This window comes from Nocardia mexicana NBRC 108244 (genome assembly GCF_001613165.1).
GTDB classification, from domain to species: domain Bacteria; phylum Actinomycetota; class Actinomycetes; order Mycobacteriales; family Mycobacteriaceae; genus Nocardia; species Nocardia mexicana.
In genome coordinates, this window is the sequence record NZ_BDBV01000052.1 from 55,521 (window position 1) to 111,423 (window position 55,903).

Sequence of the window (55,903 nt, forward strand, 5' to 3'; positions counted from 1 at the left end):
GTAGCGCTGCGACAGCGGCAGCCCGGGGCGCTCCGGCGCGATGGTGAAATGTCCGGCCTGCGGCCCGCCGAGCAGGTGGGCGAAGACGGCCGCCGAATCGGGTTCCGGGTGGCAGAACCAGGTGACGGTGCCGTCGGGGGTGACGAGTGCCTTGGAGCGGGGGCCGGCCAGCATGGTCAGCCGCTCGATTCGGGGGGCCGAGGCACCGGCCAGCCAGGTGCGCCGCTCTTCGAGCAGGAACGCCAGGGCCTTGGCCACCTCCTCGGTGCTGGCCACGCGATGTCCGGCGAGGCTCTCGCCGTCGCCCACCTTGATGCCGACGTCGGGGCCCGACAGGCGCGCGAACGCCTTCTCGTCGGTGACGTCGTCGCCGAAGAAGACCGCCGCCGAGGCGCCCTCCTGATGTCGGATGATGTCGAGGGCGGCGCCCTTGTCGGTCTGGATGACCGCCAGCTCGATGACCGCCTTGCCCTCGGTCACCTGCACGCCCACCCAGCTGGCGGGACCCTGCCGGGCCTGCTGCAGCGCGCGCCGGCCCACCTCGGGGGCGGCATTGCGCACGTGCAGGGCGACGCTGGCCGGTTTGATCTCGACCGTCGCGCCCGGATTGTCCGCGGCGACCCGGCTCAGCGCGCTCTGCACTTCCTGCAGCAGCTGTTTGGCGTCGTTGTCGATGGCATGGACGAAGCCGACGTCGAATTCCGAACCGTGACTTCCGATCAGCTGTACCTCGACCGGAAGCCGGGACAGCGCCGCGAGATCTCGCAGTGCCCGGCCGGAGATGACGGCCGCCGTGGTGGCGGTCAGACCGGCGAGCGCCCGCAGCGCGCTCACCGATTCCCTATGGGGGTAGGCCTTCGCCGGGTCGGACACGATGGGCGCGATGGTCCCGTCGTAGTCCGAGGCGACAAGCAGCCGTGGCATGCGGGCTACTGCCGACAACGCACGGCGAAGTTCCTGTGACAGATCCTGTGCGCTCACGCATCCAACCTATAGATCGGAGGAGATTTTTCAGGGCGCGGGAAACTCTACTGGGTAGGGTTTGCTCGCTCATTCGCGCAGTGATACGAGACGTTTACGTTTGCCTCCCCGTGCGCATCCCCGATTGTGCGGTCTCCTGCCGTAGGTTTGCTGGTTTGCCACGCGGAGCACGTGGCAATTTTAAGCCGATTCGGCCCCGAGTAGCAGGTCAACGGTGAGTTCGAGGCGCTCTGTGACGTCCGTCGCGGAGGCGCGCCGGGTCAGCCACGCGACCAGATTCGACAGCCACACGTCACTGATGACCCGCGCGATGGCGAGGTCGCGTTCCGAGGGTTCGTCATCGTTCATGGCGCGGGCGAAGAAGCGGTCCATCACCCGTCCGACCCGGTCGACCTCGGCGGCCGCGGAGGCGTCGGCGAACATGAACGCGCGGGTCATCGCCTCGGTCAGCAGCGGGTCGCGCTGCATGGCCCGGGTGACCTGGGTGAGCAGCAGATGCATGCGTTCCCTGGGGGATTGCCCCGCCAGCGGTTTGCGTTTGCTCTCGAACTGCTCGAATTCGCGTGCCAGCGCGGACACGAGCAGATGCACCTTGGACGGGAAGTACCGGTACAGGGTTCCCACGGCGACGTCGGCACGCTCGGCGACCGCGCGCATCTGCACCGCGTCGTAGCCGCCCTTGGAGGCCAGCGCGAGGGTCGCGTCGAGGATGCGCTTACGGCGTTCGCGCTGCGCGGCCGAGCTGAGCTCGTCCTCGCTGAGTGTATTCACCGGTGTGGCACGCGGGCGATTTCCGTTCCGCGCCCCCGAGTCGGCTGACTGCTCTCGGGAGGGACTGGCCATTGGTGAGAGTCCTTTCCTGCAAACGTTGTGTCGCGCCTGTTGCCGTCGTGCCGCTGTGACGGACCGTGTCTTGACTTCCGCCCGGCTCGAATATTAGAACATGTTCTAGGTGTGGGAGTCACGCCGGAAAGGCGGTATGGAGTGTGACCATCGCCACCACTGACGAGCATAAAGCCGTTCAGGAGTCGATGCGCGGATGGGCCGCGGCGGTACGCCCGATTGCAACCATGCGCAGCGGCGATCCGGGATACTGGCGCGAATTCTGGCCGAGTCTGGTCGGTCTCGGCGTGTTCCGCGTCGCCCTACCCGAAGCCGCAGGTGGCGCCGACGGATCCGTGAACGACCTGGCGGTTCTCATCGAGCAGGCGGCCCACGATCTGGTGGGTGGGCCGATCTCGGCGACCGCGCTCACCGGCCTCGTTACCGGCGGAGCATTGGACGAGGATACGCCCGGCGGCATCGCCCTGGGCGACCCGGTTGCGGTGCCGGACAACGGGACCGGCGACCTGGTGCTGACGGGCGTGTGGGAAACGGTACTGGGTGCGGCGGAGGGCACGGCCGTGCTGCTGCCGGTCGAACTCCCCTCGTCTTCCCGGCATGCAGAGTCGACCTCGCACTCCCGGCATGCTTTTGGCCGGGATCTCGCTGGGGATTCCGGCCAAAAGCACGCCGGAAATGCGGAGGTCCGGCAGGCGTGGTGCCTCGTTGAGCCAGGCGCCGAGGGCCTGCGGATCGAGGACCTGCCCCCGCTGGATCCGAGTACCCCGCTGGCCCGCGTGCACTGTTCCGGCGTGCGTGTCACGGCCGATCGGATCTTCGAACCCCCCTATGCCGTAGGGGATCTGACCGCGGCGCTGGTGGCCGCGGAGCTGGCCGGGATCGCGGGCTGGTGCCTCGAGACGGCGACCGACTACGCCAAGGTGCGCGAGCAGTTCGGGCGCAAGATCGGCGAATTCCAAGCGGTCAAGCACATCTGCGCGGGCATGCTGTGCCGCGCCGAGCTGATCCGCGCGGTCGCCGCCGATGCGGCCGCGGCCGTCGACAATCGCAGTGACGAACTGCCGCTGGCCGCCGCCATCGCGATGTCGGTATCCCTCGACGCGGCGGTGGAGACTGCCAAGGACTGCATACAGGTCCTCGGCGGCATCGGATTCACCTGGGAGCACGACGCGCACCTGTATCTGCGCCGGGCGGTCGCCCTGCGGCAACTGCTGGGCGGCGGGTCGGTCTGGCGTGCCCGCGTGACGGAACTCGTGCGAGCGGGCAAGCGCCGCACCGTCGGCCTGGATCTGGGGGCCGACCTCACCTCGCCTCCCCCGGAAGGCGAAGCCTCTTCGTCTTCCGGGCGTGCCGACGTCACGTCGTCTTCCCGGCGTGCCGACGACTCTTCGTCTTCCCGGCATGCTTTTGGCCGGGATTCCGGAGTGGCGCAGGGTGACGTGGCGGCCTGGGAGGCCGTGGGATTGAGCGCGGCCGACGCCGTCGAACTCGGCGCGGATATTGCCCGCATCGCCGCCCTCCCGGCCGAGCAGCAGCGCGATGCGCTGGTGGACACCGGACTGCTGGCCCCGCACTGGCCCGTGCCCTACGGCCGCGGGGCGGGCCCGATCCTGCGCTCGCTGATCGATGAGCAGGTGCGCGGCGCCGGAATCACGGTGCCGGACATCCAGATCGGCAACTGGGCGGTGCCCACGCTGCTGCAGTACGGCACGCCGGAGCAGGTCGAGCGCTTCGTGCAGCCGACGCTGCGGGGCGAGGTGGTCTGGTGCCAGCTGTTCAGCGAGCCCGAGGCCGGATCCGACCTGGCGGCGTTGCGCACCACGGCGACCCGCGTGGACGGCGGCTGGAAGCTGCGCGGCCAGAAGGTGTGGACGTCGCTGGCGAACGTGGCGAACTGGGGAATCTGCCTGGCTCGCACCGATGCCGAGGTGCCCAAGCACCGCGGCATCAGCTACTTCCTGGTCGATATGAACAGCCCGGGCATCGACATCCGGCCGCTGGTGCAGATCACCGGGGAGGCGCGTTTCTCCGAGGTCTTCCTCGACGAGGTATTCGTCCCCGACGACTGCCTGGTCGGCGAATTGGGCGGGGGCTGGAAAATCGCCCGCTCCACGCTGTCCTCGGAACGGGTCGCCATGGGCGGCAGCGGAATCGGGGAGGAATTGGAAACCCTGATCGCCACCGCTCCGGCCGACGGACCGGGTGCCGAATTGATTGCCGATCGTCTCGGCGATTTGGTTGCCCAATCGGTCGCTGGGTTATTGCTGGAAACCCGAGCAGCGCAGCGAATGCTCGCCGGAATTGACCCCGGACCGCAGAGCAGCGTGCGCAAACTGGTCGGTGTTCGCCATCGTCAGGCGGTCGCCGAGTTCGCCGTCGAACTCGCCGGTGTCGCGGGCGCTCAGGAATCGGATGTGGTGAAAGAATTCCTGTTAACACGCTGTTTGTCGATCGCGGGGGGAACCGAGCAGATCCTTTTGACCGTGGCCGGCGAACGGATTCTCGGGCTCCCGCGCGAATCGCACGGCTGACTCCACATCTGACACGGGAGCAATGAATTGGACTTCAATAGGGACGAGAGCCAGGACGCTGTCGCCGAGGTTGTCGTAAGTTTGCTGGAACGCAACAGCGCGCGCGATAACGAGCTCTGGCCGACACTCGTCGACAGCGGTTTGCTGGCGGTCGCGCTACCGGAACGCTTCGGTGGCGACGATATGGGACTGCTCGAGGTCTCGGCCATGCTGACCGAGCTGGCCACCGACGCCGTGCAGGTGCCCGCGCTGGCCACGCTCGGGTTCGGGGTGCTGCCGCTGGTGGGCCGGGTACCGGACGCGCTGGCGGAGAAGATCTTTCCGGCTGTGGCCAAGGGCGCGGTGCTGACCGCGGCGCTGCACGAGCCCGGCGCGCCGTTCGCGCTGAAGCCGGAGACGACCGCGGTGGCCGACGGCGACGTGGTGCGGATCAGCGGCCGCAAGATCGCGGTGCCGTACGCCGAGCAGGCGCAGTGGCTGCTGGTGCCGACGGACTCCGGAATCGCCGTGGTGGACGCCGATACGCCGGGCGTCACCCGGGTGGCGAGTCCGGCTTCCACGGGTGCCCCGGAGTTCTCCGTGCATCTCGAGGGCGCCGAGATCCCCGCGGAGCAGCTACTGCCGGACGGCATCGCCGACCTGCACCGGCTGGCATTGGCGTCGATCGGCGCGGTCGCCGACGGACTGCTGAAGGGTGTGCTGACACTGACCGCCGAGCACGTGCGGACCCGGCATCAGTTCGGCCGCCCGCTGGCGGAATTCCAGGCGGTGGCCCAGCAGATCGGCGACGTCTACGTCGTCTCGCGCACGCTGCACGCGGCCGCGCTGTCGGCGAACTGGGCTCTGGCGCAAGAGGATCAGAGCCCCGAACATCGCGAGCGGGTCGACAACGACCTGGACGTGCTCGCCTACTGCGTGGCCTCGGACCTACCCGCGGCCATGCAGAAGTGTCACCACCTACACGGCGGCATCGGTGTGGACGTGACCCATCCGCTGCATCGCTACTACTCACAGGCCAAGGACATCGCCCGCTGGCTAGGCGGCGCGTCGTTCCGGCTGGATCGTTTGGGAGCCAGATGTTCATCGACCTGACGGCCGAGCAGCGCCGGCTGCGTGACGAATTGCGTTCTTACTTCGCCGATCTCGTGACTCCCGAGGAGGAGGCCGAGATGTCGGTGAACCGGCACGGCGACGCCTACCGCGCGGTGGTGCGGCGCATGGGCCGCGACGGCCGCCTCGGGGTGGGCTGGCCGAAGGAGTACGGCGGGCAGGGATTCGGGCCGGTCGAACAGCAGATCTTCTACAACGAGGCCGCGCGGGCGGATGTGCCGCTGCCGCTGGTCACGCTCATGACGGTCGGCCCGACCCTGCAGCAGTTCGGCACCGAGGAGCAGAAGAGAAAGTTCCTGCCCGCAATCCTTTCCGGCGATGTACATTTCGCGATCGGCTACTCCGAGCCCGAGGCGGGCACCGACCTGGCGTCGCTGCGCACCAGCGCGGTGCGCGATGCGGACGGCGACTGGATCGTCAACGGGCAGAAGATCTTCACCACCGGTGCGCACGAGGCCGACTACGTGTGGCTGGCCTGCCGCACCGGCACGGCCGAGTCTCGGCACCGCGGCATCACGATCCTGATCGTGGACACCAAGGATCCGGGCTACTCGTGGACGCCGATCATCACCTGCGACGGCGCGCACCACACCAACGCCACCTACTTCGACAACGTGCGGGTGTCGGCGAATATGCTTGTCGGCGAGGAGAACCGGGGCTGGAAGCTGATCACCACCCAGCTCAATCACGAGCGGGTGAGCCTGGGGCCGTCCGGCAAGATCGAGCAGCTCTACGACCGCGCGCGGGACTTCGCGCGGCGGCAGGGGGTGCTGGGCGAGGCCGACGTGCGGCGCTCGCTGGGTCGCATGCACGCCATGGTCCGGCTCAACGAGCTGCTGAACTGGCAGGTGGCCGCCGATGCGGGGAATGCCGAGAGCGATCCGTCCGGCGTGATCGCGGATGCCTCCGCGACCAAGGTCTTTTCGACCGAATCGCTGCAGGAGGCGGGGCGGCTGGCCGAGGAGATCGTCGGGCGGTACGGCGATCCGGCGGATCCGCCGACCGCTGAACTGCTGCACTGGCTGGACCGGCGCACCAAGCAGAACCTGGTGGTGACCTTCGGCGGCGGCGTCAACGAGATCATGCGTGAACTCATCGCCACCGCCGGGCTGCAGCTGCCGCGCGTACCGAGATAGGAGTTTCCAATGCCGGAAACCATGACAGCGGAACAGATCTCCGCGGCCGGGGAACGGATCAGGGACAAGGGGGAGTGCGCACCGCGCGTGGCGCGCGATCCGGTCAACCAGCCCATGATCAACAACTGGGTCGAGGCCATCGGCGACGCCAACCCGATCTACGTCGACGAGCAGGCCGCCCGGGACGCCGGGCATCCGGGCATCGTCGCCCCGCCCGCAATGGCGCAGGTGTGGTCGATGCCGGGGCTGCACGGGGCGCGCCCGGCCGACGACCCGATGAACGCGGTCAACGACCTGCTCGACGCCGCGGGCTACACGTCGGTGGTGGCGACCAACTGCGAGCAGACCTATCACCGGTATCTGGAGCTGGGTGAGCGGGTCGAGGCACGCACCCGGCTGCAGGATCTGGTGGGGCCCAAGCGAACCGGACTCGGCGAGGGCTGGTTCGCGACCTACATCCTGACCTGGTATGTGGGCGACGAGGCGGTCACCGAGATGTCGTTCCGGATGCTGAAGTTCGCGCCCGGTACGGCGAAACCGGCTGCCGCGCAGGAGGATCTGAGCAAGCGGGCCCGTCCGACCGTCTCGAAGGACACCGAATTCTTCTGGGAGGGAACGAAGGCCGGGGAGCTGCGCATTCAGCGACTGCCCGACGGTACGCTGCGGCACCCGCCGGTGCCCGCGCTGTGGGAGGACAAGACCAAGCCGACCGACTACGTGGTGGCCTCCGGTCGTGGCACGGTGTTCAGCTACGTCGTGCACCACGCGCCGAAGGTGCCCGGACGGCAGGTGCCCTACGTGGTGGCGCTGGTCGAGTTGGAGGAGGGCGTGCGGGTGCTCGGCGAGCTGCGCGGCGTCGAACCCGATGCAGTGCGCATTGGGCAGTCGGTCGAGGTGGCCTTCGAGAAGCTCGACGACGACAACACGCTGCCGTACTGGAAGGTGAGCGAATGACAGCCACGTTGGAACCCGGTGCGGTGCAGGTCGGTACGACGCTGCCCGAGCTGGTCATCCACGCCGATCCGACGTTCGTGGTCAGCACCGCGCTGGCCACCCGGGACTTCCAGGACGTGCACCACGACCGGGACAAGGCCGTCGAGCGCGGCTCGAAGGACATCTTCGTCAACATCCTCACCGACACCGGGCTGGTGCAGCGGTTCGTCACCGACTGGGCCGGGCCGGGCGCGCGCGTGAAGTCGCTGAAGCTGCGGCTGGGGGTGCCGCTGTACGCGGGCGACACCCTGACGTTGAGCGGCACCGTGACCGCGGTCGAGGGCGGCGAGATCCATATCGACGTGGTCGGCCGCGACAGCCTCGGCGATCACATCACGGCGAAAGCCGTTATCGCACTGCAGGAGACGGCGTGAGTAGTTCATTGAGCGGTAAGTCCGCCATCGTCGGCATCGGCGCCACCGACTTCTCCAAGGATTCCGGGCGCAGCGAACTGCGGCTGGCCGCCGAGGCGGTCACGGCCGCGCTGCACGATGCGGGTCTGAAGCCCGCGGATGTGGACGGCCTGACGACCTTCACGATGGACACCAACACCCAGGCCGCCGTGGCCCGGGCGGCCGGTATCCCGAATCTGAAGTTCTTCAGCAACATTCCGTTCGGCGGCGGGGCTGCGTGCGCGACCGTGCAGCAGGCGGCGATGGCGGTCGCGACCGGCGTCGCCGATGTGGTGGTCGCCTACCGTGCGTTCAACGAGCGCTCGGGGCACCGATTCGGCCAGTTCGCAACGCATTTGGCGACCGCGGCCACCTCCTCCGGCGTCGATGCGGCGTGGGCGTACCCGCAGGGGCTGGGGACACCGGCGGCCCAGGTCGCCATGGTCGCTCGGCGGTACATGCACGTATACGGCGCCACCAATGCGGATTTCGGGCGGATCGCGGTCGCCGATCGCAAGCATGCGGCGGTGAACCCGGCGGCGCACTTCTACGGCAAGCCGATCACGCTGGAGGAGCATCAGGCTTCCCGCTGGATCGCCGAGCCGCTGCACCTGCTGGACTGCTGCCAGGAGACCGACGGCGGCGTGGCGATCGTGGTCACCAGTGTCGAACGGGCCCGGGATCTTCCGCAGAAGTCGGCCGTGATCGTCGCTGCCGCACAGGGTTCCGGCGCGGACCAGTACGTCATGACCAGCTACTACCGCGACGCCATGACCGGGCTGCCGGAGATGGGACTGGTCGGCGATCAGCTCTGGGGACAGAGCGGGCTGCGGCCCGAGGACATGCAGGCCGCCATTCTCTACGACCACTTCACCCCCTTCGTGCTGATGCAGTTGGAGGAACTCGGCTTCTGCGCCCGCGGCGAGGCCAAAGACTTCATCGCCGACGGCGCCATCGAACTGGGTGGCCGCCTCCCCCTCAACACCCACGGCGGCCAACTCGGCGAGGCCTACATCCACGGCATGAACGGCATAGCCGAGGGCGTCCGCCAAATCCGCGGTACTTCGGTAAACCAGGTAGAGGGCTTACGCAACATCGCGGTCACCGCCGGGACCGGTGTCCCGACATCCGGTCTTGTGCTGACCGCTGCCTGACTCGAGCGGGGTTGTGCACGGTCGCGGGCTGCAGCGTAGATAGTGGCGCAGGGCCGTGCGCATCTCCGGTTGGATTGCACCGGAATCGAATTCGATGAGGGCGGCCTCGGCGACCAGCCGAATCCACAGTCGCGCCCCCTCGAGCGGATGCGGCCAGCCCATCGCGGCGAAATCGGGCTCGGCCCGGCGCGCGAGGGATTCATTGCGGGCGTGGATCTCCTCCAGCACCGCCGCCTCCGCGCGTGCCTCCAGCAGCACCGCGCGCACACCAGGCTGCTCCAGGAAAGCATCCAGATAGTCGATCGCGCTGTACCACAGGCGATCACAGCCCGGCGGCCGGTTGTCGAGATCGTTCAGTAGCGGTGCGAGCATGCGGTCGTGGAAGGTGCGGTGCAGTGCCCGCAGGTATCCGGACCGGTCGCCGAAGTGATGGAAGAAACTACCCTTGGCGACCCCCGCCTCGGTGACGATGCGGTTGACGCTCATCTGTGCCAACCCCATATGCCCGGCCAACCGCAGGCCCGCATCGAGCAATTCGGTGCGGGTCCGGTCGGCACCGTCCTGCCGGGTCGTCACCCCTTCACCGAGGAATCGGCCCGGTTCAGGAAATCCGTGACATGCGACAGGAATCCGTCAGGGTCCGACGAGAAGACCACGTGCCCGGTTTCGAGCGTGACCAACTGCGCGGCGGGCAGAGCGGTCTGCACCGACCGGGCCTCGCGCGGCGGCAGCACGATATCGAGCATGCCCCACACCAGCAGTGTCGGTGCGACGATACGGGCGCCGCGCAGGTCGTAGTCGGGGTCGGCGAAGCTGCGCCACAGGGCGGCGATCAGCCCCGCACCGTCCGAAGTGCGTGCTCGCGCAACGGCTTTCGTCTGTACTACGTGGTCGTTCTCGCTCTGCGCCCGCATGTATCGGGGTATCAGCCGCGGGAAGATGGTCCGGGCGAGAGCGGGCGTGCCCAGGATTCGGGTCCCGGCCCGGACGAGCGCGCCGCGCCCGGTGTAGCCGCCGGTGTTGACCAGCACCAGGCGCGAGACCAACTCGGGGCGGGTGGCCGCCAACCGGGCCGCGGCGTATCCCCCCACGGAGTTGCCGATCAGTGTGATCGTGTCGAGCCCGAGCGCATCAACCAGATCATCCAGCACGTCCGCGAAAAGCATTGCGGAAGCGACTATCTCCGGTGGTAGCGGATCGGATTCGCCGTGCCCCGGCCAATCCACGGCGAGCACCCGGAACCGATCGGCGAGGTGATCGACGATCGGGTCGAAGTCGTGATGGTCGTGTCCGGTGGCGTGCAGCAGGACGATCGGCGGTCCGTCGCCGCGCTCGGCGACATGGATTCGGCCGGCGCGGCTGGCGACGAGCGGCATGACATTTCCTTAATAGGTTGACCGTACGGTCGATGAAACTCTACCGTCGTCACCGTCCCCCGGCAAGCACGCGTCCTGGGCAGACCAGCGGGATGCACCGATCGTGAACCCCGATCACCGGTTTCGGCGATTGATCGTGGTGTCCGGGATTGACGCGGGCCTACTCGCGGAGGTGTCTCCGCAATACTCCTGCCAATTGCTGTCGGCTGCGTGCCGAGCCAGCGGGCAACTCAGCTCTTGCTCCGGCGAATCGGTCGAATACCAAGCCCTCGAGGACTGCGATGAAATCGGCTGCGGCGGTGGTTGGGTCGGGTGTGTCCAGGTTTCGGAACAGGGTGGTGGCGTGTTCGTGGGAGAACAGGCACGTGGTCAGGCGTTGGTGGAGTTCCGGGTCGCCTAGCTGGTCGATGATCAGGGCGTGCCGCACGATCAGGTGATTGCGTCGGTGCGCCAGTAGTCGGTCCAGCCACTGTGCGATGCCGCGGGCGATCTCGTCCGGCTCGGCTGTGGATGGTTGGGGACTGTCGAGCCGGGCATCTTCGAAGTCGGTGCGGGAGCGGGTGGCGATTCGGTCGACGATGGCCTCGATGAGCGCGCGCTTGGTGCGGAAGTAGTACGAGACCGAGCCTGCGGGTAGTTCCAGCGCCGTGTCCAAGGCGCGGTGGGTCAGGGCGCGAAGCCCCTGGGTGGCAATGAGATCGATGGCGGCGTCGATGATCCTGGTGCGCCGGTCGGTTGTGGACATCGTCACCTTTCCTCGCGGTCTGACTCACGATCCTCTACAAGTGTAGATGAACCTCTACAGGCGTAGAGAAGGGAGTGGGTCATGGACGAGTTGATGCTGGATGGTGAACAGCGGGCCGCCGCGGGGCGGTTGTCGGTCGTGGCCGGGCGGATCGGGCGACGCTGGCGCCGCCCACGGGGGATCTACCTGCACGGTCGGCCGGGGCGGGGCAAGACGATGCTGATGGATCGGTTCTTCGCCGAGGTGGGCTCGGAGCGCAAGCGCCGCTATCACTTCCACGGATTCTTCGCCCGGCTGCACGCCGCCGTGGCCGAATTCGGATCGATCGACCGGGCCGTCGACTCCGTGCTCGGCACCGCCGAACTGGTCTGCTTCGACGAATTCCACGTGCACGACATCGGCGATGCCATGCTCCTGGCTCGCCTGCTGGACCGGCTGTTCGCCCGGCGGGTGGTGCTGGTGGTGACCTCGAACTACCCGCCGGAGGGACTGCTGCCGAATCCACTGATGCACCAACGGTTTCAGCCGACGATCGAGTTGTTGCGGGCTCACCTGGACGTGGTGGCCGTGGATGGACCGCAGGACTACCGCGCGCTCGGTGGTCGGTGGGCGGACTTCGCTTCGGGCCGCTATCTCGAGGAGGTCGCGCGCTTCGAGGGCGGCACCGAGATTGCGATCGCCCATCGAAGCCTGCACGTTCGCAGCGAAATCGACGGCATAGTAGTGGATTTCGACGAGTTGTGTGGAAACCCGTTGTCCGCGAAGGACTTTCTGGAACTCGCGGAACGTTATCGGGCATGGACGATATGCGGGGTACCGGCCCTGCGCACCGTCCCGATGGACTGGGCAACCCGCTTCGTGAATCTGGTCGACATCCTCTACGACGCCGACCAGGCCCTGACCATCTACGCCACGACCTCGCTTCCCGGCCTCGTCCGCGACGTCCCCCACATCCCCGACCTCGCCCGCACCGCCAGCCGCCTGAGCGAACTCCCTACCGGCAGACCAGCGCTGGCATAAGACCTCGGTAATTCCGGCATGCTCGCTTGCAAGATGGCGTTTGCATCTCGGCGTTAGCTCACTGTGACGCAAGTAGGTTGCGTCGCAGCAGGATTGTGGATTCTCACAGTTTGCCTACGCGTCAACTATCCGCAAGTGGGGTAGACGGGAATCCGCTGGCCCCGGTGTCCCGATTTCCCTGCTGACGGACCGTCCGGCATGTAACGATGTGGCTGTTTTGTGCAGTACCGGAATTCTTGGGAGATGCTCGTGAGCGAGCTTGCGAGCGGATCGATGACACGGCGCGCGCCGCGCACGGCGACAGCGGGCGTCGGCGAGGTGGAGCCGTGAGCGGGGCCGGAACGGCGATACCGCGCGCGATCGGGCTGATCGTGCTGCTGGTGCTGGCCGTTCTCGCACTGCGCGGATTCGTCCCGGGTACCGGTGGGCCGCACGCGGTTTCGCCGCCCTCGGCGATCACGGTCGCACTTATGCCGGTGCTGGCGCTGGTTTCGATCGTGATCCTGCTGGCCGGGGTGATCACCAGCCAGCACCGCCTGCCGCTGGCCATGCCCGACCACGATCGCGACGCCGACCGGCGGCCGGGACAGCTGCGGCGGCTGGGCCTGGCACTGCTGGTGGCACTGGCGGTACTGGCCGTATTCGCGGCCCTGACCTGGGTGGTGTACCTGCTGGCGGGCGGGACCGGCGACGAGGTGCAGCAGCCGCCGACGGCACGCCCGACGCCCACGCCGCCGACGCAGACGCCGCCCCCGACACCGCAGCCGTTCTCCGGGACACCGGAACTCAGCGGTCGCACCCTCGTGCTCGTCGGGATAGCTGCCGCCGCGCTGGTGGCGACGGCCATCGTCGGCCTGGTGGTGGTCGCGATCGGGACCCGCAGCCGCCCGGCGCCGCAGGCCGCCGCCCCCGAGCCGGTGCCCGCCGAGCAGCCGGTGTCGCTCGCGCAGGTGGCGGAGATGGGTCTGGCCGCGATGATCGCCTCGGGCCAGGACGCCCGCACCGCGATCATCGCCTGCTACGGCGCCATGGAACGCGGCCTGGCCCAGGCGCGCGAGGTGGCGCCGCTGATCTCGGACACCCCGTCGGAGGTGCTGGCCCGCGCGTTCGAACGCGGCGCACTGCACGACGCGTCCGCCCGCGAACTGGTGGCGCTGTTCGAGGAGGCGCGCTTCAGCCCGCACTCCATGCTGGAGTGGCAGCGGATGCGCGCCGAGCAACTGCTGCGCATCGTGCTGAACGACCTGCAGGGCGAAACCATTGTGAGCGAGGGGGTTTCATGACCCGCTCGGTGATAGTCGGCGGCGCCGTCGCGGTGATCGTGGTGCTCGAGTTGATCGCGCTCGGCAACCAGCGCGAACTGCTACCACTGCTGGTGGGGGTGCCGGTACTCGGGGCGCTGGGCCTGCTGGTGTGGTCGCTGGTCGAACGCTCCCGCGCCGAGGCCCCGACCGACCCGGCCGACGACGAGATCGACAACGGCCCCGCGGAGATGTTGCGGCACTGGCGGGCTCGCGCGCAGATGCTGGCCGAGCGCGCCGACGGTTCGCGCGCCGACTGGGACCGGCACCTGCGACCGCTGCTGGCCAAGGAATTCGAGTTGTCGAGCGGGCACCGGATCTCCAAGAACCGCCGTGCCACCGAATCCGCCGGAATCCTGCTCTTCGGACCCGAACTGTGGCGCTGGGTGGATCCGGCGAATTCGGCGCTGCGCGACCAGAACAGCCGCGCGCCGGGCCGCCCGGCCCTGGACGAGATTCTGCGCCGGCTGCAGTCGATGTGAAAAGGTAGAGATGAGTGCGAGTACGAACATGACGACACCGATGGACGTGACCATCAAGCGCAGCGAGGCGGTGCTGCGGGAGATCGCGCGCGTCGTGGTCGGCAAACGCGAAGAGCTGCAGCTGATCATGGTCGCGGTGCTGTCGGGCGGGCACGTCCTGATCGAGGACCTACCCGGGCTGGGCAAGACGCTCATCGCCCGATCCTTCTCCGCCGCACTGGGTTTGCAGTTCACCCGGGTGCAGTTCACCCCGGATCTGCTGCCCGCGGACCTGATCGGCTCCACCATCTACGACATGAACTCGGGCCGTTTCAACTTCCGTCGCGGCCCGGTGTTCACCAATATGCTGCTGGCCGACGAGATCAACCGCACCCCGCCCAAGACGCAGGCGGCGCTGCTGGAGGCGATGGCCGAGGGGCAGGTCAGCATCGACGGCGAAACCTTCCCGCTGCCACAGCCTTTCATCGTGCTGGCCACCGACAATCCGATCGAGTACGAGGGCACCTACCCGCTGCCCGAGGCGCAGCTGGACCGGTTCGCGGTGCAACTGCGGCTGGGGTATCTGTCCGAGCAGGACGAGACGCAGATGATCCGCCGCCGTCTGGAGCGCGGTTCGGTACCACCGCAGGTAGGGCAGGTGGTAGATGCGCAGGGGCTGCTGGAGATGCGGCAGGCGGTCGAATTCGTCACCGTGCATCCGGATGTCGTCACCTATGTGGTGGCGCTGGCGGCCGCGACTCGCAGTCATCCACAGGTGGAGGTGGGCGCCAGCCCGCGCGCCGAACTGGACCTGGTGCAGATGGCTCGCGCCCGCGCGCTGCTGCTGGGCCGCGACTACGTTGTCCCCGAAGACGTGAAGGCCCTGGCCATTCCGGCCATCGCGCATCGCATCACCCTGCGCCCGGAGATGTGGGTGCGGCGCATTCGCGGCGAGGATGTGATCACCGAGTTGCTGCGCCGCTTGCCCGTCCCGCGCGCCACCGTCACATGAGGCATCGAGATACCAGCTCGGTCGCCGAGTCCGAATTGCGTTGGCGACCGGCTCCTTTGGTGTTCATGCTGGCGGGTGCGGCGGCTCCGGTGCTGGTACTGGCGGTCATGCTGGGACGCTGGCAGCTGCTGGTGTTCGCGGCGCCCATGCTCGGGGTGCTGGCGACGGCGCCGTGGCAGGTGTCGCGCACCAGGATTCAGGTCGACGGCGCGGGCGTGCTGCGCTGCTTCGAATCCGAGGAGGTGGTGCTGAGCGTCGCCGCCTTCGTCGAGGACGGAAACGCGCTGCTGCGGTGTACGCCCCGACAGACGCACGGGCTCGAGGTCCGGGTGGAGGAGGCGGTGGATTCCGGACCGGCTCCGGCCGGTCTGCGGCTGGCGTTGTCGACCGGGCGCTGGGGCCGCTACCCGGTGACGACGCGGGTCACCGCGCTGAGCCCGGCGGGACTGGCGGTGGCCTCGGTGACGATGCCCGCGGGTGAGGTCTACGTGTATCCGATCGCCGATCCGCAGCGAATGCGGTTGCCGCGCACCGATCTTCCCGAGCGCATCGGCACCCATCTGACCCGGCGGCACGGTCCGGGCGTGGAGTACGCCGATATCCGCGCCTACGCGCCGGGCGATCAGCTGCGCACGGTGAACTGGCCGGTGAGCGCGCGCCGCGGCCGTCTCTACGTCACCGAGCGGCTCACCAACCGCGCCGCCGACGTCGTTGTGCTCGTGGATACTTCGCTGCAGGCGCCCGGCCCGGCGGCGGATTCGCTGGAGCTGTCGGTGCGCGGCGCGGCGCAGGTCGCGCAGTCGGCGCTGCAGGCCGGTGACCGGACCGCCGTGGTCTGCCTGGGCCAGGCCCCGCGCTGGCTGCGGCCCGATATCGGGCGGCGCCAGTTCTACCGCATCGTCGACACGGTGCTGTCGGTCGGCGACGAGCACATCGTCACCTCCGGCACGCTGGCGCCGCACGCGGCGGTGCCGCTCGGCGCGATCGTGGTGGCGTTCTCGACACTGCTGGACACGCAGTTCGCGCTGGCCCTGATCGATCTGCGCAAGCGCGGGCACGTGGTGGTGGTCGTGGACGTGCTGCGCGGAGCCCCGTTCTACGAGGGCCTCGACGCCACGATGGCGCGCATGTGGCAGCTGGAGCGGGCGTCGATGTATCGCGATATGGGCACGGTGGGCGTCGACATCGTGGCCTGGCCGGAGGACACCCGGCTGGATCAGGTGATGCGGCTGATTCCGGAGCATCGCCGGTTGGTGCGGGTGCGGCGATGACGAAATTCCTGGCCGTGCTGTCCGGCCTGCTGTTGATCGCCGCCGTCGCGATCGTGCTGCCGTGGGCGGCGATTCCCGCGGCCGTAGCGGTGGTGGCGGGCTGGCGGTTCCGAGTCTGCGCGGTGGCGGCGGTGCTGGTGGCGCTGGGCGCGCTCGCCTGGGACGACACCGGCGCCCTGGCCGCGGCCGGTACCGGCCTGGTGGCCACCACCTACCTGCTCAACACCGCCACCGTGCACGCGCCCGCCGGGGTGGTCCCCACCACGCTGCCGTCGGTCACGGGCGCGCTCGTCTTCGCGTCCGCCGCCGTCGCCGCCGCCCTGGTCCCGGTCCAGCTGGCCTGGGTTCCCCTGGCCGCCCCGATCGTGGTGGTGGTGCTGTACGCCCTGATCATCCAGGGCTTGGTGATCGGGCGGCGGCCCGATGCGAGCGATGCTCCGGTCAAGGCCGAAACCGAGCAGTGAGGCGTCCCACGGCCCCGGCCAAAAGCATGCCGGGGATAGGGAGGGGCCCTGCGGGATGCCGGGGATAGAGGGGCCCTTCGGGATGCCGGGATAGATAGGGGCCGTGGGGGGATGGCGGGGATAGGGAGAGGCCGTGCGGGACGCGGGGATCTGGGGCGGGACATGTGTCACTGGACACATGACGGGGTTCTGTGACCCACGCTAAGTACTACGGATTGTAGTGTCGGAGGGATGTGGACTATTCCGATCATCGCCGTCATCTGCTCCGTTGCCATCGCCATCCTCTTCGCAACGGGCTTTCCTGACTCCGAGTGATCGTCCCTGTCCTTCCGGCGAAAAGCGTGCCGGAAGGACAGGGAACAAATGATGTCGGCCAGAACGAACGGTGTGGCACCGATCGTGTCCGTGAGAAACGAGCGGTGTCGGCACGGCGGGAACAATCGTGTCGCTGTGAGGGGGAACGAGAAGTGTCGGCACCGTTTCGTTTCCCGGCACGCTCCAGTCCCTTTTCCCGGCGCGCTCCAGTCCCTTTTCCCGGCGCGCTTTTGGCCGGGATCAGGCGGTGAAGGTGAGCTTCACGTCGCCCAGGACCGGGGCATCCTCGCGGTTGACCACGGTCGCCGCGATGGTCAGTTCATTGCCTTCCAGCCAGATTCGTGAGCGGATTGTTTCGCCCGGGTACAGGACCCCGGCGAAGCGCGCCCGGAATCCGGTGACCCGGGCGGCATCCGAGTTCAGCACGGTGTCGACGGCGTTCTTGCAGACCAGCCCGTAGGTGCACAATCCGTGCAGGATCGGGTTGGGAAAGCCTGCGGCGCGGGCGAATCCGGGATCCGAATGCAGCGGGTTGCGGTCGCCGCACATCCGATACAGCAGCGCCTGCTGCGGCAGCGTCGGCGTGGTGACGTCGAAATCCGGTGCGCGGTCCGGCAATTCGGACTTGTTGCTGGGCCCGCGCTCGCCGCCGAAGCCGCCCTCGCCCTTGGCGAAGATGGACGAGCGTGCCGTCCACAGCGGATCACCGTCCGAATCGGTGACCGTGGTCTCCTGCACGACCACCGCGGCCGAGCCCTTGTCCCAGATCTCGCTGATCCGGCCGGTGCTCTTTGCCTTCCCGGTAGCCGGAATCGGCTTGTGCGCCACGACTTCCTGGCTCCCGTGCACCACCTTCGCCAGATCGATCTCCACGCCGGGGAAGCTGACCTTCGGCGGTTCGGTCACCCCGAGCGTCGGCGCGACGGTCGCGAACGTCGGCAGCACCTGCGGCGCGCGATCGTCGAGATAGCGCAGCTCCCCGGTATCGGTCCAGCGCGCCCCGGCGCCGAGACCGAGGTGGTAGAGCTGCACGTCGGACGGCGTCCACGCGAACTCCAGCTCCGGAAGCGCCGCTCCCAGAGCTACTTTCGGATCAATCGGCATTTTCTGTCTCCTGAATCGGTCGTCACCCCGATGTGCCGGAATGACGGGGCGGCTCCGGCGGAACGGGACGGTCGGAATCCATGGTGGGCATGCCCCCGGCCGTCTTCCCACTCCGTCCCGTTCATCGGAATCCGCTATTTGCTCGCTGCCTGCTTCTTGCGCTCGACGATATCCAGCACCGCCAGGTACCCGTAGGCGATGGCCGGGCCGATGGTGGCGCCGGGGCCCGCGTAGGTGTGGCCCATGACCGGGGTCGAGCTGTTGCCGGAAGCGTAGAGGCCCTCGATCGGGCTGCCGTCCTCCCGGAGCACCCGACCGGAGGTGTCGGCGACCAGGCCGCCCTTGGTGCCGAGGTCGCCGGGCACGATCTTGGCCGCGTAGAACGGGCCCTGCTCCAGCGCCGCCAGGCAGGGGTTGGGCTTCACGGTCGGATCGCCGTAGTACCGGTCGTAGTGGCTCTCACCGCGGCCGAAGTCCTCGTCCTTGCCGGTCTCGGCGAACTTGTTGAACCGGGTGACGGTCGCGGCGAGACTGTCCGCGGGCACGCCGATCTTCTTCGCCAGCTCCTCGAGGCTGTCGGCCTTGACGATGTTGTCGTTTTCCATCCAGCGAGACGGAATGCGCTGGCCGGGCTGCAGCGAGGCGAAGATGTAGCGGTTGCGGTAGCGCTGGTCGAACACCAGCCAGGTGGGGATGTTCTCGCCCGGCCCGGCGCCCTGCCCGAATTCACCGCCGTACATGGTGTGCACCGCCTCGACGTAAGGAGCCGACTCATTCCCGAATCGCTTCCCGTCGGCGTTGACCATGATGGCGCCGGGCAGATTCCGCTCGGCCAGCGCGAACCAGGGCCTGCCGCCCTTGAAGATGGTCGGTCCCCACCAGGCGTCCTCCATGAAGCCGACCGCGCCGCCCGCCTCCATGCCCGCGACGATGCCGTCGCCGGTGTTGGCGGCCGCGCCGGTGGTCCACTCGGTGGTGATGGGCTGGCGCTGGTACTTCGTGCGCATCTCGGCGTTGTGCTCGAAGCCGCCGGCGCCCAGCACCACGCCGTGCCGGGCCTTGAACGTGACCGGCCGGCCGTCCTGCGTCGCCTCGACCCCTACGACAACGCCATTCTCCACAATGAGCTTGGTCATCGGCGTGTTCAGCAGCAGTGGCACGTTCGCATCCATGAGCCCCTTGCGCATAGCTGCGATAATGGCCTGACCCATGCCGAGAATGTGCTTACCGGTCCACTTGGCCAGGTAGGTGCGCGCGCCCACCCGCATGGCTCGCATGATGCCCTTCGGGTGGCGCCTGATCAGGTTGAGGCGGACGAAATCGGCCTGCATGATGACGACATTGAGCGGGGCCTTGGCATACGCAGGCTCCAGGTTGAACCGCTCCTCGCCGAGCACCTTGGCGTTGAACGGCTTGGGCTCGCACGAGCGGCCGTCGCCGCGGCCGCCCGGTGCCTCGGGGTAGTAGTCGGAGTAGCCGGGGACCCACTTGAGCTGCAGCGGCGTGTGATCGAGCACGAAGTTCAGCGCCTCCGGGCCGCGGTCGATGTAGGTATCGATCCGCTCCTTCGGCACCGCGTCGCCGATGATGCTGTGCAGGTAGCGGCGCGCCTCCTCGCGGTCGTCGGGCCGCCCGGACGCCAGCAGTGCCTTGTTCCCGGGAACCCACACGCCGCCGCCGGAGCGTGCCGTGTTTCCCCCGTAGTGCGCGGCCTTTTCGATGATCACCACGCGGAGCCCGTGGTGGGCGGCGGTGAGCGCGGCGGTCATCCCGGCGGCACCGCTGCCGACCACCACCACGTCGTATTCCCGATCAGTCATGTAGAACACGTTATAGAATCAGTCTCGGTTCGGTCTATATTGGTGTGGCAGACGGCGCAACTGTCCTCGGTTTTCCCAGGAAAACTCGTTTCAGTTTCCCGTCTCGGCCACCGACCGGGCCCCCCAGTGGAAGGAACAAGCGTGCTGTCCGACGCGGTACGGAGTGAACTGGCCGCGGAGCTCGCGGTCGCCGAGCGTGACCGGGTGCCGATCGACCCGCTGGTCGCGCGGCATCCCGGCATCGATGTGGTCGATGCCTACGAGATCCAGCTCATCAACATCCGGCAGCGGCTGGCGGGCGGCGCGCGGGTCGTCGGCCACAAGGTCGGGCTGTCGTCGAAGGCGATGCAGCAGATGATGGGCGTGGACGAGCCCGACTACGGGCATCTGCTGGGCGAGATGCAGGTGTTCGAGGACGTCGCCGTCGACACCTCGAAGTATCTGTACCCGCGCGTGGAGGTCGAGGTCGGTTTCGTGCTGGGCAAGGATCTGCCCGGCGAGGAGTGCACCGAGGCCGACGTGCTCGACGCGACGGTCGCCTACGCGCCGTCCATCGAACTCATCGACACCCGCATCAAGGACTGGAAGATCGGGCTGTGCGACACCATCGCCGACAACGCGTCGTCGGCGGGCTGGGTGCTCGGCCCGGAGCGGGTCGAGCCGAACCTGTTGGATATCAAGAAGATCGACGCCAAGCTGACCCGCAGCGGTGAGGTGGTCGCCGAGGGTCGCAGCGATGCGGTGCTGGGCGATCCGACCATCGCGGTGGCGTGGCTGGCGCGGAAGGTCGCCTCCTTCGGCGTGCGGCTGAAGGCCGGGGACATCGTGCTGCCCGGCTCCTGCACCCGTGCCATCGACGCCCGCCCGGGCGACGATTTCCTTGCCGAGTTCACCGGACTCGGTTCCGTCCGTCTGCAATTCAGCTAGGAGATACTCGTGGCTTCCAACGGAAAAGTCAGTGCCGCAATCGTCGGCTCCGGAAACATCAGTACCGACCTGCTGTACAAGCTGCTGCGGTCGGAGCGGATCGAGCCGCGCTGGATGATCGGAATCGACCCCGACAGTGAGGGTTTGAAGCGGGCACGGGGGCTCGGGCTGGAGACCTCCGCAGAGGGCGCGGACTGGCTGCTGGCCCAGGCGGAGAAGCCGGAGCTGCTGTTCGAGGCGACCTCGGCCTACGTGCATCGGGAGTACGCCCCGAAGTACGAGGCCGCCGGGATTCGCGCGATCGATCTGACTCCCGCGGCCGTCGGTCCCGCCGTGGTGCCGCCGGTGAACCTGGGCGACAACCTGGATACGCCGAACGTCAACATGATCACCTGCGGTGGGCAGGCCACGATTCCGATGGTGGCGGCCGTCTCTCGGGTGGTCGAGGTGCCCTACGCCGAGATCGTGGCGTCGGTCTCGTCGGTGTCGGCAGGTCCCGGAACTCGCGCCAATATCGACGAGTTCACCAAGACCACCAGCCGGGGTGTGGAGACGATCGGCGGCGCCCAGCGCGGTAAGGCGATCATCATCCTGAATCCCGCCGAACCGCCGATGATCATGCGCGACACCATCTTCTGCGCGATCCCCGAGGACGCCGACACCGGTGCGATCACCGAGTCGATCCACCGCATGGTCGCCGACATCCAGGAATACGTGCCCGGCTACCGGCTGCTCAACGAGCCGCAGTTCGACGAGCCGTCCGTGGTTTCCGGTGGGATGGCGAAGGTTTCGGTATTCGTGGAGGTGGAGGGCGCGGGCGATTTCCTGCCGCCCTACGCCGGAAATCTCGACATCATGACCGCGGCCGCCACTCGCGTGGGTGAGGTCGTCGCGGGTCAGATCGTCTCGGCTCGGGTGTAAGGAGAAGAATCACAATGCCTTTCAGCAACGAACTCGACATCCGCGTCACCGACACCTCGCTGCGGGACGGGTCACATCACAAGCGCCACCAGTTCACCGCCACCGAGGTGCGCGATATCGTGACCGCGCTCGACGGCGCGGGCGTGCCGGTGATCGAGGTGACCCACGGCGACGGCCTGGGCGGTTCCTCGTTCAACTACGGCTTCTCGAAAACCCCTGAGCAGGAACTGGTCACGATCGCGGCGCAGACCGCCAAGCAGGCCAAGATCGCGGTCCTGATGCTGCCGGGCGTCGGCGTGAAGGAAGACATCAAGGTCTCCCAGGACGACGGCGCCTCGATCGTCCGCATCGCCACGCACTGCACCGAGGCGGACGTCTCCATCCAGCACTTCGGTCTCGCACGGGAACTCGGCCTGGAAACCGTCGGCTTCCTGATGATGTCGCACACTCAGCCGCCGGAGGTGCTGGCCAAGCAGGCCCGCATCATGGCCGACGCGGGCTGCCAGTGCGTGTACGTGGTGGACTCCGCGGGCGCCCTTGTGCTCGAACAGGTTTCCGACCGCATCGCCGCGGTGGTCGCCGAGCTCGGCGACGACGCCCAGGTCGGTTTCCACGGTCACGAGAACCTGGACCTCGCCGTCGCCAACTCGATCTACGCCGTCCGCGCGGGCGCCAAGCAGATCGACGGCAGCGCACGGCGTTTCGGCGCGGGCGCGGGTAACACCCCCGTCGAGGCCTTCATCGGCGTCTGCGACAAGCTCGGCATCAAGACCGGCATCGACTTCTTCGCCATCGCCGATGCCGCGGAAGACGTTGTCCGCCCGGCCATGCCGCAGGAGTGCCTCCTCGACCGCCAGTCCCTGATGATGGGCTACGCCGGCGTCTACTCGAGCTTCCTCAAGCACGCCGAACGCCAGGCCGAACGCTACGGCGTCTCCGCCGCCGAAATGCTCGTCCGCGCCGGTAAGCGCAACCTCGTCGGCGGCCAGGAAGACCAACTCATCGACATCGCCCTGGAGTTGCAGCGCGAACAACAGGCCGTCACCGCCTGAGGATCGACCTTCGATCGTCAGGCGTCTGGGTCGCGATCGGCATGAGCGATCAGCCGATCGCGACCCGCGGCGTACTCGAGCGCAGCAAGGAGATCGTCGCGTTCGAGATCCGGATAGTCCTCCAGGATCTCGTCGCAACTCATGCCCGATGTCAGTAACTCGAGCAGCATGTCGACGGGATAACGCAACCCCCGTACCACTGGCTCACCATGGCAGACCTCTGGATCGGAGGTGATGCGATCAAGTCGGGACATGACCCGAATCTACTGTCCTCTCACCTCTTGGTGAATCAGATCGGAACGATCTCCACCATGCTCTCCAGACCCCGAAAGTCCTTGCTGTTTCGGGTGAAAAGCGGCATGCCTCGCGAAGAGGCAATCGCCGCGATGAGGAGATCCATCCGCCGTGGCCGCGGGTCGCGTTTTGCGGCAAGGGTCAGTGCCACCAAGGATCCGTACCGGGTGGCGGCATCGTTGTCGAAAGGCAATGGTTCGAATTCCGCGATTGCGGCGCCCAGCTGTTCGGAACGAGTCGAACGGGCCGCAGCGTCCTTGGCCATGGCAACGCCCTGGCTCAATTCGGCGAGGGTTATCGCCGTGATCTCGGGAACTGTCGGCAAAGATTCCGGTTCGAGCAGTTCCAGATCGAGATAGGTGCAGGTATCCAAGACCCCCGAGGGATGGCGTGCGGTCACGGACGAGACTCCCACGGGTCGTCATCACCGACACGGTCTTCGGTTCCGAAGAACTCGTCCGCCTCTTGTCGCATCCGGACGTAATCGACGCGCGGAAGCCTGCGATGACGTTCGACCAGCTCCTCTGCAGTCAGTCGACGTTTTCGACTGATCGGTCGGACCTCGGCAATCTCTATCCCGTTCCGGGTTACACGGAATGTCTCACCGGCCTCCACTGCGTCCATGACGCCGGACGAGTTATTGCGGAACTCCCGCTGGCTGATCACCTTCATGCGCCTAGTGTAGCTTCGTGTAGCACATCGCGCTACAACGGAATTTCTGCAGGTCAGCGGGGGTTAGGCGGGTGACCGTGCCCAGGTAGCTGGTGGCGTAGAGGGAGTTGGGGGCCCAGCCGGGGCCTGTGCCGAATTTGACCTCGGTGGTTAGGGGGAGGTTTTCGGCGATTGTGCACCAGTGGTGGGTGGTCGGGTCTACTCGGATTACCTTGCCGCCCGTGCTGTAGGCGATGTAGAGGTTGCCGTCGGGGCCGATCGTGACTCCGTCGGCGCCGTTGAGGGGGCCGAAGCCGGGGAGTTCGATCGTCGACGGCTGCGAGGGATGATCGAGGTCTACCACGGTGAGGGTGGTGGTCGGGTTGAAGGTGCTGGAGACGTAGAGGCGGTTGTGTGACTTGTCGTAGGCGAGGCCGTTGGTGGAGGTGACCGGCGGGCCGAAGGGGCCGATGGTAGCGCCCGCGACTCGGGTCAGGCGGGTGTCGGCGCCCATATCGCTGCTGACCACGAAGTCGCCATTAGGCAGTGCCGCAATGCCGTTGGGCATATCCAGGCCCTCGGCGACCGTGGCCAGCCGCCCGTCGCGCAGGTCCATGGAGCGGATGCCGCCCTTGCGGCCGGTGAGCTTGGACTGCAGGCTGAGCCCGGTGGTGAAGTAGGCGGTATCGCCGGAGACCGTGATCATGCCGGGGCCGTCGACATCCCCGGCCATGGTGGTGCGCCCGCCGTTCGCGTCGAGCCGCCGGATGCCGCCGCCGGAGCCGGTGGCCGCCTGTTCGGACAGCAGCAGCCCGCCGCGCCCGTCGAACTCCAGGCTCTCCAACATGCCGTAGCCGGAAGCGATCTGGGTGGCGGACCAGCCGCCGCACTGCTCGGCGGCGGCAGGTGTCGCGTGTGCCGTCGCCGCAACTGCTGTCGGCGCCAACATGCAGGCGATCGCTGCCGCATGGCATGTCGAGAACCGAAACCTCATCGAATGACCCCTCCGACCGGGTGACCCCGGAGTTCGACTGCACCTTCCGCCACGAGTTCGCCGAGATCGACGGCGTCCGGCGCGGTGGGCGGCAGCGAATTCGCCAGTGTCCTGCCGCCGCATCGCCTACCCGGACCGTAGCCGACCTCGCGGCCGCCGATCGAGGAATTCTCGACAATTGTCCGATGGCACAGAAAAGCCGGATCCGATCAGGCAACTCGACAATGTCGAGGAGTAACGCTCGAATCCGGCAATTCGTTGGGCCGCAATATGTTTGTCGACCGTGACTACAGCCAGGTGTCCAGGGTGGTCGTGGTGAGGAAGTGCTCGAGGTCCGCGCGCCAGGGGGCTGGGGTGGTCTTCTCGGGCTCGATGGCGGTGTACTGGCCGCGGTAGAACAACAGCGGCCTGCCGGAGTCCGTGGACTCCGACAGGGCCTGGACTCGGCCGAACACCACGAAGTGATCGCCGCCGTCGAGCACGTTCGCCACAGTGCACTGGATCGTGGCCAACGCGCCGTCGAGGGCCGGAAGGCCCAGATCTGTGGTGTGCCAATCGATTCCCGCGAACTTGTCGGGTTCGCGGGAGCCGAAGCGGGCGCACACCGGCTGCTGCTCCTCGGCGAGCATGTTGACGCAGAAGCTGCCGTTGCTCTCGATCGCTGCCCAGGAGCGGGACTGCTTGGTGGGGCAGAACAGCACCATCGGCGGGTCCAGCGACAGCGCGGCGAACGACTGGCAGGCGAACCCGATCGGCGCCCCCTCCGCATCGAGCGTGGTGATCACGGTGATGCCGGTGCAGAACTGCCCCAGCACATTCCGGTACTGCCGCGCATCGATCTCGGGAGAATCGGTGCCCGCCAAGCCGTCCGCCGTCATGTTCCTTCTCTCCTGCCCTGCTACTTGAACCCGATGCTGAAGTCGTGACCCCACAGGCTGACCGCGGTCGACTCCCGGGCGATCCAGTTCTCGTCCTCGACTTCGAGTCCCTCACAACCGAATTCGACATCGAAGCCGCCCGGCGTCTTCATGTAGAAGGACAGCATCTTGTCGTTGATGTGCCGCCCGAGGGTGGCCGACATCTTCACCTTCTTGCGCAGCGCGCGATCCAGGCAGAGGCCGACGTCGTCGGAGTTCTCCACCTCGACCATGAGGTGCACGATGCCGGTCGGATTCGGCAGCGGCAGGAAGGCCAGGGCGTGATGGCGCGGGTTGCAGCCGTAGAACCGCAGCCAGGCCGGGTCGCCGTCGGCGGGACGGCCGACCATCTGCGGTGGCAGCCGCATCGAGTCACGCAGCCGGAAACCGAGGATGTCCTGGTAGAACGCCTGTGCCGCAGCATCGTCGTTGCAGGTGAGCACCACGTGCCCCAGGCCCTGCTCGGCGGTGACGAACTTGTGGCCGTAGGGGCTGACGAAACGCCGTGCGAGATACTGCATCCCGTAGAACGCCTCCAGCGTATTGCCGGACGGGTCCTCGAACCGGATCATGCCCTCGACGCGGCGCTCGGCGAGTTCCTCCGCCGTGCCCTCGGTGAACGGCACGTCGGCCTTGGTCAGGGTCTCCCGAAGCTGTTGCAGCCCTGGGCCGTCGGTGACCTCCCAGCCCGAGACCAGCAGCCGGTCGGACTCGCCCGGCACGATCACCAGCCGCGCCGGGAACTCGTCCATGCGCAGATAGAGGGCCTCGGAATCGGGCCCGTCGGACTCCATCATGCCGAGCACCTTGGTGCCGTACTCACGCCACGCCGCCACATCGGTGGCGGCGATCCGCATGTATCCGAGCGCTCGAATACTCATATGTCACTTCTCCTTGGGGGCAAGGAAGTCGGCTGTCAACCGGTTGAATTCGTCGAACCGCTCCCGCTGCGCCCAGTGTCCACACTGGCCGAACACATGCAACTGGGCGCGAGGAATCGTCTTCAGGGCCACGAGCGCGCCGTCGATCGGATTGACCCGGTCCTCGCGCCCCCAGATCAGCAGCACGGGCTGGCGCAGCTTGTAGGCGTCGCGCCAGAGCATGCCCTTCTCGAAATCGGCCGAGGCGAACGACTTTCCCATCGCGCGGGTGGCGGCCAGCGACTCCGGCGCGGCGGCCGAGGCGAATCGCTCCTCGATCAGCTCCGGCGTGATCAGCTTCTGATCGAAGACCATGATCCGCAGGAATGCTTCGAGATTCTCCCGCGTGGGCTCGACATTGAACTTGCCCAGCGCCTTCACGCCCTCGGTCGGGTCGGGCGCGAACAGGTTGGTGCTCAACCCGCCCGGCCCCATCAGCACGAGTTTTCCCGCGCGGTCGGGATAGTCGAGCGCGAACCGCACCGCCGCGCCGCCGCCGAGCGAATTGCCCAGCAGGTGCACGCGATCGGTGATCTCCAGCGTGTCGAGCAGATCCTTCAGCGCCGACGCGCTGTGCACGAAGTACTGCGGATGCTCGGTCGGCTTGTCCGACAGCCCGAATCCCGGCTGATCCACGGCCAGCACGTGGAAGTTCTCGGCCAGCACGCCGATATTGCGGGAGAAGTTGGACCAGGACGAGGCACCCGGCCCGCCGCCGTGCAGCAGCACGATCGTCGGGCCGTTGCCGACACCCGCCTCGTGGTAGTGCAGCTTCAGGTCCGGTCGCACCTGCGCGTAGCGCGAGGTCGACTCGAAGGTCAGTTCCGCTGTCGTCGTCATTCGGCAGTCTCTCCTAGACCATCGTGTCCGTGACGGGCAGGCCGAACGTCCCCGTGCCGAAGGCGACGTAGGCCCGCTCGGCATCGTTGGCGGCGTGCACCCGGCCCGCGTGCGCATCCCGCCAGAACCGCTGCAGCGGTGTGTCGTTCGCCAGCGCGGTGGCGCCCGAGCTCTCGAAGAGCTTGTCGATCGAGGCGATCGCCCGGCCGGTGGCACGCACCTGGTCGCGGCGGGCCGCCAGGCGCAGCTCGAACGGAACCTCTTCGCCCGCAACGATATGCGCGTACTCCTCGGAGAGGTTTCCGGACAGCTGGCGCCAGGCGGCGTCGATATCGCTGGAGGCCTCCGCGATTCGCACCTTCGCGAACGGATCGTCCTTGGCCTTCTCCCCGGCGTAGGCGGCGCGCACCCGCTTGCCCTGGTGCTCGACGTGCGCGTCGTAGGCGCCGTACGCCATGCCGACGATGGGCGTCGAGATCGTGGTGGGATGGATGGTGCCCCAGGGCATCTTGTACAGCGGATCGGTGTTCTGTTCCAGGCCGGGCGATTTCAGCTCGGACATCGTCTTGAAGCTGAGGAAGCGGTGCCGCGGCACGAAGACGTCGTTGACCACGATGGTGTTGCTGCCGGTGCCGCGCAGGCCGACGACGTTCCACACGTCATCGATGCGGTAGTCGCTGCGCGGGATCAGGAAGCTGCCGAAGTCGACCGGCTTGCCGTCCTTGATCACGGGTCCGCCGACCACCACCCAGTCCGCGTGGTCGCAGCCGGACGACCAGGCCCACGAACCCTTGACCGTGTAGCCGCCCTCGGTGACCAGGCCCGCGCCCATCGGAGCGTACGACGACGAGATCCGCACCTCGGTGTCCTCGCCCCACACGTCCTGCTGCGCCTGCTGATCGAACAGCGCCAGATGCCAGTTGTGGATGCCGATGATGCCTGCCACCCAGCCGGTGGAACCGCACGCGCTCGCGATCTTGCGGACGGTGTCGTAGAAGACGACGGGATCGGCGGCATGCCCGCCCCACTGACGCGGCTGCACGAGCCGGAAGAACCCGGTCGCCTGCAGGGCCTTCATGGTCTCGTCGGGAATGCGGCGCAGATCCTCTGCCTCCTGCGCACGCTCGCGCAGCATCGGCAACAGCGCTTCGACCCGCTCTACTACTTCTTGCGTCATCTCGGGGGCTGCTCCTTGCCTGGTCGATCGACAACGGGTTCATCGGCCCCGAAGTCCTGCGGTGAGACCGATACTAGTCTTGAGACTAGAACACGTTCTTATTCCTGTCGAGAACGGGTACCCCCAGCATCTCAGGACTGGCCTTTGCCTGGTAGTCGACGGAATAGCTGGCGCTGCGCCGCACAATTTTGTAACGTGTTCTAGTGCTCGTAGAGGAGGGATCGCAATGGCAGTAACCCCACAGCGGAGCGGCGGGAAGGTTCGTGAGATCGATGTCGGCACCGCGCCCACCCGGTATGCGCGGGGATGGCATTGCCTCGGCCTGGCCGCACCGTTCCGGGACGGCAAACCGCATGCCATCTCGATATTCGGCACCAAGCTGGTGATTTTCGCCGACAGCAAGGGCGAACTGCAGGTGCTCGATTCGTACTGCCGGCATATGGGCGGCGACCTGAGCATGGGTGAGATCAAGGGCGACTCCGTCGCCTGCCCGTTCCACGACTGGCGCTGGGGCGGCAACGGCCGCTGCACCGGGATTCCGTACGGCCGCCGGGTGCCCCCGCTGGCCAAGACCCGGGCCTGGACCACGCTGGAACGCAACGGCCAGCTGTTCGTGTGGCACGACCACGAGGGCAATCCGCCGCCGGATGAAGTCACCATCCCGTACATCGAGGGCCCCTGGACCGACGCCGAAGGCAACCCGAGCGAACAGCTCGACAGCGGATGGACCGACTGGACCTGGCACTCGCTGCTGATCGAGGGCGCCAACTGCCGCGAGATCATCGACAACGTGGTCGACATGGCGCACTTCTTCTACATCCACTTCGCCTTCCCGACGTACTTCAAGAACATCTTCGAGGGCCATATCGCCACGCAGTTCCTGGAGACCAAGGGTCGTCCGGATATCGGCATGGCCGCGAAGTTCGACGGTGACACGCTGTTGAAGTCCGAGGCCTCGTACTTCGGACCGTCCTACATGATCAACCCGCTGATCAACATCTACAGCGGGTACGAGGTCAAGAGCGTCCTCATCAACTGCCACTACCCGGTGACGCAGGATTCGTTCGTCCTGCAGTGGGGTGTCAGCCTGGAGAAGCCGACCGGCGTCGACGGTGAGATGGCGGATCGCCTGGCGCGCAAGATGACCGAGGGCATCAGCGAGGGCTTCCTGCAGGACGTCGAGATCTGGAAGCACAAGTCCAAGATCGAGAATCCGCTGCTGGTCGAGGAGGACGGCCCGGTCTACCAGCTGCGCCGCTGGTACGAGCAGTTCTACGTCGATGTCGCCGATATCGACCCGAAGATGACGCAGCGCTTCGAATTCGAGGTCGACACCTCCAAGGCGAACGAAGCCTGGGAGGCGGAGGTCGCCGAAAACCTGCGCCGCAAGCGGGAATCCGAGGAAGCCGCGAAGTCCGAGGCCGCGGAGGCGGGTGTCTGATGGCCGGCTGGGCGAAAGCACCGGACTTCGCGGACCGGCCGGATCGGCGGGCCGAGGTGCGTGCCCAGACGGTCGTCGACAAGCACCACTATCTCGAGAACGGCCTGACGCCGATCGCGTGCCGGGCCTGCGGGACGAAAGTCCTGGTCCGCAAGGCCAGTTCGCATCAGAAGTCGGTGCAGTGGACGACCGACCCGGCCGAGCACTGCCCGGTCTTCAAGGCGATGTCGGGCGGTCTCGGCCGCCCCGACTCCTGCCCCAATCTGGAGCAGGCGATCGAGCAGGCCGTCGACGACGGCGTACTCCCGGTCGACTAGAACGGGCGGATCCGGCGCACCGAGCGAGCCGCCGCGTCCGCGACCACAATTCACGCACCCCCTGTACGTCCCCGCACCCTCTGCAAAGCACCGCAGGAGGTGCGGGAACACGCAAGGGGTGCGTGAATCGTCAGCTTGCCTCGCTGTACGCCAGGGCGATGTGGGTGAACAGGTCGGTGCGCTGCTCGCGGGCGCGGGAGCTGTCGGGTTCGATCAGGCACTGGGTGGCGGTGCCGTCGTGTACCGCGACCAGGGCGCGGCCCAGCGCCACCGGATCGGTGACCCGGCGCCCGGCCCGGCCGAGCAGCTCCTCCAGTACCGGCAGCAGCGCCGCGACGATCGCCTCCTCGCGGGCGGCCATCACCCGGCGCAGCGGCGGATTGCGCAGCGCGTGCGCGGTGAACTCGAAGGTGATCCGAAACCACTTCTCGTCCAAGGGAACCGCGCGCAGCACCTGCTCGACCCCGGATCGGACGTCGGTCACTTCCGCGTCACCGCCGTCGAGGACCGCGGTCAGCTCGTGCAGCAGCTGCTGTGACCGCTGTTCCCACATGGCCAGAAACAACTCCTCCAGCGAGGTGAAGTTGGAGTAGAACGCGCCGCGCGTGAATCCCGCTCGCTCGCAGATCTGCTCGACCGTGCAGCGCCCGAATCCCTCGTCCGCGAACGCCTCGAAGGCCGCGTCCAGCAGTCGCTGCCGGGTTTGTGCCCGGCGCTTGGTCATGCGCCGTCCGCGCTGCTCGGTGGTGCCCGCGGTCGGCTGCCCGGTCTCGGTGGACGTCGGCACCGGCAGGCCTCCCCTCACTGATCGGATACATGAGCGTATCAAAATTGGGCGCCCGACGGCTCCCATTGCCCCTAACCTGGGACCATGACCACAGGGTGGCGACAGCGGACCGGCCCGATCGGCGTGCTCACCGGCGCGGGCATCTCCACCGACTCCGGCATCCCCGACTTCCGCGGGCCGCGCGGGGTGTGGACCAAGGACCCGATCGCGGAGCTGCTGTCCACGTATCAGAACTACGTCGCCGATCCCGAACTGCGGCAGCGGGCCTGGCTCGCCCGCCGCGACAATCCGGCCTGGCAGGCCCGGCCCAACGAGGCGCACCGGGCGCTGGCGCGGCTCGCGGAGCGGCGGAATACCCGGATCATCACCCAGAACATCGATCGACTGCATCAGCGGGCCGGTTCGCCGCCGGACACGGTGGTGGAGATCCACGGCAACATGTTCGACGTGGTGTGCATCGGCTGCGACTACAACGCCACGATGGCCGCGACCCTGGAGCGCGTCGCCGCCGGGGAGGCGGATCCGCCGTGCCCGGCCTGCGGGGGCATCCTCAAGGCCGCCACCGTCATGTTCGGCCAGCAGATGGACGCCGATACCGTCTGGGCGGCAAGGGAAATCGCGCTGGAGAGCGAGATCTTCCTGGCCGTCGGCAGCTCGCTGCAGGTGGAACCGGCCGCCTCGATGTGCGCCATCGCGGTGGAGAACGGCGCGGACCTGATCATCGTCAATGCCGAGCCCACGCCGTACGACTCGCAGGCGACCGAGGTGATCCGCGACCCGATCGGTACCGTGCTGCCATCGTTGGCCGACGAGCTGTCGGGGGATGCCTAGCAGTCAGCCGAACGGCGTCTTGGGCCGCTCCTGCTTCTCGCCGTCGATGAAGACGTCCACCTTCTCGTCGTAGAAGCAGGCCAGCCCGGCGACCTTCTGACTTTCCGGCAGCGGGGTCCGGTAGATCCAGACCAGGTCCTGATACTCGGCGTCGCCGATGCGGATGTTGAAGTACTCGGCCGTTCCCTTGTACGGGCAGCGGGTCCGCTTCGAGGAGGACGTCAGCAGTTCGGTGCGGACATCGGTCAGCGGCAGGTAATACCTTGGCGGCAAACCGGTTTCGAACAGGATGTGCGGCGCGTGGGATTCGGCGACGGTCTGCCCGGCGATGGCGATCCGCACGTGCCGCGAGCTGACCAGGACGTCGACGCGCGTGTAGGGATCGCGCGGGTGGACGTAGACCGGTTCGTCCTCCTCGAACCATTCGTCCATCAGATCCCAGTCCAGCCGCACGAGATCCTGCAGCTCCGGAATCGGCGAGTCCGGATAGCGCACGGCCGCAGCGGATCTCGTGATGCCGTCGACCACCACGTCGTACTCGACACCCTCGCCGCGACTGGGGGAGTGCCGGGTGGATCCGGTCGGCTCCAGTTTGGCGCGCAGGTCCGCGGCGGGCAGATAGTAGGTCGGGTAGTAGGGGCTCTCCCACACCAGTGTCGGCGCGGTGGTGTCGATAACCAGCCGACCGTCGATGTAGGTCCGCACTCGCTTGTGGCTGCGTTCGGTCCGGACCCGCCCCCGCGTTGTTTCGGTCATACCCATCGACGGTACTCCCGGACGGTGAACTCCCCCAGGGCTCCACAGGGGTGACGAGAGGGCGGACAACTGCGGGCGGCAGCCCTTGCCACCTGCATGTTCGCGGTTCCGCACGGGCTCGATAGGGTGTCACGGCAACATCCGGGCGAACAGAAGGTAACCAATGAACGAGACGAGCACCGCGCGCGACGGCCTGCGCACCGGCCTGCGCCGTCGGCACATGACGATGCTCGCGATCGGCGGCGCGGTGGGGGCCGGGTTGTTCGTGGGCAGCGGCGCGGTGATCAAGACTGCGGGCCCGGCGGCGGTGCTGTCCTACACGGCGGCCGGGGTGCTGGTGCTGTGCGTGCTGCGGGCGCTGGGCGAGATGGTGGTGGCCCGCCCCGTAGCGGGATCGCTGGCCGAGTATGCGCGAATCGCGTTGGGCCCCTTCGCCGGATTCACCGTCGGCTGGCTCTACTGGTACATGTACGTGATCCTCGTCGGCGCGGAGGCCACGGCGGGCGCCGCGATCCTGGCCGACTGGATCGACCTGCCGCAGTGGGTGCTCGCCGCCGCGCTGCTGATCGTGATGACCGCGGTCAATCTGATCTCCGTGCGCTCGTTCGGCGAATTCGAGTTCTGGTTCGCCTCCATCAAGGTCGCCGCGATCGTGGTCTTCCTGATCCTGGGCGTGCTGTACGTGCTGGGGCTGTGGCCGAACGGTCATACCGGGTTCGGCAATCTCACCGTGCACGGCGGATTCACGCCGAACGGCTGGACCGGTGTGCTGTCGGCGATCGTCGTGGTGATCTTCGCCTTCGGCGGCACCGAGATCGTGACGCTGGCCGCGGCCGAGAGCGCCGAGCCGGGCAAGGCGGTGGCCCGGGCCACCAGCAACGTGCTGTGGCGGGTCGCGCTGTTCTACGTGGCGTCGATCCTGCTGGTGGTGACGATCCTGCCGTGGGACGACGCCAAGGTGCTGACCAGCCCGTTCGTCAGCGCGCTGGACACGATGGGCGTGCCCGCCGCGGGCACCGTCATGCAGGTGGTGATCCTGACCGCAGTGCTGTCGGTGCTGAACTCGGCGATCTACGTGTCCTCGCGGATGCTCTACGTGCTGACCCGCGACGGCGATGCCCCGGCCGGGCTGGTGCGGGTGAACCGCCGCGGCGTGCCCGCTCGGGCCGTGCTGCTGGGGACCGTCGCCGCCTGGTGCGCGGTGGTGGCGTCCTACGTTTCGCCGGACCGGGTCTTCACGTTCCTGGTGAACTCGATCGGCGTGCTGCTGGCGTTCCTGTATCTGGCGGTGATGTTCTCCCAGTTGCGGTTACGCGCCCGCCTGCAGCGCGAGGACCCCGCCGCCCTCACCTATCGCCTGTGGTTCTACCCGTACCTGAGCTGGCTGGTGATCGCAGTCTTGGGCGCGGTGCTGGTCTCGGCGGCGGTGATGTCCTCTATGCGCACCCAGTTGATCTCCTCCACAATCACTTTGGTGGTCGTGGCAGCGATCTACCCCCTACGCGCCAAGTTCGGCAAGACGCCGCCGGTACGGGAAGTACACATACTCACCCACTAGCCCCGAACGACAGACTGATCCCAGCCCTCACGGCCTAGGGGCCGTGAGGGCTGGGAATATTAGTGTCTGCGCCAGGAGCGAGGAATCACTGCGTGGTGCGGGTGCTTCGTGCTTCGTACTTCGTACTGCGGGCTGTTCTCGATCTGTGTCGCGGGCTGTTCCCGACCTGTGTCGCGGGCTGTTCCCGACCTGTGTCGCGCGCTACTTCCCCATTCGCGCGCTACGCACACAATTTTTCCGCGGCGCTACGCATCCTATTTTCCGCGGTGCTACGCCATCCTATTTTCCGCGGTGCTACCCACACTAATTTCCGCGGTGCTACGCATATTAATTTCCCCGCCCTCACGGCCCCCAGGCCGTGAGGGCGGGGATCCAGCGCCCGCCGAAATGCTCAGTCGTCGCCGGCCGTGATGGCCGCGGCCTCGGCCTCGCTGTGCTCGGCCGGATCGTGGTCATCGACGTGGGCCAGCGCGGAACGACCTGCCAGCAGTACCACCACACCGACGGCCGTACATCCCGCACCCACCCAGAACGGCAGTGCCACTTGGTGTTCCCCGAGCTTGCCCGCCAGGAAGGGCGCGGCCGCGCCGCCCACGAAACGGACGAAGCTGTAGGCCGCCGAGGCGGTCGAGCGCTCCACCGGCGCCGAGATCATCACGGCCTCGGTGATCAGCGTGTTGTTCACGCCCAGGAACAGCCCGGCCAGGACGGTACACACGACCAGCACAGGCGGGTGCTCGGCCCAGATCGCCATGGCCGCCAGATCCGCGGCGAACAGTGCCAGCGACACCGCGATCATCGGCACGGTCCCGAAGGCGCGCTGCAGTTTCGGCGCGAAGACGACCGAGGCCAGCGCCAGCAGCAGACCCCATCCGAAGAAGATGAACCCGATCGCGTAGGTGCCCATGTCCAGCGGGAACGGGGTGTAGGCGAGCAGTGTGAAGAAGCCGTAGTTGTACAGCAGTGCGGTGATGCTCACCAGGAGCAGCCCCGGAAATCGTAAAGCCTTGAACGGCGCGGTGATCGAGGTGCGCCGGGTCGGCTTGGGAGTCTCGGGCAGCAGCACCACGATCGCGATGAAGGCGATGGCCATCAGCACCGCGACGCCGAAGAACGGTGCGCGCCAACTGAATCCGCCGAGGAACCCACCGACCAGCGGCCCGGCGGCGATGCCGATGCCGAGCGCGGCCTCGTAGAGGATGATCGCCCGCGCCACACCGCCGGTGGCGGCGCCCACGATGGTGGCCAGTGCCGTCGCGATGAACAGGGCGTTGCCCAGGCCCCATCCGGCACGGAAGCCGACGATCTGCCCGACCGTCCCGGAGCTGCCCGCCAGCGCCGCGAACACCACGATGATCGCCAGCCCGGCGAGCAGCGTCTTCTTCGCGCCGAAGCGGCTGGAGATCACGCCGGTGATCAGCATGGCCACGCCGGTGACCAGCATGTAGCTGGTGAACAGCAGCGTCACCTGCGAGGGCGAGGCGTGCAGTTGCTCACCGATCGGCTTGAGGATCGGGTCGACCAGGCCGATGCCCATGAAGGCGATGACCGAGGCGAAGGCGACCGCCCACACGGATTTGGGCTGGCCGGTCTTGGCGGCAGGCGCGTCGGTGGCGGCGCGCGGCGAGAGAGTGGTGCTCATCAACGCTCCTGAATCGAATCTTCTCGATACGCAGCCGATTTCAGGGCCTCGAGCAGTTCGTCGAGCTCGTCGCTCAGATGGGCGAGCCGGGCAGCGTCGAAGCCGGGCAATCGCTGTGACATGGCGGTGCCGATCGCTCGGCGGGACGCGGACAAGCGCGCGCGTCCCGCCGGCGTCGGCTCGACGACCACGGCTCTGGAGTCGCCGGGATCGGTGGTGCGGTCGGCCAGTCCCGCCGCGATCAGCCTGCCGATCAGCGCCGTTGCCGACGGCTGGGAACACCCGTCGATCCGGGCGAACTCGCTGATCCGCAGCGGACCGCGCTCGTCGAGCACCGACAGCGCGCGCACCATGGCCCGCGGCAGCCCGTCCCCGCCGAACGCCCCGGCCAGCCGCGTGAGCCTGCTCCCGGCGACGGCGATGTCGACCAGCAGCTCTTCACGACTCACGGACTGAACGGGGTTACTCGAACGCACGAACAGTTAGTTTACTTAAACTAACTATCTATGTACATAGGCTAACTATGTAACTGCCTGTGAAATGCCGCACGACCCCATCGCCGACGAACCCGAGACCCACGCTTCACGCACCCCGTGTTCGTTCCCGCACCGGTTCTAGCACTCGTACGGAGTGCGCAAACGTGCACGGAGTGTGCGAACCCCGCGCGGTAGGTGAAGTGTGCGCGGGTGGTGAACACGCGCCGTGGGAGACCTGTAGGCACTCCTTACGCACCCCGTGTTCGTTCACGCACGGGTTACAGCACCTGTAAGGAGTGCGCGAATGCGCGCGGGGTGCGTGGAGGGTGGGTCAGGCGGGGCGGGCCAGGGGGCGGGCGGGGGTGCCGAAGAGTTGGGTGTCGGCGTGGGCGCGTTTGAAGTAGAGGTGGGCGTCGTGTTCCCAGGTGATGGCTATGCCGCCGTGCATTTGGACCATTTCGCCGACGACCGTGTCGAAGGCCTGGGAGCAGTGGATGCGGGCGGCGGCGAGGTCCAGGGCCGCGTCGGGGGCTCCTGAGGTTGCGAGCGCCGTCGTCGGTTCGGGGAGGCCCGCGATGGCGGTGTAGGCGGCCGAGCGGGCCGATTCCACCAGCACGTACATATCCGCCATCCGGTGCTTGAGCGCCTGGAAGCTGCCGATCGCGCGGCCGAACTGTACCCGGGACTTGGTGTATTCGACCGTCAGCTGCAGGCACTGGTCCGCGGCGCCGACCTGCTCGGCAGCCAGTGCGGCCCAGGCGATGTCGCGTAGCCGGGCGGTGACGGTGGCCGCGTCGCCTCCCAGTTTCCGGGCGGGTGCCGCGGCGAAGGCGATCTCCGTGAGGCGTCGGGTCGTATCCATCGTCGGCGACACCGTACGGGTTGTTTCCGGTGCGTCGGCGTCGATTTCGTACATGCCGTCGGCCGTGAGCACGATCAGGGTGTCGGCCACGGCGCCGTCGACCACGTAATGCGCGGTGCCGCTGAGGGTTCCGTTCTCCGCCCGTACGCCCGGGGTGTCCCAGCCGCGCGGCCCCGCCCAGCACAACGCCAGGGTGCGAGCGCCCTCGGCCACCTCGGGCAGCAGCCGGGCGCAGGCCTCGGCATTGCCGGACAGCAGCAGTGCCTGCGCGCCGAGCACCGCCGAGCCGAGCATGGGCGGCGCGTGCAGGGTGCGGCCCAGCTCCTCGACGACGACCAGGGCCGCGGTCAGTCCGGCGCCGATCCCGCCGTATTCCTCCGGAATCGCCAGCGCCGCAACGCCGACCTGCTCGCACAGCAGCGTCCAGAGCTGCTCGTCATAACCCAGCTCACCGTCGACAGCACGCCGCAGCACGGAGCTGTCCCCGTGCTTGGCCAGGACGGCCCGGACCGTGGCGGCGAGCTCCTGCAGCTCCGCGTTGTCACTCATACCTGGCCTCCCAATTGGTTTCGGACCTTGTCGCCGAGATATCCGGTCGCCGAGCCCGGTTCGGCGGGCAACCGGACCGGCTCGCCGCAATTTCCGCCACTCTGTGCGGCGGCCGTCCGGATCCAGGAGCAGAGTTCACCGCTGATGATCACGTCGTCGCTCCCGGAGCATCGCGCAGTTCCGCTCCGTTCTGTGCCCGGCGGACATCGGCGATGAGCCAGGCGGACCGGAGCGGCTCGCTGGACCGGCCACCGTGCCCACCGTGCTTCGATGCGCCCGCGGCGGTCCGGATCCAGGAGCAGAGCTCACCTCGGATGATCACGCGGGTGCTCCCTCACGCAGGGCGGCTGCGATCCGGGCGCGGTGGAAATCGGCCGTGCCCCAGGCGGACCGGAGGGCCGTGACCCTGGTCAGCCACAGTGACACGTCGCATTCGGCGGTGTAGCCGATGGCGCCGTGCACCTGCAGGGCGATGCGTGCGGTGCGGTAGGCCGCCTCGCCGCAGGCCAGCTTCGCCGCCGACACGTCGCGGGCGCGGTCGGGCGAATTCAGGCTCAGCGCCGCGCGATTCAGTAGCGGCTCCGCCATTTCCAGGCCGATGAGCGCATCGGCCAGATGGTGCTTGACCGCCTGGTACTGCCCGATCGGCTTGCCGAACTGGTGCCGCTGCTTGGCGTAGGCCACGCTGGTGTCCAGCAGCGCCCGGCCCGCGCCGAGCAGCTGTGCCGCGGCCGCCAGCGCACCGGCGTCGAACCCGGCATCGACTGCCGCGCGCACCGCATCGCCCTCGGCGACAACATCATTCGTGGCGACGGTGAACAGGCGTCGCGCCGCATCCACCGACCGCACGTGCTCGGTGCGATGCGCGGTGTAGAGCCGGTCACCGTCGGCCACCAGCACCACCTCGGCGGTGTCGGCGTCCACCGCGGGCGCCTGCGGCGACAGCGCGATCGTTCCCAGCGCCTGCCCGTCGGCGAAGGCCGCCAGCCACCGCCGCGCCAGGGCGGAATCCGGAAGCGCCTGCAGCAGTGTGGGAATCACCGCGGCCGTTTCGACCAGCGGTCCCGGCACGGCCGCCCGGCCGATCTCCTGCAGCGCGACCACCAGGTCGATCGCCTCGGCGCCCATGCCGCCGTGGTCCTCGTCGATGGCCAGACCGAGCGCGCCCGCGCCGGCCAACTGGCGGATCAGGCCGCGACCGCTGCGGTGGTCGCCACCGCCCCAGGCCCGGATGATGCCCGGCGTCCCCGCCGCGTCGCACATCTTGCGCAGGCTGTCGGCGAAATCGCGCTGTTCGGGCGCTAGTGCAAATCTCATCGAGCGGTCCAATCGGGGGTAAAAGCGTGGGAGTGGTGCTGCGCGAGCATGATTCGCCTCCGACCTGTCACCGCGGCAGGCCGAGCAGCCGCTCGGCGATGATGTTGTGCTGAATCTCGTTGGTGCCCGCGTAGATCGGGCCGGCCAGAGAGAACAGGTACCCGTCGGTCCAGCCGCTGCTCTGCTCGGCCGCAGGGCCCAGCAGATCCAGGGCGGTCTCGTGCATGGCGATGTCGAGCTCGGACCAGAACACCTTGTTGACCGACGATTCCGCGCCCAGCTTGCCGCCCTCGGACAGCCGGGTCACGGTGGCCAGCGTGTTGAGCCGGTAGGCCTCGGCGCCGATCCACGCGTCCACCACGCGATTTCGCGCCGCGGTGTCGGACGGGTCGGTGGTGTCGCGCCACAGCTCGAGCAGGCGCTGCGCGGTCGCGTTGAACCGTCCCGGGCTGCGCAGCGACAGGCCGCGCTCGTTGCTCGAGGTGCTCATCGCGACCCGCCAGCCCTCGTTCGGCGTGCCGATCACGTCGCGATCGGGGACGAAGACGTTGTCCAGGAAGATTTCCGCGAAGCCGGGCTCGCCGTCGAGCTGCGGAATGGGCCGGACGGTGACCCCGTCGGCCGAAAGCGGGAACATCACGTAGGTGAGGCCGCGATGGCGCTCGGCCTCCGGATCGCTGCGGAACAGCCCGAATCCCCAATCCGCAAACGAGGCACGGGAACTCCAGGTCTTCTGACCGTTGAGGATCCAGCCGCCGTTGGCGCGGCGGGCGCTGGACCGGATGCCCGCCAGGTCGCTACCGGCCTCCGGCTCCGACCAAGCCTGCGCCCAGATGTCGTCTCCCCGGGCCATCCGCGGCAGAATGCGCTCCAGCTGTTCCGGAGTGCCGTGCTCGAAAAGCGTTGGCGCCAAAAGGAAGATGCCGTTCTGGCTGACACGTCCGGGCGCCGCCGCGGCGTAGTACTCCTCCTCGAACAGCACCCATTCCAGCAGCGAGGCATCGCGCCCGCCGTACTCGGTCGGCCAGGACACGACGGACAGCCGCGCCTCGGCCAGCGTGCGCTCCCACTCCCGGTGCGCCTCGAAACCCGCCTGGGTGTCCATCGACGGCAGCGGGGTCGCCGGGACGTTGGTGCGCAGGAACTCCCGGACCTCGAGCCGGAACTGTTCGGTGGCCGCGTCGTAGTCCAGATCCATCTACTCCGCCCCGTTCTGATTCTGTGCCGCACTGGCTTTCATGGATTTCGCGTTCATGCCGCCCAGTGAGCCCGCGCCGACCTCGGCATTGTGGGCATGCGCGAAGTGGTGCAGGCCGAACACCGAGTCCATGCCCGCGCGCATGCCCATCAGGTCCTCGCACTGGTTGACGGCCTTCTTGGTGAGCGCCAGCCCGAATTGCGGCATGGCGGAGATCTTTTCGGCCAGCTCCAGGGCCTGTGCCTCGAGCTCCTCGCGCGGCACCACCCGGTTGACCATGCCCCACTCGTAGGCCTGCACGGCGGTGAATCGGTCACCGGTGAACAGGATCTCCTTGGCACGTCGCGGCCCCAGCATCCAGGGGTGGGCGAAGTACTCGACGCCCGGAATGCCCATGCGCACTACGGGATCGGAGAAGAAGGCGTCGTCGGAGGCGACGATGAGATCGCACGACCACGCCAGCATGAGCGCCCCCGCGATGCAGGCGCCCTGCACCACGGCGATCGTCGGCTTGGGCATCTCCCGCCAGCGGCGGCACATGCCCAGATAGACCTCGGACTCGCGGGCGAAGCGCTGATCGCCGCCGGGGCGGTCGACGTGGTCCCACCACAGCGCCGCCTTGTTCTCGTAGTGCACGTGGTGATCGCGTCCCGGCGTGCCGATGTCGTGACCGGCGGAGAAGTGTTTTCCGTTGCCCGCCAACACGATCACCTTGACCTCCGCGTCCTCGACGGCGCGGGTGAAGGCGGCGTCGAGCGCGTAGGTCATCACCGAGTTCTGCGCGTTGCGGTACTGCGGCCGGTTCATCGTGACGATCGCTATCGGGCCCCGGCGCTCGTAGGTGACGACCTCGCCTTCGTCGGGGATCTGCCCGTCGGGGTTCTCGGTCACGAAATCTCCTCACGTAGTTGCCGCTTGAGTACCTTTCCGGCGGCGCTGTAGGGCAGCTGGTCGCGGAACTCGATGTAGCGGGGAACCTTGAAGTTCGCCAATGTCTGCTTGGCATAGGCGATCACGTCGTCCTCGGTGAGCGCGGCGCCGGACCTGCGCACGATGTAGGCCTTGCCCACCTCGCCCATCCGCTCGTCCGGAACGCCGATCACGGCGGATTCGGCGACCCCGTCGAGTCGGGCCAGCGCCTGCTCGATCTCCGCGGGATAGACGTTGAAACCGCCCGCGATGTACATGTCCTTGAGCCGGTCGGTGATCTTCAGATAGCCGCGCTCGTCGAGGATTCCGACATCGCCGGTGTGCAGCCAGCCGTCGGGGTCGATGGTCTTGGCGGTGTTTTCGGGGTCGTCGAGATAGCCGAGCATGACGTTGGGTCCGCGCATCAGCAGCTCGCCGTTGTCGTCGATGCGCAGCTCGAATCCGGCGATCGGCCCGCCCGACGTGCCCGCGACGACCTCGGCGGGGTCGTCGGGGCGGCACATGGTGCCGAATCCGGCGGATTCCGACAGTCCGTAGGCGGTCACCACCACATCGAATTTCAGTTCGCTGCGCATTCTTTCGATCAGCACCACGGGTACGGTCGCGGCGCCGGTGACGGCCACCCGCAGGCTGCTCAGATCGAAATCGGCGCGCGCGGGATGCTCGAGGATGGTCTGGTAGATCGTCGGCGGTCCGGTCAGCACCGTGATGCGCTGCTGCTGCACCATCCGCATCGTCTCCGGCACGTCGAACGTCGCCTGCGGCACGATGGTGGCGCCGGTGACCAGGCAGGCGAGCATGGCCGCCTTGTAGCCGAAGTTGTGGAAGAACGGCGGGATCACCAGGTACCGGTCGGCGCTGTTCAACGTCGAGCACTCGCACCAGGCCCGCACCACATCCAGCGCCTGCCGGTGCGCGACGAGGGTGCCCTTGCTGCGGCCCGTAGTCCCGGAAGTGAACAGGATATCCGAGATGTCCTCGGGCCCAACGGATTCACCGCGTGCGACGATCTGATCGAGAGTTGTCCCCGAGGCGATCCGATCCAGCTCGGCCCACTCGATAACCGCGCCGCCGACCCGGCCCCTCTGGCCTGTCTCCTCGATTTCCCGGCCCCTCTGGCCTGTCTCCTCGATTTCCCGGCCCCTCTGGCCTGTTTCCTCGATTTCCCGGCCCCTCTGGCCTGTCTCCTCGATTTCCCGGCCCCCCAGGCTTGTCTCCTCGATTTCCCGGCGTGCTTTTGGCCGGGACCCTTCCGGCGCGGTGGACTCGTCCCCTGGAATCACGATCACGGTGCCGATCACCAGATCCGGTGCCGCATCCCGCAATTCGGCCAGCCGATCGCGCCCCAGGAACGGCCCGGCCACGAACAGCGCCTTGGCGTCCACGCGCTGCAGGGTCTCCACCGCCTCGGCGGCGACGTAGCGCGTGTTCAGCGGAACCAGCGCCGCACCGGCGTAGTGCGAGGCGAGCGCCGCGACCACCCAGTGGAAGGTATTGGGCGCCCAGATGGCGATCCGGTCACCGCGCTCGATACCGCGGGCGATCAGCGCCCCGGCCGTCTGCCGGACCGCGTCGAGCAACTGCACCCAGCTCAGCTGGACGTCGCCGTCGCTGATGGCGGGCGCGTCGCCGAAGGTGCGCGCCGCCTCCTGCAGGGCGAGGGGAGTGGTCTGCACAGGGGTTGTCACGGTCGTCCTCCCGCGGCGAGCCGCGAATCAGAATCTGTCGGTCTACAAAGCAAGTGCTTGGTAGGTTACTCTACCGGAGTGAGTGTGATCCAGACCCACGATCCGGGTACCGCGGCGGAATCCCCCAAGGATGCCGAATTCCGCGCCGACGTGCGCGAATGGCTGGCCGAAAACCTGAACGGGCAGTTCCGCGAGCTGGTCGGGCTCGGCGGTCCGGGCCGCGAGCACGAGGCGTTCGACGAGCGGCTGGAGTGGGATCGCCACCTGGCCGCAGCCGGGTGGACCTGCCTCGGCTGGCCCGAAAAGTACGGCGGGCGCGACGCCACCCTGCGCCAGCAGGTGATCTTCCACGAGGAATATGCCAAGGCCGACGCCCCGAGCCGGGTCTCGCACCTGGGCGAGGAACTGCTCGGGCCGACGCTGCTGGCCTTCGGCACCGAGGAGCAGAAGCAGCGCTTCCTGCCCGGCATCAAGAGCGTCACCGAGCTGTGGTGCCAGGGGTATTCCGAACCCGGCGCGGGCTCGGACCTGGCCGCCGTGACCACCACCGCGCGCCGCGACGGCGACGAGTGGACGATCAACGGCCAGAAGATCTGGACCTCGCTGGCGCACGTGGCCGACTGGTGCTTCGCGATCTGCCGCACCGAGCCGGGCTCGTCCCGGCACAAGGGCCTGTCGTACCTGCTCGTGCCGATGAAGCAGCCCGGCATCGAGGTGCGCCCGATCATCCAGCTCACCGGGACCGCCGAATTCAACGAGGTGTTCTTCGACGACGCCCGCACCGCGGCCGATCTGGTGGTCGGCGAGCCCGGCGACGGGTGGAAGGTCGCCATGGGCACCCTGACCTTCGAGCGCGGCATCTCCACCGTGGGGCAGCAGATCCGCTTCGCCCGCGAACTGGCCGACCTGGAAGCGGTGGCGAAAGCCAATGGCGCCCTGGAGAATCCCGTGATCGCGGAGCGGATCGATCAGGCCTGGGTCGGGCTGCGGGTGTTGCGGGCGCACGCGCTGCGCACGCTCGAATCCGGTCACGACACGGTGGACGCGCGGACCGCGGCCGGTCAGGCGTCGGTGTCGAAACTGCTGTGGGCCAACTGGCATCGCGGACTGGGCGAACTCGCCATGGACGTGCTCGGCGCCCCCGGCCTGATCTCGCTGCCCGACGACCTGAACGAATGGCAGCGCCTGTTCCTGTTCAGCCGCGCTGACACCATTTACGGCGGTTCGAACGAAGTGCAGCGCAACATCATCTCCGAACGCGTGCTCGGTCTGCCGCGTGAGGCTCGGTAGGAAGGACCATCCCGTGACAGACCTTTCCGTTGCGCCCCAGCCGATTTCCGGCCACGGACTGCTCGCCGGCCGGAACGCCGTGATCACCGCGGCCGCCGGGACCGGCATCGGCTCCGCGACCGCGCGCCGCCTGCTCGACGAGGGCGCCGACGTCGTCATCTCCGACTGGCACGAGCGGCGCGTGAAGCAGACCGAGGAGGAGCTGGCCGCCGCCTATCCCGACCGCCGGGTGAGCTCGGTGGTCTGCGACGTCACCAGCACCGAGCAGGTCGACGAGCTGATCCGGGTGGCCGCAGAACGCCTGGGCCGCATCGACATCATGGTCAACAACGCCGGATTGGGCGGGGAGACACCGGTTGTCGACATGACCGACGAGCAGTGGGACCGCGTCCTCGACATCACGCTCAACGGCACCTTCCGCTGCACCCGCGCGGTGCTGAACTACTTCCGCACCGCGGAGCACGGCGGCGTGATCGTCAACAACGCCAGCGTGCTCGGCTGGCGGGCCCAGCACGGTCAAGCGCACTATGCCGCCGCCAAGGCGGGCGTGATGGCGCTGACGCGGTGCAGTGCCGTGGAGGCCGCCGAATTGGGCGTGCGGATCAACGCGGTCGCGCCGAGCATCGCGCGGCATCCGTTCCTGGACAAGGTCACCTCGGCCGACCTGCTGGATCGGCTCGCCGCCGGCGAGGCGTTCGGGCGCGCGGCCGAGCCGTGGGAGGTCGCGGCCACCATCGCCATGCTCGCCAGCGACTACACCTCGTACCTGACCGGCGAGGTGGTTTCGGTGAGCAGTCAGCGGGCCTGACCCGGCGGCGCCGACGACGGTGAAAATTGGGTGCCCCGAGCACCCCCGGGTGTGCAATCCTGATGAGGGCCGGTTCCTAAATTTGCGAAGGGACCACCATGGGACTGGACCGTCGTCAGGAAGACAACGAAGAGCTGGAACTCGAGCTGGTACGCGAGGTTGTGCTGGCCCGTCGACGGCTGGACAGCATCGTGCTTGCCGCGCTCACCCTCGGTGCAGAACTGCTCGATCACACCTCCGAATGCGCGACCGCGATGCGTGCCGCCCAGATCCTGGAGCAGCATTCGGTCGATGAGATCGGCGTCGCCCGCGATCCGCGCGGCGCGCTGCGCGCCGATCTGGCGCGCGACCGCATGCGCGCCCAGCGCATCGGGCTGGAACACGTGGCCCACGCCAACGAGTCCGACGAGGACCGGCACCGCCGCAAACAGCACGAGCTGTTGCGTGAGGTGCGTGCCGACCTGCTGGAGGTGGTGCGGCGCTGCCGCAAGTTCAGTTTCGACCGCGTTGCCTTCGCCGACACGATCGCCGAGGGATTGTGCGCCGCCACCGACAAATTGGTGATCGGCGCCGATATGGAGACCTACCGCGCCTGGCAGCGCGGCATGGTGCTGAAGATCAGCGAGCAGCCCATGCCGGTCGGACCCCCGCGCGCCATGGCGACCGTCGACGCGGGCCCGGGGCGCGGGCCGCTGACCGTCGAGTGGGACAGCTGCGAGCGGCGACTGGCGCTGGTGGCGCGGATGGCGCGTGCGGGGGTATCGCCGGTGATCATCTGCGATCGCCTCCTCGCCGACCTCTCGGTCTCCTCACCGCTGCGCTACTCGTTCCGCTGATCCGGAAGTCACCGCGTTCGCCCTCATACTCCCGGCGTGCTCGCCCTCATGTTCCCGGCACGCACGACCTCGCATTTCCGGCGTGCCCGACCTTGTATCCCCGGCATGCTTCCGCCTCGTATTCCGGCCATGCTCTCGCCCCGTATTCCGGCCATGCTCGCCTCGTATTCCCGGCGTGCCCGAACCTCGTATTCCCGGCATGCTTTTGGCCGGGATCTGCTGATTCCGGCCAAAGTGCGCCGGAAATACATGACGGTCGCACATCGGAATGACGAGGGGGCGCGCCGGAATGACGAGGGAGGCGTGCCGGAATGACGAGGGGCGCGTGCCGGAATGACGGGGGAGGCGTGCCGGAATGACGAGGGAGGCGTGCAGGAATGACGGGGGAGGCGTGCAGGAATGACGAGGGAGGCGTGCAGGGATGACGGGGGAGGCATGCTGGATGGTGGGGAGGCATGCCGGGACCGCGGGGAGCGGGCGGGCGTAGACCAAGCAAATGCTTGGTTGTACTATGGGCGAGTGGCCGCACCCGACGCATCCAAATCCGCACGTCGCAACGAACTGCTCGCTCTGGCGGCCGGTCTGTTCGCCGAGCGCGGGCTCCGTGCGACCACGGTCCGGGACATCGCCGACGCGGCCGGAATTCTATCCGGCAGCCTCTACCACCACTTCGACTCCAAGGAGTCGATGGTCGACGAGATCCTGCGCGGCTTCCTCGACGATCTGTTCGGCCGCTACCGGGAGATCGTCGACTCCGGCCTCTCGCCGCGAGATACGTTGGAGGCGTTGGTGATCGCGTCCTACGAATCCTTCGACCGCTGGCACGCCGCGGTCGCCATCTACCAGGCCGAGGCGAAAAGGCTCAGCGGCACACCGCGTTTCGCCTACATTGATGAATACAACCAGGAGTTCCGCGAGCTCTGGCACAAGGTGCTCGCCCGGGGCGTCGAGGACAGCAGCTTCCGCCCCGAACTGGACATCGAGCTCGCCTACCGCTTCCTGCGCGACACCGTGTGGGTGGCCGTGCGGTGGTACCAGCCCGGCGGCCGCATCACGGTCGACAGCCTCGCCAAGCAATATCTGACCATCGTGCTCGATGGCCTCACCAATCCTGAAGCGCAGCACCGCAAGTAGGAGTTTCGTCATGTCTGCACCGTCCGCCCGCCCGCAGTACGCACCCTTGCGCGAGGCATACGTCGTCGATGCCGTGCGCACGCCGATCGGCAAGCGCGGCGGGTCGCTCGCCGGTGTGCATCCGGCCGACCTGGGCGCGGGCGTCCTGCAGGGTCTGCTGGGGCGCAACACGATCGACCCGATCCAGGTCGACGACGTGATCTTCGGCTGCGTGGATGCGATCGGCCCGCAGGCCGGAAATATCGCTCGCACCGCCTGGCTGGCCGCCGGATATCCGGAGGCCGTCCCCGGCGTGACCGTCGACCGGCAGTGCGGATCCAGCCAGCAGGCAATCAATTTCGGCGCCCAGGCCATCATGAGCGGGACCGCCGAGGTGATCGTGGCGGGCGGCGTGCAGAACATGAGCGCCATCCCGATCTCGGCGGCGATGCTGGCGGGCAAGGAGTACGGCTTCGAGTCGCCGTTCGTCGGCGCGCAGGGCTGGGACCACCGCTACGGCACCGGCGAGGTGTCGCAGTTCAACGGCGCCCAGCTGATCGCCGAGAAGTGGGGCATCAGCCGCCGGGACATGGAGCAGTGGGCGCTGCGCAGTCACGAGCGCGCCCGCAAGGCCATCGCCGAGGGCAAGTTCGACCGCGAGATCGTGCCGGTCGGCGACTTCTGGATCGACGAGGGCCCGCGCGAGACCAGCCTCGAGAAGATGGCCGGGCTGAAGCCGCTCAGCGACGGCAGCCCGCTGACCGCGGCCGTGGCCAGCCAGATCTCCGACGGTGCGAGCGCGACCCTGCTCGCCTCCGAATGGGCGGTCGGCGAGTACGGCCTGCGCCCCCGGGCCCGCATCCACCACGTCAGCGCCCGCGGCGCCGATCCGGTCTTCATGCTCACCGCGCCGATCCCGGCCACCAAGTGGGCGCTGGAGAAGACCGGCCTGACCATCGATGATATCGACGTCATCGAGATCAACGAGGCCTTCGCCTCGGTCGTGCTGGCCTGGCTGAAGGAAACCGGCGCCGACCCCGACAAGGTCAACGTCAACGGCGGCGCGATCGCCCTCGGTCACCCCCTGGGCGCCACCGGCGCCAAACTCTTCGCCACCCTCCTCAACGAACTGGAACGAGTGAACGGCCGCTACGGCCTCCTCACCATCTGCGAGGGCGGCGGCACCGCCAACGTAACCATCATCGAACGCCTCCCCTGACCGCCGGACAGCCTTGGCGTCAGCACGCCAGGTACTGCTCCAAGGCTATTCTCGCTAGCTTCGAAGGTGTGACGCCCTCGGCGGCGGCGCGGGCGTCGAGCCGTTCCCTCAGTTCCTCGGGAACGCGGAATTGCACGACGGGCGAATGCTTTCCGCCGCCGGAGAGCGACTTCCGTCCGGGCACCAGGTTCTGGCGCCGGATCTCCCACAGGCTGGCCTTGGCGATCTCTTCGGCGCGCTCCTCTGTCAGCTCCTCGCCGTGGTAGACGAACGGTTCACCGGTGTCGTCCGGCTCGGGGGTGCCGTGTCGATCCTTGAAGCTGGTCATCGCTGCTGGTCCTCCTCGTTCTCCCGGTAGTGGGTCGGCATCGCGTGGATGCATGCCAGCCTGTCCGGGTACCGATCGTCTGGTACGACGATCAGTTCGAGCTCCATACCTAGATTGTCGGTCCCGATGTAGTACTCGGCATCGCCGACAGTCTGGACGAGCTCGGCGTTCTCCAGTGCGGCGAGGATGCGGTTGCGGGTGAGCCGGTGCTTGCGCGCGGATGCCGTGATCCGAATCATCGCCACACTTCGAGTGTGTCATACACATTCGAAGTGTGGCAAGCGTACGGCCGGATTCGACCTACGATCGGTGGGGTGAAGGTGCTGGGTGCTTGCCCGCTGGATTGTCCTGATGCGTGCTCGTGGGTGGTGACTGTCGAGGACGGGGCGGCGGTCGGGCTGCGGGGGAACAAGGAACATCCGGTGACCAGGGGCGCGCTGTGCGTGAAGGTGAACCGGTATCTCGAGCAGCTGCATGCGCCGGATCGGATCACGTATCCGATGCGGCGGGTGGGGCGCAAGGGGGAGGGGCGGTTCGAGCGGATCGGCTGGGACGAGGCGCTGGACGAGATCGCCACGCGGCTGACCGGGATCATCGACGAGCACGGCGGCGAGGCGGTCTGGCCGTTCCACGGGACCGGGAGCCTCGGCTATATCCAGGGGCTGGAAGGGTTTTCGGGGCGCCGCTTCTTCAACGTCCTCGGTTCGTCGCTGCTCGATCCGACGATTTGCTCGATCTCGGGGACGCTGGGGACGAAATACACGCTCGGCACCTCGGGAGGCATGGATCCGGAGGACTTCGCGAAATCGAAGCTGATCCTGCTGTGGGGGACCAACCCGCTGACCTCCGGCCACCACGTGTGGAAGTTCATCCAGGACAGCGGCGCTCACACGGTGGCGATCGATCCCGTCCGGACCCGCACGGCGGAGCGCTGCGACGAACATCTGGCGCCGCTGCCGGGGACCGATGCGGCGCTGGCGCTCGGGTTGATGCACGTCGTCGTCTCGATGGGCGCCGAGGACACCGAATTCCTCGCCGAACGCACTGTCGGCTGGCCCGAATTCCGCGCGCGCATAGAGGAATTCACGCCCGAACGGACCGCGGCCATCACCGGTCTGGCCGAGGAACAGATCGTGGCGCTCGGTGAGCGGATCGCCACCACCCGGCCGACCGCGATCCGCGCCTCCCAGGGCATCCAGCGTCACGCGGGCGGCGGCATGGCACTGCGCACCCTGGCATGCCTGCCCGGCGTCACCGGCGACTGGGCGATTCCCGGTGGGGGACTGCACTATTCGACCAGCGGGCACTTCAAGCTCGATCTACCGGAGCTGGTGCGATTCGACCTGCTGCCCAATCCGGTGCGCACGCTGTCGCAGACGCGGCTCGGTGAGAGTCTGCTCGAGGTCGACGATCCGCCGGTCAAGGCGCTGTTCGTGATCGCCGCCAATCCGGTCGGCTCGAACCCGCACCAGAACAGGGTGATCGAGGGCCTGTCCCGGGAGGACCTGTTCACCGTTGTGCTGGAACACTTCCCGACCGACACCGTCGACTACGCCGACATCGTGCTCCCCGCCACCATGCAGCCCGAACACCTGGACGTGCTGGCCGCCTACGGCAACATGTACCTGGTGTGGAACGAGCCCGCGGTCGATCCGCCCGGCGAATGCCTGTCCACCACAGAGACTTTCCGGCGACTGGCTCGGCGCATGGGAGTGACCGAACCGTCCGTCTACGACTCCGACGAGGACCTGGCCCGGCAGCTGCTGAAGCAATACGACTTCGAGCGGCTGCGCACCGACGGATTCCTGAAGGCAGAGCCGGGCCCGGTGCCTGTGGACAAGTTACAGTTCGTATCGACCCGCGCCGGGCAGGCCGGACACGACCCGCTCGCCGGATACACCCCGCCGTCGGACCCGGGCGACGGCCTGATCCTGATCTCGGCGGCCTCCCACTACTTCCTGAACACCACCTTCGGCAACAACCCCGAACTCCGCCGCCGCGCCGGCGACCCGCGCATCACGATCCACCCCGACGACGCGGCGGCCCGCGGAATCACCGACGGCACACCGGTACTCGTCTCGAACGACCGCGGCTCCTTCGAAGCCGAGGCCGAGGTCTCCGACCGCGTCCGCCCCGGCGTGGCCGCCACCCCCAAGGGCCGCTGGGCCAAGTTCACCGGCGGAGCCACGGTCAACGCCACCATCGACGAACGCGACTCGGACTTCGGTGGCGGCGCCGTCTTCCACGACAACCGAGTCCACATCACCCCCGCCTGAGGCACAAACTGGGAACTTTGCGAGAGGCGTTCCTGGGCTTTCGACACGAATAGTTCCCACTGATCGAGTGACCTGGAGGGGAGGCGAGAACGAGCAGGGGTGCGGGTGGGTTTAGTGGCTGAGGTTGGGGTCGGTGAGCGTTGCCGTGAAGGTGTCCCATTCGGTGGGGGTGAAGCGCAGGGCGGGGCCGGTGCGGTCCTTCGAGTCCCGGACGCCGATGGAGCCGTCCGGGAGGAAGGCGACCTCGACGCAGTCCTTGCCGCCCGACGTGCGAGAACTCGTGCGCCACACTACATTCGATAGATCAACGTCGTTGAAGTTGCTCACGGGACGAACTCCTTAGCAATCTGGCGGATGAAGTTCCGGCTTGCGACGTCGTCCAGCGCAGCACGTCGAATCGCCTGGTGGGCTTCATGGTAGCGCTGAACATCGTCGGGGGTCTCCAGATACAGGTCGCCGGTGAAGTTTTCGAGGTACACGACGGGTGGTTCGAGCACTTCGCCCCTGTTGTCCGTGCCGAACTCGAGGATCGTGAACAGCCCGATCGGATCTCCCAAAGGAATTCCTGCACGGTAGGGCAGGATTCGCAGGTCGATATTCGGCCTTGTACTCATATCGGCGAGATGCCGGAGTTGGGCGGCCATGATCCGTGGGGAACCGACCATTCGTCGAAGGGCGCATTCGAGGAGGACGACACTCAGTCGGACAGGATGCCGCTTGCGGGTGAGCTTTGCCTGTCGCTTCAGTTTCAGCTCCATCCGCTGATCCATCTCCTCTTCGGAGTCGTTCGGATACACGCTTCGAGCCAGAACGCGGGCGTACGCGGGAGTCTGCAGGAGCCCGAGAACTGCATCAGGTGTGTACGAAAAGATCTGCCGTGCAGCGCTTTCCAATCCGACGTACACATCGAAGTCCGGTGGAATCAGACCGCCGTAGGCGTTCCACCACGACTTCTCCGTTGCCTGCTGCGCCAGGCCGAGCAGTCCGGCCGCTGTCACCTCATCGGCATCGTAGAGCCTGCAAAGCTCGCGGATGTCTACCAGTCGAATACGCGTGGCCTGACCCGTTTCGAGACGTTGGAGTGAACTCGGACTGAGTTCGATCAGATGCGCCGCTTCCTCCAACGTGATTCCCGTCTGATGCCGCAAGTCGCGCAACAGGCGTCCGAGCCGCCGTCGCGGAAGCGTGCTGCCGACACCTTGCATTGTGTACCCCACTCCCATCAGCGGTGATGTTATTTCGGTATGACACTGCCACGGAGGTGGGGCGCTCTCGGCAGCTTCACCGGAACGGCGGTGGTCTGGCTTGTTTTCCCAGGACAAAACCCATGGAGCGGGGCGCTGCTACCCAAGTGGGAATATCCAATGGTGAAGCCGCGCAACGGGTCTACGGCCGCTCGCCGAAGTTCGCGGCGACGAGGTGATCGGCCCAGGCGCGCAAGGCCTTGTCGACGGGTGGCATGGTGAGCCCGGCATTGCGGGCGTGGGCCTCGGCGGTGGTGGTGTCGTAGCGCTCGGAGGAGATGAATCCCAATGCCTCCGAGTCGGTTCGGGTGAGGAAGCGGGGCAGCCTGCTGACGATCCCGACCGGGATGGTGCGGCGCGGAGCCTTGACGCCGAGGTGGGCGGCGAGCAGGGCGACCATGTCGGGGAGGTCGGGGGTGGCGGGGTCGAGGATGTTGTAGGTCGCCCCCGCGGTGTCGGCGTGCTCGGGGAGGGAGGCGAGGAAGGCGGCCAGATACTCGACGTCGACGACCGGTACGAAGGAGTCCCGGCGGCCGGGGATGGCGAGGAGCCGACCGCGGTGCAGGTTGCGGACGAGGTCGGTGAGTCCGAAGTATTGGCCCTTGCCGATGACCGTGCTGGGGCTGGCGATGGTGAGGGGGACATCGAGTTCCGTTGCGCGCCTTCGGACGACGGCGTCGGCTTCGATCTTGGATGCCTCGTAGCTACCGGCCGCGTGGGAGGCGGCCTCGGCGCCCGGCAGTCCGGCGCGATAGCCGGTGATGTGCACGAGGCGCCGCCGTTGCGGAAGCGTGGCGGTGTAGTCGACGACGTGCAGCGCACCGGTGACGTTGTCGAGTCGGGCCTGTTGCTCGGTCAGGCCGAAGGCCATGTTGGCGGCGCAGTTGTAGACGTCGCGCACCGAGGGGAGCGGATCCAGGCCGAGGTTGGGGTGGGTGATATCGGATTCGAAGGTGAGCAGGTTGCGGCGGTCGACCGATTCGGCGTCCAGCCAATCGGTGAGGCGGGTAGCGGGACCGCGGAAGGCGGCGGCGACCGTGTGGCCGCGTCGCAGCAGCTCCGCGACGAGATTGCGGCCGATGAATCCGGCGGCTCCGAGGACGAGTGAGTCTGGATGCATTGTCATTCCTAACTGGATCGGTCTACATATTCTTGCGATAAAGTCGTTGCGGGAAGCGCGGTGGCGGCCTGCTAGAGAAGGGCCTTGACGGCTTCGCCCGCCCGGCGGAGCGGCTCCCGGCTGCGGTGGACGCGGGCCAACAGCATCGCGCCTTCCACCAGGGCGAGGATGGGCCCGGCATGGATGCCGTCCCGGCCGAGGGACTCGAGCCGAGTGGCGAGGGCGCGCTCCCAACCGTCGTAGATCTCGGCGCAGACGCGCTGGATGGTCTCGTTGGAAGCGGAGACGTCCAGGGCGAGAGTGGCTATGGGGCAACCCTTTTGCCACTGCGAGGCCTCCATGCGATCGCCGAACGCGGTGACCAGCCGATCGAGATAGCCGTCGACATCGTCGGCCTCGGTGCCCGCGATGACGAGTTCGACGAATTGCCCTGCCTGGCGGGCGGATTCGGTGATCAGTTGATCCTTGCCGCCCGGGAAATGGAAATACAGCGAGCCGCGCGGCGCACCACTGGCGGCGACGATCTGGTTGAGCCCGGCCGCGGAGTACCCACCGGTCTCCAGCAACTCGCCCGTGGCCGCGATCATGCGTGCCTTGGTGTCGTCACCCTTCCTGCCCATGAGCAAAGAATATGTCGATCAGTATATTTTGTCTACCCGAAAGTCAGCGGAACCCCGCCCAACTCGGCCGCCTTGGGTAGTACAACTTGACCCTCCCTGGCGCCGCGCGTCGCTGCCACGCTCGGAACATGACGACAACAGCCCTCATCACCGGTGCCAACAAGGGCATCGGCTACGAAACCGCCCGCCTGCTCGCCGCCCGCGGGACGACCGTCCTGGTCGGTGCCCGCAATCCCGAACTCGGCCGTGCCGCGGCCGAGAAACTGAAGGCAGACGGTGCGGATGCCCGATTCGTCCAACTGGATGTGACCGACGACGAGTCCATCGGCCGCGCTGCCGAGTACATCGGGTCCGAATTCGGCAAGCTCGACATACTCGTCAACAATGCCGCCATCACCGGCGGCTTGGAGGGTGATGGCAAGGCATCCTCGACAACCCTCGCAACACTGCGAAAAGTCTACGAGACCAACGTCTTCGGGGTCGTCGCGGTGACCAACGCGATGCTCCCGCTGCTCCGCGGGGCCGAGGCGGCCCGCATCGTCAACGTCTCCAGTGAGGTCGGCTCGATGACCCTCACCTTCGATCCGGACAGCCCCATGTGGCAGCTGGGAGCAATCCCTTACCCCTCTTCCAAGAGCGCCCTCAACATGATCACGACCCTGTACGCCAAGGAACTCTGGGACACCCCGATCAAGGTCAATGCCGCCAACCCGGGCTACACCGCCACGGACCTCAACGGCCGCACCGGTTTCCGCACGCCCGAGCAGGGCGCCGCGCCCACGGTCCACCTGGCGACCCTCCCCGCCGACGGTCCCACCGGCCAACTATGGGGCTACATCTGGGGTGCCGAGGAAGGCGAGGAGTACGGGCCGCTGCCTTGGTGAAGGGGCCGGAATCTCAGAAGAAGTAGGCGGACAGGGAGGAACTGCCGGTGCCGTAGCCCATGCTGACGAGCCAATTCCGGAAGGCGATCAGAGCGCCGCCCACGGGACCGGGGTCGCTGCACGAGCCGCCGACCGAGGAGAAGGTGCAGCCGTCGTTGGCGACCGGGGACTGCTCGACCTCGGTGGTGAGGGGCACGCCGTTGTCGGCCGAGGCCGTGGCCGCCGGGCCCGCCAGCACACCCGCTACCACCGCGCCGGCCAGCATCACCCCGCTGATGCCACGCTTGAACGACACACTGCTGTTCGATGTACGCACGAGCGTGAACCTACCCGACCTCATGGTTCAGGACCGGACGGTATCTCCAGAGCTGGAGGGCGGGCCGGGCGCACTCTCCGGCGTTCGATACGGGAAGGACCACCCCGGAACGAGAGGAGGGGCGGGGTGGTCCTTCCGTTGTGACCGAACGGCTTTCGGTCACGCCGAGGGGCTGGGGGATGCCTCGTGGCGCAGCGCGGCGAGCGCGTCGATTCGCGCGGCCGCGTCGTCGACGATCCGGTCGATCAGTTCCTGCACTGTGGGCAGGTCCTGGATGATGCCCGTGACCTGCCCGGCGGCCAGGACACCCGCGTGAGTATTGCCCTCGACCAGGCCGGACTTCAGCAGCATCGGGGTGTTGGCGGCCATGATGACCTGGGACCAGGTGAGGTCCTTGGTCTTTCGCATGGCCAGGCCGTCGCGGACGATGGTGGACCATTTCATGCCGGTCATGCCCTTGAACTTCACGGCATTGGCGACCGCCGCCGCCAATCCGCGCCAGCGGCCCGAGTGCTCCAGTCGCTCAACGAGATCGGTGTTCAGGACCCGGTGCGGCATGCCGTCGACCTTCAACGACACGACCGTGTCCTGCAGGCCGCGATTCAGGTACTCCTGCTTCACCGCGTCGGGCACGGTGCTCTCCTGGGTAAGGAGGAACCGCGTGCCCATCGCGACACCCGCTGCGCCATAGGACAATGCGGCAGCCAGCCCGCGTCCGTCGAAGAAACCGCCCGCCGCCACGACCGGAATATCGACCGCGTCGAGCACCGACGGC

The 55,903-nt window shown here is 67.6% G+C and carries 58 protein-coding genes (2 of these 58 only partly in view); 26 read left to right on the plus strand and 32 right to left on the minus strand.

The window, feature by feature from the left end; genetic code table 11:
- On the minus strand, positions 1 to 981 hold the 5' portion of the coding sequence (gene otsB, locus NM1_RS21210) for a trehalose-phosphatase (RefSeq protein ID WP_068022402.1). Its footprint begins 1,593 nt before the window's first position; only the first 981 of its 2,574 coding nucleotides appear in the window; its start codon is at positions 979 to 981; its stop codon lies beyond the left edge, outside the window.
- 180 nt (positions 982 to 1,161) lie between these two features.
- Positions 1,162 to 1,824 (minus strand): cholesterol catabolism transcriptional regulator KstR, encoded by a 663-nt coding sequence (gene kstR / locus NM1_RS21215; RefSeq protein ID WP_068022403.1) that lies wholly within the window; start codon positions 1,822 to 1,824, stop codon positions 1,162 to 1,164.
- 143 nt (positions 1,825 to 1,967) lie between these two features.
- Between kstR and NM1_RS21220 the strand changes: the two genes are divergently transcribed.
- Genes NM1_RS21220 through NM1_RS21245 form a run of 6 tightly spaced genes read left to right on the plus strand, consistent with a single transcriptional unit; the run spans position 1,968 to position 9,140 of the window.
- On the plus strand, positions 1,968 to 4,355 hold the full coding sequence (locus NM1_RS21220) for an acyl-CoA dehydrogenase family protein (RefSeq protein WP_255286201.1): 2,388 nt from the start codon (positions 1,968 to 1,970) through the stop codon (positions 4,353 to 4,355).
- 27 nt (positions 4,356 to 4,382) lie between these two features.
- The gene (locus NM1_RS21225; protein WP_068022406.1) at positions 4,383 to 5,447 is read left to right on the plus strand and encodes an acyl-CoA dehydrogenase family protein; all 1,065 of its coding nucleotides are present in this window, start codon (positions 4,383 to 4,385) and stop codon (positions 5,445 to 5,447) included.
- Positions 5,432 to 6,601, plus strand: a complete 1,170-nt coding sequence (locus NM1_RS21230) for an acyl-CoA dehydrogenase family protein (RefSeq protein ID WP_068022408.1) — start codon at positions 5,432 to 5,434, stop codon at positions 6,599 to 6,601. Before NM1_RS21225 ends, NM1_RS21230 begins: the two co-directional genes overlap by 16 nt.
- 21 nt (positions 6,602 to 6,622) lie before the next feature.
- The gene (locus tag NM1_RS21235; RefSeq protein WP_084519871.1) at positions 6,623 to 7,555 is read left to right on the plus strand and encodes a bifunctional MaoC family dehydratase N-terminal/OB-fold nucleic acid binding domain-containing protein; all 933 of its coding nucleotides are present in this window, start codon (positions 6,623 to 6,625) and stop codon (positions 7,553 to 7,555) included.
- Positions 7,552 to 7,968, plus strand: a complete 417-nt coding sequence (locus tag NM1_RS21240; protein WP_068022414.1) for a MaoC family dehydratase — start codon at positions 7,552 to 7,554, stop codon at positions 7,966 to 7,968. Before NM1_RS21235 ends, NM1_RS21240 begins: the two co-directional genes overlap by 4 nt.
- Positions 7,965 to 9,140, plus strand: coding sequence for a lipid-transfer protein (locus NM1_RS21245; RefSeq protein ID WP_068022416.1), 1,176 nt, complete (start codon positions 7,965 to 7,967; stop codon positions 9,138 to 9,140). Before NM1_RS21240 ends, NM1_RS21245 begins: the two co-directional genes overlap by 4 nt.
- Here NM1_RS21245 and NM1_RS21250 read toward each other — a convergent pair.
- From NM1_RS21250 to NM1_RS21260, 3 genes are all read right to left on the minus strand, one after another.
- Positions 9,072 to 9,716, minus strand: coding sequence for a TetR/AcrR family transcriptional regulator (locus NM1_RS21250; RefSeq protein ID WP_068022419.1), 645 nt, complete (start codon positions 9,714 to 9,716; stop codon positions 9,072 to 9,074). The two genes, NM1_RS21245 and NM1_RS21250, sit on opposite strands and share 69 nt — an antisense overlap.
- Positions 9,713 to 10,516: an alpha/beta fold hydrolase gene (locus NM1_RS21255; RefSeq protein WP_068022421.1), complete on the minus strand. Its 804-nt coding sequence runs from the start codon at positions 10,514 to 10,516 to the stop codon at positions 9,713 to 9,715. Before NM1_RS21255 ends, NM1_RS21250 begins: the two co-directional genes overlap by 4 nt.
- A 160-nt stretch (positions 10,517 to 10,676) precedes the next feature.
- Positions 10,677 to 11,261 carry a TetR/AcrR family transcriptional regulator gene (locus tag NM1_RS21260; RefSeq protein WP_068022425.1) on the minus strand — a complete coding sequence of 195 codons (585 nt, stop codon included), beginning with the start codon at positions 11,259 to 11,261 and terminating at the stop codon, positions 10,677 to 10,679.
- A gap of 81 nt (positions 11,262 to 11,342) precedes the next feature.
- On the opposite strand from NM1_RS21260, the gene zapE reads away from it, so the two are divergent.
- The 6 genes from zapE (at position 11,343) to NM1_RS21290 (ending at position 16,790) form a co-directional block, all read left to right on the plus strand.
- Positions 11,343 to 12,281 carry a cell division protein ZapE gene (zapE, locus tag NM1_RS21265; protein ID WP_068022427.1) on the plus strand — a complete coding sequence of 313 codons (939 nt, stop codon included), beginning with the start codon at positions 11,343 to 11,345 and terminating at the stop codon, positions 12,279 to 12,281.
- A 326-nt stretch (positions 12,282 to 12,607) separates the two neighbouring features.
- Positions 12,608 to 13,564: a DUF4129 domain-containing protein gene (locus tag NM1_RS44460; RefSeq protein WP_068022430.1), complete on the plus strand. Its 957-nt coding sequence runs from the start codon at positions 12,608 to 12,610 to the stop codon at positions 13,562 to 13,564.
- Entirely contained in the window at positions 13,561 to 14,064 is a 504-nt protein-coding gene (locus tag NM1_RS21275) for a hypothetical protein (RefSeq protein ID WP_068022432.1), read from the plus strand. Before NM1_RS44460 ends, NM1_RS21275 begins: the two co-directional genes overlap by 4 nt.
- Positions 14,065 to 14,092: 28 nt before the next feature.
- Positions 14,093 to 15,055, plus strand: coding sequence for an AAA family ATPase (locus NM1_RS21280; RefSeq protein ID WP_068022435.1), 963 nt, complete (start codon positions 14,093 to 14,095; stop codon positions 15,053 to 15,055).
- A complete protein-coding gene (locus tag NM1_RS21285) occupies positions 15,052 to 16,326 on the plus strand; it encodes a DUF58 domain-containing protein (protein WP_068022438.1) in 1,275 nt (424 codons plus the stop codon). Before NM1_RS21280 ends, NM1_RS21285 begins: the two co-directional genes overlap by 4 nt.
- Positions 16,323 to 16,790 carry a hypothetical protein gene (locus NM1_RS21290; protein WP_068022441.1) on the plus strand — a complete coding sequence of 156 codons (468 nt, stop codon included), beginning with the start codon at positions 16,323 to 16,325 and terminating at the stop codon, positions 16,788 to 16,790. Before NM1_RS21285 ends, NM1_RS21290 begins: the two co-directional genes overlap by 4 nt.
- Before the next feature lie 555 nt (positions 16,791 to 17,345).
- On the opposite strand, the gene chsH3 is transcribed toward NM1_RS21290, so the two are convergent.
- Both chsH3 and kstD read right to left on the minus strand, forming a co-directional pair.
- Positions 17,346 to 18,209, minus strand: coding sequence for an enoyl-CoA hydratase ChsH3 (gene chsH3, locus NM1_RS21295; protein WP_068022444.1), 864 nt, complete (start codon positions 18,207 to 18,209; stop codon positions 17,346 to 17,348).
- A 134-nt stretch (positions 18,210 to 18,343) separates the two neighbouring features.
- The gene (gene kstD / locus NM1_RS21300) at positions 18,344 to 20,029 is read right to left on the minus strand and encodes a 3-oxosteroid 1-dehydrogenase (protein WP_114699709.1); all 1,686 of its coding nucleotides are present in this window, start codon (positions 20,027 to 20,029) and stop codon (positions 18,344 to 18,346) included.
- 141 nt (positions 20,030 to 20,170) lie between these two features.
- Here kstD and NM1_RS21305 point away from each other — a divergent pair, with 141 nt between their 5' ends.
- The 3 genes from NM1_RS21305 to dmpG are packed head-to-tail and all read left to right on the plus strand — an operon-like array spanning position 20,171 to position 22,929.
- Positions 20,171 to 20,956 (plus strand): 2-keto-4-pentenoate hydratase, encoded by a 786-nt coding sequence (locus NM1_RS21305; RefSeq protein WP_068022451.1) that lies wholly within the window; start codon positions 20,171 to 20,173, stop codon positions 20,954 to 20,956.
- 9 nt (positions 20,957 to 20,965) lie between these two features.
- The gene (locus NM1_RS21310) at positions 20,966 to 21,877 is read left to right on the plus strand and encodes an acetaldehyde dehydrogenase (acetylating) (RefSeq protein WP_068022453.1); all 912 of its coding nucleotides are present in this window, start codon (positions 20,966 to 20,968) and stop codon (positions 21,875 to 21,877) included.
- 14 nt (positions 21,878 to 21,891) lie between these two features.
- Complete coding sequence (gene dmpG, locus NM1_RS21315) at positions 21,892 to 22,929, plus strand: 4-hydroxy-2-oxovalerate aldolase (protein ID WP_068022456.1); 1,038 nt, start codon at positions 21,892 to 21,894, stop codon at positions 22,927 to 22,929.
- A gap of 17 nt (positions 22,930 to 22,946) precedes the next feature.
- Here the strand turns inward: dmpG and NM1_RS21320 are convergent, their stop codons facing one another.
- The 8 genes from NM1_RS21320 to hsaA form a co-directional block, all read right to left on the minus strand.
- Positions 22,947 to 23,183 (minus strand): DUF433 domain-containing protein, encoded by a 237-nt coding sequence (locus NM1_RS21320; protein ID WP_068022458.1) that lies wholly within the window; start codon positions 23,181 to 23,183, stop codon positions 22,947 to 22,949.
- A gap of 35 nt (positions 23,184 to 23,218) precedes the next feature.
- Entirely contained in the window at positions 23,219 to 23,623 is a 405-nt protein-coding gene (locus tag NM1_RS21325; protein ID WP_068022590.1) for a type II toxin-antitoxin system VapC family toxin, read from the minus strand.
- Positions 23,620 to 23,895 carry a type II toxin-antitoxin system Phd/YefM family antitoxin gene (locus NM1_RS41350; RefSeq protein WP_084519864.1) on the minus strand — a complete coding sequence of 92 codons (276 nt, stop codon included), beginning with the start codon at positions 23,893 to 23,895 and terminating at the stop codon, positions 23,620 to 23,622. Before NM1_RS41350 ends, NM1_RS21325 begins: the two co-directional genes overlap by 4 nt.
- Positions 23,896 to 23,899: 4 nt before the next feature.
- Positions 23,900 to 24,823: an SMP-30/gluconolactonase/LRE family protein gene (locus NM1_RS21330; RefSeq protein WP_084519865.1), complete on the minus strand. Its 924-nt coding sequence runs from the start codon at positions 24,821 to 24,823 to the stop codon at positions 23,900 to 23,902.
- Positions 24,824 to 25,155: 332 nt separating this feature from the next.
- Entirely contained in the window at positions 25,156 to 25,746 is a 591-nt protein-coding gene (gene hsaB / locus NM1_RS21335; RefSeq protein ID WP_068022464.1) for a 3-hydroxy-9,10-secoandrosta-1,3,5(10)-triene-9,17-dione monooxygenase reductase subunit, read from the minus strand.
- A gap of 20 nt (positions 25,747 to 25,766) precedes the next feature.
- Positions 25,767 to 26,666, minus strand: coding sequence for an iron-dependent extradiol dioxygenase HsaC (gene hsaC, locus NM1_RS21340; RefSeq protein ID WP_068022467.1), 900 nt, complete (start codon positions 26,664 to 26,666; stop codon positions 25,767 to 25,769).
- Positions 26,667 to 26,669: 3 nt separating this feature from the next.
- Complete coding sequence (gene hsaD, locus NM1_RS21345) at positions 26,670 to 27,545, minus strand: 4,5:9,10-diseco-3-hydroxy-5,9,17-trioxoandrosta-1(10),2-diene-4-oate hydrolase (RefSeq protein ID WP_068022469.1); 876 nt, start codon at positions 27,543 to 27,545, stop codon at positions 26,670 to 26,672.
- A 13-nt stretch (positions 27,546 to 27,558) separates the two neighbouring features.
- Positions 27,559 to 28,722 (minus strand): 3-hydroxy-9,10-secoandrosta-1,3,5(10)-triene-9,17-dione monooxygenase oxygenase subunit, encoded by a 1,164-nt coding sequence (gene hsaA, locus NM1_RS21350; protein WP_068022472.1) that lies wholly within the window; start codon positions 28,720 to 28,722, stop codon positions 27,559 to 27,561.
- A 226-nt stretch (positions 28,723 to 28,948) separates the two neighbouring features.
- On the opposite strand from hsaA, the gene NM1_RS21355 reads away from it, so the two are divergent.
- A complete protein-coding gene (locus tag NM1_RS21355; protein WP_068022473.1) occupies positions 28,949 to 30,163 on the plus strand; it encodes a 3-ketosteroid-9-alpha-monooxygenase, oxygenase component in 1,215 nt (404 codons plus the stop codon).
- Positions 30,163 to 30,480, plus strand: coding sequence for a hypothetical protein (locus tag NM1_RS21360; protein ID WP_068022475.1), 318 nt, complete (start codon positions 30,163 to 30,165; stop codon positions 30,478 to 30,480). Before NM1_RS21355 ends, NM1_RS21360 begins: the two co-directional genes overlap by 1 nt.
- A 130-nt stretch (positions 30,481 to 30,610) precedes the next feature.
- Here the strand turns inward: NM1_RS21360 and NM1_RS21365 are convergent, their stop codons facing one another.
- Complete coding sequence (locus NM1_RS21365; RefSeq protein WP_068022593.1) at positions 30,611 to 31,204, minus strand: TetR/AcrR family transcriptional regulator; 594 nt, start codon at positions 31,202 to 31,204, stop codon at positions 30,611 to 30,613.
- A gap of 147 nt (positions 31,205 to 31,351) precedes the next feature.
- Here NM1_RS21365 and NM1_RS21370 point away from each other — a divergent pair, with 147 nt between their 5' ends.
- Positions 31,352 to 32,098: an SIR2 family NAD-dependent protein deacylase gene (locus tag NM1_RS21370; RefSeq protein ID WP_068022478.1), complete on the plus strand. Its 747-nt coding sequence runs from the start codon at positions 31,352 to 31,354 to the stop codon at positions 32,096 to 32,098.
- Between the two features lie 3 nt (positions 32,099 to 32,101).
- On the opposite strand, the gene NM1_RS21375 is transcribed toward NM1_RS21370, so the two are convergent.
- Entirely contained in the window at positions 32,102 to 32,854 is a 753-nt protein-coding gene (locus NM1_RS21375) for a DUF427 domain-containing protein (protein ID WP_068022480.1), read from the minus strand.
- 163 nt (positions 32,855 to 33,017) lie between these two features.
- Between NM1_RS21375 and NM1_RS21380 the strand changes: the two genes are divergently transcribed.
- On the plus strand, positions 33,018 to 34,412 hold the full coding sequence (locus NM1_RS21380) for an amino acid permease (protein WP_211339450.1): 1,395 nt from the start codon (positions 33,018 to 33,020) through the stop codon (positions 34,410 to 34,412).
- Between the two features lie 391 nt (positions 34,413 to 34,803).
- On the opposite strand, the gene NM1_RS21385 is transcribed toward NM1_RS21380, so the two are convergent.
- The 7 genes from NM1_RS21385 to NM1_RS41355 form a co-directional block, all read right to left on the minus strand.
- Entirely contained in the window at positions 34,804 to 36,054 is a 1,251-nt protein-coding gene (locus NM1_RS21385; protein WP_068022483.1) for an MFS transporter, read from the minus strand.
- A complete protein-coding gene (locus NM1_RS21390; RefSeq protein WP_246011498.1) occupies positions 36,054 to 36,503 on the minus strand; it encodes a MarR family winged helix-turn-helix transcriptional regulator in 450 nt (149 codons plus the stop codon). Before NM1_RS21390 ends, NM1_RS21385 begins: the two co-directional genes overlap by 1 nt.
- Positions 36,504 to 36,861: 358 nt before the next feature.
- Positions 36,862 to 37,941, minus strand: coding sequence for an acyl-CoA dehydrogenase family protein (locus tag NM1_RS21395; protein ID WP_068022487.1), 1,080 nt, complete (start codon positions 37,939 to 37,941; stop codon positions 36,862 to 36,864).
- Between the two features lie 318 nt (positions 37,942 to 38,259).
- Positions 38,260 to 39,258, minus strand: coding sequence for an acyl-CoA dehydrogenase family protein (locus NM1_RS21400; protein ID WP_068022490.1), 999 nt, complete (start codon positions 39,256 to 39,258; stop codon positions 38,260 to 38,262).
- A gap of 67 nt (positions 39,259 to 39,325) precedes the next feature.
- Positions 39,326 to 40,456 carry an acyl-CoA dehydrogenase family protein gene (locus tag NM1_RS21405; RefSeq protein WP_068022492.1) on the minus strand — a complete coding sequence of 377 codons (1,131 nt, stop codon included), beginning with the start codon at positions 40,454 to 40,456 and terminating at the stop codon, positions 39,326 to 39,328.
- The gene (locus NM1_RS21410; RefSeq protein WP_255286202.1) at positions 40,457 to 41,347 is read right to left on the minus strand and encodes an enoyl-CoA hydratase; all 891 of its coding nucleotides are present in this window, start codon (positions 41,345 to 41,347) and stop codon (positions 40,457 to 40,459) included.
- On the minus strand, positions 41,344 to 43,074 hold the full coding sequence (locus NM1_RS41355) for an AMP-binding protein (RefSeq protein WP_246011499.1): 1,731 nt from the start codon (positions 43,072 to 43,074) through the stop codon (positions 41,344 to 41,346). The genes NM1_RS21410 and NM1_RS41355 overlap by 4 nt, the downstream gene beginning before the upstream one ends.
- A gap of 87 nt (positions 43,075 to 43,161) precedes the next feature.
- Here NM1_RS41355 and NM1_RS21420 point away from each other — a divergent pair, with 87 nt between their 5' ends.
- The 5 genes from NM1_RS21420 (at position 43,162) to NM1_RS21440 (ending at position 48,340) form a co-directional block, all read left to right on the plus strand.
- Positions 43,162 to 44,364: an acyl-CoA dehydrogenase family protein gene (locus NM1_RS21420; RefSeq protein ID WP_169814302.1), complete on the plus strand. Its 1,203-nt coding sequence runs from the start codon at positions 43,162 to 43,164 to the stop codon at positions 44,362 to 44,364.
- A 13-nt stretch (positions 44,365 to 44,377) separates the two neighbouring features.
- Positions 44,378 to 45,172, plus strand: coding sequence for an SDR family oxidoreductase (locus NM1_RS21425; RefSeq protein ID WP_068022498.1), 795 nt, complete (start codon positions 44,378 to 44,380; stop codon positions 45,170 to 45,172).
- A 98-nt stretch (positions 45,173 to 45,270) separates the two neighbouring features.
- Positions 45,271 to 46,008: a hypothetical protein gene (locus NM1_RS21430; RefSeq protein ID WP_068022500.1), complete on the plus strand. Its 738-nt coding sequence runs from the start codon at positions 45,271 to 45,273 to the stop codon at positions 46,006 to 46,008.
- 519 nt (positions 46,009 to 46,527) lie between these two features.
- Positions 46,528 to 47,142: a TetR/AcrR family transcriptional regulator gene (locus tag NM1_RS21435; RefSeq protein ID WP_068022503.1), complete on the plus strand. Its 615-nt coding sequence runs from the start codon at positions 46,528 to 46,530 to the stop codon at positions 47,140 to 47,142.
- A 46-nt stretch (positions 47,143 to 47,188) separates the two neighbouring features.
- The gene (locus NM1_RS21440; protein WP_068022507.1) at positions 47,189 to 48,340 is read left to right on the plus strand and encodes an acetyl-CoA C-acetyltransferase; all 1,152 of its coding nucleotides are present in this window, start codon (positions 47,189 to 47,191) and stop codon (positions 48,338 to 48,340) included.
- A gap of 19 nt (positions 48,341 to 48,359) precedes the next feature.
- Here NM1_RS21440 and NM1_RS21445 read toward each other — a convergent pair whose 3' ends face one another.
- On the minus strand, positions 48,360 to 48,668 hold the full coding sequence (locus NM1_RS21445) for a CopG family ribbon-helix-helix protein (protein ID WP_068022511.1): 309 nt from the start codon (positions 48,666 to 48,668) through the stop codon (positions 48,360 to 48,362).
- A complete protein-coding gene (locus NM1_RS21450) occupies positions 48,665 to 48,913 on the minus strand; it encodes a hypothetical protein (RefSeq protein ID WP_068022514.1) in 249 nt (82 codons plus the stop codon). Before NM1_RS21450 ends, NM1_RS21445 begins: the two co-directional genes overlap by 4 nt.
- Positions 48,914 to 48,982: 69 nt before the next feature.
- Between NM1_RS21450 and NM1_RS21455 the strand changes: the two genes are divergently transcribed.
- Positions 48,983 to 50,944, plus strand: a complete 1,962-nt coding sequence (locus tag NM1_RS21455) for a molybdopterin-containing oxidoreductase family protein (RefSeq protein WP_068022517.1) — start codon at positions 48,983 to 48,985, stop codon at positions 50,942 to 50,944.
- A 111-nt stretch (positions 50,945 to 51,055) separates the two neighbouring features.
- On the opposite strand, the gene NM1_RS21460 is transcribed toward NM1_RS21455, so the two are convergent.
- The 4 genes from NM1_RS21460 to NM1_RS21475 all read right to left on the minus strand — a co-directional run bounded on the left by NM1_RS21460 (position 51,056) and on the right by NM1_RS21475 (position 53,928).
- Positions 51,056 to 51,271, minus strand: a complete 216-nt coding sequence (locus NM1_RS21460) for a DUF397 domain-containing protein (RefSeq protein ID WP_068022519.1) — start codon at positions 51,269 to 51,271, stop codon at positions 51,056 to 51,058.
- Entirely contained in the window at positions 51,268 to 52,167 is a 900-nt protein-coding gene (locus NM1_RS21465) for a helix-turn-helix domain-containing protein (RefSeq protein WP_068022522.1), read from the minus strand. Before NM1_RS21465 ends, NM1_RS21460 begins: the two co-directional genes overlap by 4 nt.
- 163 nt (positions 52,168 to 52,330) lie before the next feature.
- Complete coding sequence (locus NM1_RS21470; RefSeq protein ID WP_068022525.1) at positions 52,331 to 53,308, minus strand: NAD-dependent epimerase/dehydratase family protein; 978 nt, start codon at positions 53,306 to 53,308, stop codon at positions 52,331 to 52,333.
- Between the two features lie 71 nt (positions 53,309 to 53,379).
- Positions 53,380 to 53,928, minus strand: coding sequence for a TetR/AcrR family transcriptional regulator (locus NM1_RS21475; protein WP_068022528.1), 549 nt, complete (start codon positions 53,926 to 53,928; stop codon positions 53,380 to 53,382).
- 128 nt (positions 53,929 to 54,056) lie between these two features.
- On the opposite strand from NM1_RS21475, the gene NM1_RS21480 reads away from it, so the two are divergent.
- Positions 54,057 to 54,812, plus strand: coding sequence for an SDR family oxidoreductase (locus tag NM1_RS21480; RefSeq protein WP_068022531.1), 756 nt, complete (start codon positions 54,057 to 54,059; stop codon positions 54,810 to 54,812).
- Positions 54,813 to 54,825: 13 nt separating this feature from the next.
- Here NM1_RS21480 and NM1_RS21485 read toward each other — a convergent pair whose 3' ends face one another.
- The gene (locus tag NM1_RS21485) at positions 54,826 to 55,128 is read right to left on the minus strand and encodes a hypothetical protein (protein ID WP_147289054.1); all 303 of its coding nucleotides are present in this window, start codon (positions 55,126 to 55,128) and stop codon (positions 54,826 to 54,828) included.
- 159 nt (positions 55,129 to 55,287) lie between these two features.
- Positions 55,288 to 55,903, minus strand: partial view of an NAD(P)H-dependent flavin oxidoreductase gene (locus NM1_RS21490; protein WP_068022536.1) — the 3' portion only. It continues 473 nt past the right edge of the window; 616 of the gene's 1,089 nt are visible here — the last part of the coding sequence; the start codon falls outside the window, past its right edge; the stop codon is at positions 55,288 to 55,290.

Bases quoted from the DNA above. Each gene is read 5' to 3' on its own strand.
- kstR (WP_068022403.1), bottom strand. From the start codon at position 1,824: ATGGCCAGTCCCTCCCGAGAGCAGTCAGCCGACTCGGGGGCGCGGAAC.
- NM1_RS21230 (WP_068022408.1), top strand. From the start codon at position 5,432: ATGTTCATCGACCTGACGGCCGAGCAGCGCCGGCTGCGTGACGAATTG.
- NM1_RS21235 (WP_084519871.1), top strand. From the start codon at position 6,623: ATGACAGCGGAACAGATCTCCGCGGCCGGGGAACGGATCAGGGACAAG.
- NM1_RS21240 (WP_068022414.1), top strand. From the start codon at position 7,552: ATGACAGCCACGTTGGAACCCGGTGCGGTGCAGGTCGGTACGACGCTG.
- NM1_RS21255 (WP_068022421.1), bottom strand. From the start codon at position 10,516: ATGCCGCTCGTCGCCAGCCGCGCCGGCCGAATCCATGTCGCCGAGCGC.
- NM1_RS21260 (WP_068022425.1), bottom strand. From the start codon at position 11,261: ATGTCCACAACCGACCGGCGCACCAGGATCATCGACGCCGCCATCGAT.
- zapE (WP_068022427.1), top strand. From the start codon at position 11,343: ATGGACGAGTTGATGCTGGATGGTGAACAGCGGGCCGCCGCGGGGCGG.
- NM1_RS21275 (WP_068022432.1), top strand. From the start codon at position 13,561: ATGACCCGCTCGGTGATAGTCGGCGGCGCCGTCGCGGTGATCGTGGTG.
- NM1_RS21280 (WP_068022435.1), top strand. From the start codon at position 14,093: ATGACGACACCGATGGACGTGACCATCAAGCGCAGCGAGGCGGTGCTG.
- NM1_RS21285 (WP_068022438.1), top strand. From the start codon at position 15,052: ATGAGGCATCGAGATACCAGCTCGGTCGCCGAGTCCGAATTGCGTTGG.
- NM1_RS21290 (WP_068022441.1), top strand. From the start codon at position 16,323: ATGACGAAATTCCTGGCCGTGCTGTCCGGCCTGCTGTTGATCGCCGCC.
- chsH3 (WP_068022444.1), bottom strand. From the start codon at position 18,209: ATGCCGATTGATCCGAAAGTAGCTCTGGGAGCGGCGCTTCCGGAGCTG.
- kstD (WP_114699709.1), bottom strand. From the start codon at position 20,029: ATGACTGATCGGGAATACGACGTGGTGGTGGTCGGCAGCGGTGCCGCC.
- dmpG (WP_068022456.1), top strand. From the start codon at position 21,892: ATGCCTTTCAGCAACGAACTCGACATCCGCGTCACCGACACCTCGCTG.
- NM1_RS21320 (WP_068022458.1), bottom strand. From the start codon at position 23,183: ATGTCCCGACTTGATCGCATCACCTCCGATCCAGAGGTCTGCCATGGT.
- NM1_RS41350 (WP_084519864.1), bottom strand. From the start codon at position 23,895: ATGAAGGTGATCAGCCAGCGGGAGTTCCGCAATAACTCGTCCGGCGTC.
- NM1_RS21330 (WP_084519865.1), bottom strand. From the start codon at position 24,823: ATGTTGGCGCCGACAGCAGTTGCGGCGACGGCACACGCGACACCTGCC.
- hsaB (WP_068022464.1), bottom strand. From the start codon at position 25,746: ATGACGGCGGACGGCTTGGCGGGCACCGATTCTCCCGAGATCGATGCG.
- hsaC (WP_068022467.1), bottom strand. From the start codon at position 26,666: ATGAGTATTCGAGCGCTCGGATACATGCGGATCGCCGCCACCGATGTG.
- hsaD (WP_068022469.1), bottom strand. From the start codon at position 27,545: ATGACGACGACAGCGGAACTGACCTTCGAGTCGACCTCGCGCTACGCG.
- hsaA (WP_068022472.1), bottom strand. From the start codon at position 28,722: ATGACGCAAGAAGTAGTAGAGCGGGTCGAAGCGCTGTTGCCGATGCTG.
- NM1_RS21355 (WP_068022473.1), top strand. From the start codon at position 28,949: ATGGCAGTAACCCCACAGCGGAGCGGCGGGAAGGTTCGTGAGATCGAT.
- NM1_RS21360 (WP_068022475.1), top strand. From the start codon at position 30,163: ATGGCCGGCTGGGCGAAAGCACCGGACTTCGCGGACCGGCCGGATCGG.
- NM1_RS21365 (WP_068022593.1), bottom strand. From the start codon at position 31,204: ATGACCAAGCGCCGGGCACAAACCCGGCAGCGACTGCTGGACGCGGCC.
- NM1_RS21370 (WP_068022478.1), top strand. From the start codon at position 31,352: ATGACCACAGGGTGGCGACAGCGGACCGGCCCGATCGGCGTGCTCACC.
- NM1_RS21375 (WP_068022480.1), bottom strand. From the start codon at position 32,854: ATGACCGAAACAACGCGGGGGCGGGTCCGGACCGAACGCAGCCACAAG.
- NM1_RS21380 (WP_211339450.1), top strand. From the start codon at position 33,018: ATGAACGAGACGAGCACCGCGCGCGACGGCCTGCGCACCGGCCTGCGC.
- NM1_RS21385 (WP_068022483.1), bottom strand. From the start codon at position 36,054: ATGAGCACCACTCTCTCGCCGCGCGCCGCCACCGACGCGCCTGCCGCC.
- NM1_RS21395 (WP_068022487.1), bottom strand. From the start codon at position 37,941: ATGAGTGACAACGCGGAGCTGCAGGAGCTCGCCGCCACGGTCCGGGCC.
- NM1_RS21400 (WP_068022490.1), bottom strand. From the start codon at position 39,258: ATGAGATTTGCACTAGCGCCCGAACAGCGCGATTTCGCCGACAGCCTG.
- NM1_RS21405 (WP_068022492.1), bottom strand. From the start codon at position 40,456: ATGGATCTGGACTACGACGCGGCCACCGAACAGTTCCGGCTCGAGGTC.
- NM1_RS21430 (WP_068022500.1), top strand. From the start codon at position 45,271: ATGGGACTGGACCGTCGTCAGGAAGACAACGAAGAGCTGGAACTCGAG.
- NM1_RS21445 (WP_068022511.1), bottom strand. From the start codon at position 48,668: ATGACCAGCTTCAAGGATCGACACGGCACCCCCGAGCCGGACGACACC.
- NM1_RS21465 (WP_068022522.1), bottom strand. From the start codon at position 52,167: ATGGGAGTGGGGTACACAATGCAAGGTGTCGGCAGCACGCTTCCGCGA.
- NM1_RS21470 (WP_068022525.1), bottom strand. From the start codon at position 53,308: ATGCATCCAGACTCACTCGTCCTCGGAGCCGCCGGATTCATCGGCCGC.
- NM1_RS21475 (WP_068022528.1), bottom strand. From the start codon at position 53,928: ATGGGCAGGAAGGGTGACGACACCAAGGCACGCATGATCGCGGCCACG.
- NM1_RS21480 (WP_068022531.1), top strand. From the start codon at position 54,057: ATGACGACAACAGCCCTCATCACCGGTGCCAACAAGGGCATCGGCTAC.